This window comes from Erythrobacter litoralis (assembly GCF_029760855.1).
GTDB classification, from domain to species: domain Bacteria; phylum Pseudomonadota; class Alphaproteobacteria; order Sphingomonadales; family Sphingomonadaceae; genus Qipengyuania; species Qipengyuania litoralis_A.
The window spans coordinates 509,383-561,720 of sequence record NZ_SOSI01000002.1 but is presented as its reverse complement, the minus strand read 5'-3'; the positions used below and the strand labels follow the sequence as shown (position 1 = coordinate 561,720).

Sequence of the window (52,338 nt, the reverse complement as noted above, 5' to 3'; positions counted from 1 at the left end):
GCTCGGGGGGGGGGGCGGGCGGGCCGCGAGCCGCTTGATCGCCCAGCCGAGGAGCCACAACAGACCGAGAACCACCGCCGCGCTCGCGAGAAAACCCGCAGCGAGGAGCGGGCTTCCGGACGTAAGCAAGGCTAATGCGACGATGCCGGCCAGCCCCGCACCCACGACCCACAAGGCTGTCTTGTCGCGAGTAAGGGGTGCGACCCGCGACCGCATCAGCGCCATCGCCGGATAGCGCCGGGCGCGCAGTAGCGGCGGCGCTGCGAACACCAGTGCGACTAGCAGGCCGTATGCCGCCGCTAGCGCCAGGGCACCCGGATCGAGCACGAAGCCCATCCTCACCGGCAACAAACCTTCCAAGGCGCCAGCAAGAAGCGGCACCACGGCGACCCCGACGATCAGCCCGGCAGCGCTCGCAACGATAGCTGCTGCGGCGATCTGCAAGGCGTAGATGCGTGAGATGTCGCGGCTAGTCGCACCGAGGATCTTGAGCGTGGCGATACTTTGGCGGCGCGCGTCGAGATAGCTCGTTACCCCGCCGCCGATCCCGATCCCCGCAATTACCAATGCGGCAAGGCCAACGAGCGTGAGGAACTCGCTCATTCGACCGATGAACCGCTCCGTACCGGGCGCGGCGCGTTCCGCGGTATCGATGTCGAACCCGGCATCAGGGAAGCGCGCTTCGAGGTCTTCCTGCACCGCTTCGAGATCGCGCGGGGCATCGAAGCGCACCCGCGTCTTGCTCTCGTACATCGATCCGGGGGCGAGCAGACCCGCGCGTTCGGGGAAGTCGCTCGCCACGATCACGGTAGGGCCGAGCTGGAAGCCTTCGCCCAGCCGGTCCGGCTCGTCGCCGATCACACCCGTGATGCGCGCCGTCGCCGTGCCGATCTCGATGGTGTCGCCGATATCGGTGCCCAGCCGGGCGGCCGCATCGGAACTGATATAGGCGTCCGTTCCGGCAGGCGCGCCGACGTCTTCGCCATTCTCGAGCGTCAGCGTGCCGTATAACGGATAATTGGCGTCGACCGCCTTCAGGCCAATTGGCGCCGCATTGTCGCCTCGCCGCGCCATTGCCTGGATGCGGGTGCCGGCGGAAACCTCGCCCAATTCGTCCAGCGCGCCGCGTTCGTCGTCGTTCAGCGAGCGCTGCCATAGTTCGATCTGGAGGTCCCCGCCGAGAAAGGCGCGGCCGTTGGCGCTGAGTTCGCGCTCGATCGCCGCAGTCAGCGTGCCGATCGCGGCCAGCGCGGCGGTGCCGAGAAACAGGCAGACCAGGAGGAGCCGTAGCCCTTTGAAGCGTCCGTTGAGGTCGCGCCGGGCGAGACGCCATGCGCCTCCCCATCCGAGGGCCGAGGCTTCGCTCATGCGGCTGCTGTATCGCTCGCGATAAGGCCGTCGCCGAGGGTGAGCACGCGCTCGCACTTCTCGGCCAGCTCGGGATCGTGGGTAATGACGAGGAGAGTTGCGCCCGTTTCCGTACGGCGGGCGAAGAGGAGGTCAACTATCTCCGCGCCGGTCGCCGCGTCGAGATTGCCGGTCGGCTCGTCGGCGAAGATCAGTTCGGGGCGGGGCGCGATGGCGCGGGCGATGGCGACGCGCTGCTGCTCGCCGCCGGAAAGCTGCTGCGGGTAATGCGAAAGGCGATGGCCAAGGCCGACCGCTTCGAGCTCGGCGCGCGCGCGATCCTGCGCTTCGGTAACACCGCCAAGCTCCATCGGCGTCGCCACGTTTTCCAGCGCAGTCATGGTAGGCAGCAGGTGGAAGGCCTGAAGCACGATGCCGATCCGGCCGCGCCGCGCATGAGCAAGCGAATCCTCGTCCATCGCCGCGAAGTCTGCACCGGCGACCGTGAGGCTTCCCGACGAGGCCCGTTCCAGCCCCGAAAGAACCGCCATCAGCGAACTCTTGCCCGAACCGGAGGGGCCGAGCAGCGCGACCGTCTCGCCCTGCCTCACGGTCAGGTTCAGGCCTTTGAGAATTTCGACCGGAGCGGCGTCGGACCCCAGCGTAAGCTTGAGATCGCGCGCGAGGATCGCATCTTGAGTGTTCGTCACGCAGCCGCGATGGCATAGGGCGGATGAACGGACAAGGAAGGTGGTCGATGGAATTGCGCATATGGTCGATAGCTTTGGCATCGCTGGCTCTGGCGGCATGCGGTCGGGACGCCGATGTCGCTGACGCACCGGCAAGGGACACGGCGGCTCCGGCGGACTCGTCGCAGGCCGAAGTCAGCGGTCCGGTCCGCAATATCTTCGCGTTCGGGGACAGCCTGTTCGCCGGTTACGGCATCGGACAAGAAAACAGCTATCCCGCGCAATTGCAGGAAGCGTTGCGGCAGCGCGGCGTAAACGCACAGCTTGTGAATGCCGCGGTGTCGGGTGAGACCAGTGGGGCGGGGCGCCAGCGGCTCGCCTTCGCGCTCGACAATCAGCAGAACACGCCCGATCTAGTCCTGCTCGAACTCGGCGGCAACGACATGCTGCGGGGGCTGCCGCCGGAAGAAACCCGAGCGAACTTCGACGCGATGCTGGCCGAATTGAAGCGCCGCAACATTCCCGTCCTGATCATGGGAATGCGCGCGCCGCCAAATTACGGGCCGCAATATCAGCAAGCGTTCGACGGGCTCTATGCCGATCTCGCGCAGAAATACGATGCGGAGTTGATCCCGTTCTGGCTCGAAAGCATCTACCTCGATCCCTCGCTGTTCCAGAACGACCGGGTTCATCCGACCCGCGAAGGCATCGCGACCTTGGTTGAGGACACTGTGGACGAAGTTCAGGCGGCGCTGCCTCCCGCGCAGGACTAGGCGCGGATCGCCGATCCGTCGGCAATCCGCCACACGGCCGCTTCGTCCACGATGCTGGAGAAGGGCGAGGGCTCGGTGCCGGTCATCCAAACTTGCGCGCCGCTCGCGGCGAGCTGTTCGAACAGGGCGGCGCGGCGGACCGGATCGAGATGTGCAGCGACCTCGTCCAGCAGGAGGATGCCGGGGCGCCCCTGCGCTGCGAGGGCGGCATGGGCGAGGGTGATGGCGACCAGCATGGCCTTCTGCTCCCCGGTCGAGCTTTGGGCTGCAGGCACGCGCTTGGCGGCATGGACCACGTCGAGCTCGTCGCGGTGGGGGCCGGCAAGCGTGCGCTGCGCCACGCGATCCTGCCGGCGATTGTCGAACAAAGTCTGCGACAGGTTTTCCGCGTTGCTCGGTCCGCCCGGCACGTAGGTCAAAGCGGGGCGGGCGAAGGGCTCGGCGGGCATGGCGGCGATCCGCGCCATCACGGTATCGACGAGGTTCGCGCGGCCTTCCATAAGTAAGCCCCCGTGTTCGGCCATTTGCGCCTCGATCCCGTCGAGCCATGTCGTGTCGGGTACGCGATCGTCGGCGAGCAGGCGGTTGCGTTCGCGCAGCGCCGCTTCGTAGCGCGCAGCATGGGCAGCATGGCGCGGATCGAGCGCCAGCGCCATGCGGTCGACGAAGCGGCGGCGGTCGGCAGCGGGTCCGGTGAAGAGACCGTCCATCGCCGGGGTCAGCCAAGTTATCGCGAGCCATTCGCCGAGCTGCGTCGCGCTCGTCTCCGCGGCGTTGATACGCACCTTGCGCCGCCCGGGCTGGGCGGGTTCTACATAGGAACCGAGGCGCGTGGCGTCCCCATCCGAGGCAAGGAGGTCGGCCCCGACAGCGAAGCCGCCATCGCCCATCGTCCCTGTCATCTCGGCGATTGCAGCTCGGCGCAGGCCCCGACCGGGCGCGAGCATGCTGAGGGCTTCGAGAATGTTGGTCTTGCCTGCGCCATTCTCTCCGACAAGAAGATTGAACCGGCCGGTTCCCGTCAACGACGTCTCCGCATGATTGCGAAATCGGGTCAGGGCGATGCGATCCAGCATAGACATCTGCGCCTAACGGGTGACCTTTCCCGCTTCCATCGAAATAGCGAATTTCAATATTTGGGAATTTTTACCAATCTTTCGGGAAGGTGAACGAAACTACAACTCCCGCGCGAAACCGGAACGGCTTAAATCCGGCGGTTTGAAAGTTTGGCACACCCTTTGCAGGTACGTTTGTATCCGCTCGAATGGTCGAACGGAAACGAACTTGAAGGGATTATCACTATGAAAACCAACAGCTTCTTCGCCAGCAAAGCCATCGCCGCCGTATTCGCTTTGACCGTCTCCGCCATGTGCATGGCCATCACGATTGTACCTGCCAGCCCCGCCGGCCTCATCGCCTGAGCTATCTACAGAAAGAAAGGTAAGATCGATGTTCAAACTTAGCGATCATGGCAACAAACTGTTCGCCGCCGCGTTCTCTCTTACGTTCACCGTCGCAATCATGGCGATTGCGATCCTTCCCGCCTATTCCCCCGGAGCCCTGGCATGAGCGACATCAAATTCCGCGACCGCGAAACGACGCCGAGCAAGTCCCGCAAGTTCCGGCTCGATAAGCGAAACGGGAAGTTGGGCGGCGTGTGTGCCGGCATTTCGGACTATTTCGGATTGGACGTGACGATGATCCGCATCGTCTTCGTCCTCGGCACGCTGATCGGGTTCGGCAGCCTGCTGCTAATCTACCTCGCGATCTGGCTGATCGCCGATTGAGCGGGCGGGGCCGAGCAGCCTCGCCTGCCCTCACATGGCCGAGATACCGCCGTCGAGCTTCAACTCCGCCCCGGTCATGAACTTGCTTTCGTCGCTCGCGAGATAGAGCACCGCATTGGCGATATCGTCCGGCTCGCCGACCTTTTTCAGTGGAATCTGACGGGCCAGCTTTTCCAGCAATACGTTCTTGTCGATATTGTGATTGCGCGCCGTCCCGTCGAGGATCGGCGTATCGACGAAGGTCGGGTGAACCGAGTTGCAGCGGATATCCATCCGGTTCTTCGCACAATGGAGCGCGATCGACTTGGTCAGCATCCAGACCGCCGCCTTACTTGCGTTATAGGCGGGCATGGTATCGCTGGCGATCAGCCCGGCGATGCTGGAGATGTTGACGATCGATCCCGGCGCATGCTCGCGCATCAGGGGCAATGCCTTCTGACAGCCATGAAAGATGGAATCGACATTGACCGAGAAGCACCGCCTCCAGTCGTCGAAGTCGCAAGTCTCGATAGTGCCGCCGACGCCGATTCCGGCATTGTTGACCAGCACGTTCAGTCCACCGATTTCATCCTTTGCGAGCGCCACGACGCGTTCCCAGGCTTCCGGATCGGTGACGTCGTGCCGTGCACCAACCGCCGTCCCCGCACCGAATTGCTCGACGATGCGTGCGGCCGTGCCCTTGGCGCCCTCTCCGTTCACGTCGGTGCACACGACGCGCGCCCCTTCGCGGGCCAGCAGCGTAGCGTGCGCTGCGCCGAGGCCCTGCGCCGCGCCGGTGACAAGCGCCAGCTTTCCCGCAACCCGTCTGCTCATTCGCTCTCTCCTCGCACCAGTGCTTCGCCGAGCAGCATGAGCAGGCGAACATCGATGCCGCAACCTTCGGCGCGCTTGGCTGCAATGAAACGGGGGAGGTCGGACCGGGGGATGCGGTGGACCGTTATGTTCTCGCCTTCGACACCGCCGCCTTCGCTTACCTTCGTCAAACCGCTTGCCCGTACCAGCGTGAAGCTCTCGCTGACCATGCCGGGCGAAGAATAGTACGTGCCGCAATCCTTTAGGTTCGCGGCGCGGTACCCGGTCTCTTCTTCCAGTTCGCGTCCGGCGGCGGCGAGTGGATCTTCGTCCGCCCCGCCGTCGTCGTCGCCGATGAGGCCGGCAGGCAACTCGAGACAGTCGCGGCCGAGCGGCACGCGATATTGCTGCACCAGCAGGACGTGATCGTCCTCGTCGACCGCGAGGATGACGGCAGCGCGAATGCCGCGGGCCCGCCCGACATATTCCCAGCGGCCCCGCGTTTTCGCGGTGATGAACTTGCCCTGCCAGACAATCTCTTCCGGCTCGTCGTGCTCGGGATCGGTCATGGTCAGACCTCGATCAGCCGGTCGGGAAGTTCGTTCTCGTCGTGCTCGTCGCGCGGGAAATGCTCGGCCAGCACGGCGCCGACATCGCGAATGCCGGCGGCCAGACCCTCGGCAAGTCGTCCTTCGCGAATTTCACTGAGCATATCCGCCATCGCCTCGCCCCATACCTCGGCCTCGACCTTTGCGACGATCGATTCGTCGGCGACGATTTCCGCCCGGTGCTCGCGCATCGAGACGTAAAGCAACACGCCGGTGCGGCCATGCGTGCGTCGTTCCGCGCCGACCTTGAAATGCCGGATCGCCGCATCGCGCGTGCGCGCCGAGCGGACGGGGGCGGGAACCAGCGCGAATTTAAGCGGCTGAAAGAGCTGGAAGAGCAAGCCAAGCGCAAAAACCACCAGCCCGATGGCGAGCAGGGTCGCGAGTATTTCCCCGTCCGTCCAGTCGTGCATCCAGCCCCCGGATAATGTGTCGAGCAGGCCGGTCAAAGCGGTGGGAAGGGCGGCGAATAGGCTCATGACGGTGAAGCTCAGGCCAAGGGCCCACCACAGCGCCACATCTGTGTAACCATCCGAGCGGTCGGCGAGCACGGGCACGATTTCGCCGCTCGTCCGGTCTTCCGCTTCGGTGACCGCGCGGCTGACGAGGCTCGCCTGTTCGTCCGACAGATGTCGCATTACCATCCGCCCCCGGCGCCGCCGCCGTTGAAACCGCCACCCCCGCCGCCGAATCCGCCGAAGCCTCCGCCTCCGAAACCTCCCCCTCCGCCGAGGCCGCCGCCGCCCCAGCCGCCGCGATCGTTATCGAGGCCGCGAGCAATGGACTTGCCAGCTTCCCAAAGCATGATGTCGCGCGCAGCGCTGCCCCATGGGCTGGAGCGTCGCCGATAGCGACGCCGCTTGCCGCCGCGCATCGCGGGCAGGATGAAGAAGAAGAAAATGAAGCCAAGCCAAATCAGACCGCCGAAAGGAAAGCCGCCCTCGCGCTGCCGTGTCTGCTCAGCCGCAGCCTCTGCTTCATCGATCGCGGCAGCCTCTGCCGGGTCCATGTTCAGCCGCTCTATGATCTGGTCAACGCCCGCGGAGATGCCCTCGGCGAAATTGCCCTCCCGAAAGGCCGGCGTGATGGTGTTTCGCACAATACGCCCCGCCGAAATGTCGGTAAGCGTTCCCTGCACCCCGCGGGCCGTGCTGATGAAGACCCGCCGCTCGTTCGGTGCGACGAGCATGAGAACGCCCTGTTCGGTTTCTGCGCCGCCGACGCCCCACTCCTGCGCAAGTTCGCGCGCATAGCTTTCCTCATCCAACCCGTCGAGCGAGTTCACCGTCGCCACGATGACGGCCCTGCCGGTGGTACGGTTATAGTCCCGTAGTTTCGTATCGAGCGCCGCTTCCTCGGTGGGCGGCAGTAGGTCGGCCTGGTCTAAAATCGGACCGTCGGGGCGTGCTGGAAAGGACTGTGCATTCGCCGCCGCACCAACGACCAGCGCCAGAACGACGACGAGGTATGCGAACCATGCGTGCAGCCGGCCGGTCCGGCCGCTGCTCGATGCGGCGATAGCGGTCAATTCTGTGTGCCGGTTCTCGGCTGCTGCATCCCGCTATTGTCGTTCGCAGGTGCCGCCGCCGGGGTTGCACTGTCGCCGAAATCAACCGTCGGTGCGATTTCGGCGCCCGGCTGTGCGGAGAAGGTCTCCATCGGCTCGGCACCGTGAATGATGTTCGCGCCGATTGCATCGGGGAAGGTGCGGATCGTCGTATTATAGTCCTGCACCGCCTCGTTGTAGCGGGTGCGGGCGTTGTCGATCCGGTTTTCCGTGCCTTCGAGTGCAACCATCAGATCGGCGAAGCGCTGCTGACTTTGCAATTCGGGGTACCGCTCGACGACCACCATTAGGCGGCTAAGCGCGCTGCCGAGCTGCCCTTGCGCCTGTTCGAAACGCTGGAAAGCCTGCGGATCGTTCAGTTGGTCGGCGTTGATCTGCGTCTGCGTGGCAGCGGCACGTGCCTGGATGACCTGGGTAAGGATGCTCTCCTCCGAAGCCGCCGCCCCGCGCACCGTGCTCACCAAATTGGGAACGAGGTCCGCGCGCCGCTGATACGCGCTCTGCACATCGGCCCAGCGAGCCTTCGCCGCTTCCTCTTTGGTCGGCACAGAATTGATGCCGCAAGCGGCGAGACCGAGGGCGAGTACGCCGATAAAAGCGGCGCGAAAGGCGGAAAGACGTGACATGATACGGTCCCCGGTTGTCGAATACTGTCTTAAGCAGATAGCACAGCCGACGACGCGTTCAAGTCGCTCGCGTCTTGTCGGCGCGGCTAACGCGTGGCATTCGCGCGTTTCCAACAGGATGAGTAATAGAAAATGGCGCTGGGAACCGAGTTCAAGAAGTTCATTGCACGCGGTAACGTGATCGATCTTGCAGTAGGTGTCGTCATCGGTGCGGCCTTCAGCGGAATCGTGACACAGGTGACGGAAGCGATCATCATGCCGCTGATCGGCTGGATCTTCGGCGATATCGACTTTTCGAACTATTTCATCCTTTTGGGCGAAATCCCCGAAAATTACGAGGGATCGACTGCGAATTACGAGCAGCTGAAAGAGGCAGGCGTAGCCATGATCGGCTATGGCGCGCTGATAACTGCGGTAATCAACTTCCTGATCGTCGCTTTCGCGCTGTTCATCCTTGTGCGCAGCGTCAACCGTGTAACCGAGGAAATGCAGCGCAAGGCTGCCGAAACGGAAGACAGCGCGACCAATGACGACGTGCCCACCAATCCAGAACTCGACGTGTTGAAAAAGATTCTCGCCGAACTGAAGCAGGATCGCGACACAGTTGCGACCTCGAACGATCCGTCCACTTCACATTAAGCCGAAGATCGCTATATGGGTTGTTGCCGGCTTCGGTCGGCTATGGCGATAAAATGCGGCGTGCAATAGGCACAACGGACCCGGGGGCAGTACCCGGCGGCTCCACCACCAAGCGCGGAAATTGCGCGGTTGATGACGGGGCCGAACTAGGATCGACGTGTGCTCAAAGACGCAGTTTTCGCCCGGGCTGAGTAACCCGTTTAAGGCTCACAACACACAAGTGCCAATGACAATGAAGCACTCGCTCTTGCTGCGTAATCTGACGGCCTAACGGCCAGATCTTACAAAGCCAAAGCGCGGTTGGACCCACCGGGCAACAGAAGGGATACCGGGGCTCCGAGGGTAGCTAGCAACAGAAACCCTCACCTTCCCCTCCATATTTGCAGTCGGTTATTCCTGACCGAGCGCGTCTTTTTCGGCGCGGTCACGCGCCTCGCGCTCGCGGAGCGCTTTCTGCCGTTCGAGCGATACGCGCTTCGCCTGATCGGCCAAACCGCGCCAGGTCTTCTCGGCACGCAAATTGCGGTCTTTCACGTTTTCGAGCGTTGCTTCGGCCGCTTCACTGGCAGCTTCATTCGCACGCGCGTCGTAAAATTCAAATGTCTGGCTCATATGGCGCATCCTTCAGAAGGCGACCTTCATGGGGTTGCCGCGCGCTGAAAGGTTCGGCGCGCGGCATGATGTCCGATCAGTCGGCGGCGGAAAGATTGACCGCGCTGGCCTTGCCGTTGCGGCCGGTTTCGACTTCGTAATTTAGGCGCTGCTCCTTATCGAGCGACTGCATGCCAGCAGCCTGCACCGCGGTGATGTGAACGAAGCTGTCTTCCGAACCATCGTCGGGCTGGATGAAGCCATAGCCCTTGTCAGCGTTGAAAAACTTTACGGTTCCGGTCTTGCTCATATTGGTTCCTTTCAAGAACGCTAAGGTTGCCGCTTCCGCAAAATGCGGGAACGGTCGTGCGTCAAATCGTCCGAAGAAAAGGAAGTCGCAGTCTGTTTTGCGCCGGGGCCATTTAAGGCAAGCGGCGGTCGTCAAAATCCGAAGTCCGTCGCAAATTTCGACGTCAGCGATGCGGCTTTAGCACCGAAAGCCGATTTCACCTAATCTTGCGCATTTATGGCGATGCGATAGCAAAGCCCGGATCACTCGACGGGCCGGTTTACCGCTTCCGCTTCGCGCGCTTCGCGTTCATATCTCAGGGCATCGAGAATTTTCGCGCCGCCGAGGAAAACCGCACCGGCCGTCGCCGCCATTAGCAAATAGCCTCCAATTCCGGGGAACTGCTGAGTGTAGTCGGCGCCGCGGGTCATAGCACCGAGAGCGAGGGCGTAGATGATCAGGAACGCTTCGAAGCGCGTCTTTATCACAAATAGCCGTTTAACCTTCGCCCACATTGGCAGCGTCTCTCCGTATCGGATCACATGACTACGAAGACCTGAGCCTCCGGTCCAGCCCGTTAACCATCGAAACGGTCAAGCAAGCTCGCTCAAGGACAATACGGACAAAAGCGCCTCACGTGCCTCGTTAACCGTATGTGCGAGAGCCGGTGTACCAAGATCGGACGGATCGATCTGTTCGGGCCACATTTCGGCAACAACCGCCTCGATCCGCTCCGCCTTCGCTTCGTCTAGCAGAAAGCGCGCATCGACATGAGCCGGGTCGGCGACCACGCGCAGGCGCAAACAGGCTGGGCCGCCGCCATTCGCCATCGACTGGCGCACGTCCACGGGCAGGACCTTGCGGATCGGACCGTTCGAATTGAGCATCGTTTCGCACCACGCCCAGACGCTCGCGCTTTCCCGGCATTCTTCCGGTACGACCAGCGCCATGCCGCCGCCATCGGGCAGGGTGAGAAGCTGCGCGTTGAACAGGTAGGTGCGGATCGCCTCTTCAAGGCTGACGGCGCTTTCCGGCACCTCGACCACTTCGAGGGCGGGGAAGATGTTGCGGATTTGCTCGTACGCGTAGTCGCGATCCGCGAAGGCGCGTTCATGGGCGAACAGTACGCGCTCGTTGGCGACAGAAACGACATCGTTGTGAAAGGCGCCCGCCTCGATCGCCTCGGGGTTCTGTTCGATGAAAACACAGCGCGACGGATCGAGCCGGTGGAGCCGGGCGACGGCGCGGCTGGCCTGTTCGTGCTGGCGCGCGGGGAAGCGGCCGCCGGGTCGCCCGAAGACGAAAACCTCGACGCCTGCCGCATCGTGGCTTTCGCAAAGGCGCATATGGTTAGCCGCGCCCTCGTCGCCGAAGCTGGGTGGCACGGCATCGTGGACCACGAAATGCTCGGTATTGCCGAACGCGATATCAAGCTGCGCCTTCGTGTCCTGCCATTCCTGCGCACGGTGAAGCATGGTCACGAGGTTGGCAGGCGTGAGGTGGCAGCGCCCGTCTGCCGTATCGGGCGCGGGGCTGACCGTGGCGGCGTTGGCGGTCCACATGCTGGAAGCGGACCACGGCGCGGCATGCAACTGGGGCGGGGCGGTCTCGTCGAGGCCGAGCCGCGCTTCTAGTGCATGGTTCGGGCGGGGCAGCGGCAGGAAGAATCCTTGCGTAAGGCCCAGTTCCATATTGCGGCGCATCTTGGCGATGCCCTGCAACGCGGCGGCACGGGGGTAGGAGGGATCACCCTTGTGACTGGCGCTGGCGATATTACCGAGGCTGAGGCCGGCATAATTATGGCTCGGACCGACAATGCCGTCGAAATTGATTTCCCTTATCATCGCGCCACGCTCCAAACGTCGTCGCCCGCGACCACGTCGAGCGTCCGCGCCGTCTCCGCATCGATCGCGACTTCACCGTCTGCCCGCATCGCACGCAGGCCATAGCAGCAGCGAAACGTATCGAGTTCGCCGCAGGCCAGTAGCGCCCGTTCGCCGTCCGCTGCATCGGTGGCAGTGAGTTTCGCTTTTGCCGCCTCACGCACGCTGGCGACCGCATCGGTGCGCGCGGTCATGGTCGGGCCCCCGTCGAAGATGTCGACATAGCCTTCATAGGCGAAGCCTTCCTTCTCAAGCATCCGCATTGCGGCGCGGCCCGTGGGGTGAGGCAGGCCGATGACTTTCTTCGCTTCGTCGTCCAGCATGGCCACGTAGACCGGATGCTTCGGCATCAGGTCGGCGATGAACTGGTTGCCGTTCAGCGCATTGAACGTATCCGCCTCCTGAAAGCTCATGCCGAAGAAGCGGCCCGCGACGCCGTCCCAGAAGGGCGAGCCGCCCTTGTCGTCAATGATGCCGCGCAATTCGGCGAGGATGCGATCGGCAAAGCGCGGACGATGCATGGCGACGAACAGGTAGCGGCTGCGGGCGAGCAGCATTCCCAGCCCTCCGGCCCGTTCGTTCGGATGCAGGAACAGCCCGCCGACTTCGCTCGATCCTTCGAGATCGGTTACGAGGCTGAGTAATTCGGCCCGTACCGTGCGCTCGAGCAACTGGCTGTGCTGCGTCAGTGTGTTGAGCCGATAGGAATAGAAGGGCCATTGCTGCCCGACTTGCGTAAATAGCTGGCAAGTGCCGCGCACGTGGCCGTCTTCCGTGTTTTCCAGCACCAGCACGAACTGATCGTCGCCCAGTTCGTCGCCTTTGCGCGAAAAGGCATTCTCGGCGCGTTCGAGTTTGGCGGTAAGGGCATCGCGATCGGCGGGAAGGTTGGTGAAGCCGCCGCCAGTAAGCTTGGCCATTTCGTAAAGATGTTCGAGATCGCCCGCTTTGGCGGCGCGCAGGCGGAAGCTCAAAGCGGGTCTCCGCTAGCAAGGCCGGAGAGGACGAGGGCGGAGAGCGCCGCGCGTTCCTTCAGGCTGGGGACGATCATGTATTCGTCGGGTGAATGGATCGCGCCGCCGCGCACGCCCATCGTGTCGACTACGGGCACGCCGACGCTGGCGATGTTGTTGCCGTCGCACACCCCGCCCGTGGATTTCCAGCCTATGTCCTGACCGAGCCGGCTGCCGCAGGACTTCACGAGATCGAACAGTTTCTGCGCTTTCTCGTCCACCGGTTTGGGAGGGCGGGTCACGCCGCCGTGGCGACTGATACCGACCTCGTGGCGCTCTTCGATTGTCGCCAGCAAAGCGTCCAGTTCGCTATCGAACCTGTCCATGGCATCGGTCGATTTGGGACGTATGTTGAACCGCAGGATTGCGAGATCGGGAACGACATTGTTCGCCCCGCCACCTTCGATTTTGGCGGGATTGATGGTGATGTCGTCGGCGGCCATTTCGGTGAGGCGCAGCACGAGGTCCGATGCCGCGACGATCGCGTTGCGACCGTCCTCCGGATTGCGGCCGGCATGGGCGGACTTCCCGCGAAAGGTGATGGAGTAGTTGCCGGTGCCGCCGCGAGCATGGGCGAGCGTGCCGTCGGGAAGGGCGCTCGGCTCGTAGGTTAGCGCGGCATATTTTCCGCGCGCCAGCTTCTCGATCAGCGCGCGGCTGGCAAGGCTGCCGGTTTCCTCGTCCGAATTGATCATCACATCGTAGCCGACTTCGGCGGCGGCACCGCTCGCTTCGAATGCCTTGAGCGCATGGAGGATGACGCTCAGCCCGCCTTTCATATCGGCGGTGCCGGGGCCGTTGATCGTCTCGTCGTCGAGCCAGGTCAGGTTCTGAAAGGGGTGATCTTCAGGATAGACCGTATCCATGTGCCCGGTGAGGATGAAGCGTCGCTCCGCCTCGGGCCGGACGCTCAGGACCATGTGGTTGCCGTGGGGCTTTTCGTATTCAACGCCGTCCGCCGCGATGGCCGTAACTTCGCTAGGCTCGACCAGCCGGACTTCGCCGGGAAGCTGAGAGAACGCATCGGCGAGAATTCCGGCCATCTTTTCGAGACCGGTCAGGTTTCCGGTCCCGGTGTTGATCGCCGCCCACTCCTGCACCTCGCGCAGCATCTGCGCATCGTCGATCGTTTCGAGAAGGGCTGGGGTCTGACTATCCGGTTGCATGCGCAATCTCCTTAGATACACGCGGCTTCGTGTCCACCCCGGCGCTTGCATTCGTCAACCGTCGGCGGCATGGAGGGGGTGCTCCTCCCCGGGTCATTCATCGCCGATAATGCTGCCCAGAGGAATTTCATGACAGATTACGTGACGCACGCCGGTATCGAGGTAGACCCGGCGCTCGCCCGCTTTATCGAGACCGAGGTGCTGGCCCCGCTTGGCCGCGATACGCAGTCATTCTGGCAAGGGTTCGCGGAACTGCTCGACCGGTTCGTGCCAGTGAACCGCAACCTCCTGCAAGTGCGCGAGGCCTTCCAGAGCGAGATCGACAGCTGGCACGAAGCCCGCGCCGGCAAGCCGCACGATGCGGGCGAATATCGCGCTTTCCTCAAAGAAATCGGCTATCTCGTCCCCGAACCCGAACCGTTCGAGATCGGCACCGAGAACGTCGATCCCGAGATCGCGAAGATGGCCGGGCCGCAGCTGGTCGTGCCGATCCTCAATGCGCGATTCCTCTTGAACGCGGCCAATGCGCGCTGGGGCAGCCTGTATGATGCGTTCTACGGCACCGATGCACTCGACGCGCCGCCTGCGCGGCCGGGCGGATATGACGAGATGCGCGGTGCAGCAGTGGTCGCGAAGGTGCGCGAGTTCCTCGACGAGACTATTCCCGGTTGGGACAAGGACTGGGACAAGCCCGACAGCAACATCGTCAAGGCGTATCGCGGCTCGCCGTCAGACCCGAAGGCGCTTCTGTTCGAGCACAACGGCCTTCACATAGAAGTCCAGATCGACCGCAGCCATCCCATCGGCAAGACCGATCCGCTCGGGATCAAGGACGTGCTGCTCGAAGCGGCGTTGACCACCATCGCCGATTGCGAGGATTCGGTCGCGGCGGTCGATGCAGAGGACAAGCTGGTCGCCTATCGCAACTGGCTCGGCCTGATGCGCGGCGATTTGCGCGAGACATTTCAGAAGGGTGGGGAAAGCGTCACCCGCACGCTGGCCGAAGATCGCAGCTGGACCAACGGCAAGGACTTCACGCTACCGGGTCGCAGCCTGATGTTCGTGCGCAATGTCGGCCACCTCATGACAAATCCGGCGATGCGTTGGCAAGGCGATGATATCCCCGAAGGGATCATGGACGCCGTGATCACCTCGGCCATCGGCGCACATGATGTGAAGGGGCTGGGCGAACTCGGGAACAGTCGCACCGGTTCAATCTATATCGTGAAGCCCAAGATGCACGGGCCGGATGAATGCGCCTTCACCAACGACCTGTTCAATGCGGTGGAAGACCTGCTCGACCTGCCGCGCCACACCATCAAGGTCGGCGTGATGGACGAGGAGCGGCGCACCAGCGTCAACCTTGCCGCCTGCATTCATGCGGTGAAGGACCGCATCGTCTTCATCAACACGGGCTTCCTCGACCGGACGGGCGACGAAATCCATACGTCGATGCGAGCGGGCGCGATGTTGCGCAAGGGCGCGATGAAGAACTCCGCATGGTTGAAGGCTTACGAGGCGCGCAATGTCGGCATCGGGCTTGCCCATGGGCTTTCGGGCCGCGCGCAAATCGGCAAGGGCATGTGGGCCGCGCCCGACCTGATGGGACAGATGATGATCGAGAAGATCGGTCATCTGCGCGCAGGGGCCAACACCGCATGGGTTCCGAGCCCGACGGCGGCAACGCTCCACGCGATCCACTATCACCGCGAGGACGTGTTCGAGATACAGAAGGGCCTCCCCGATGCGGCGAAGCTGGACGAACTGCTCACCATCCCGCTGGCCGACGGGGCGAACTGGTCCGACGACGAGATCCGCGAGGAACTGGACAATAACTGCCAGGGCTTGCTCGGTTACGTCGTGCGCTGGATCGATCAGGGTGTCGGCTGTTCAAAGGTGCCGGACATCAACGATGTTGGCCTGATGGAAGACCGCGCGACCCTGCGCATTTCCTCGCAGCACATCGCCAACTGGCTGCAGCATGGCGTAATCACAGAAGATCAGGTGATGGAAAGCCTTGATCGCATGGCCGCTAAGGTGGACGAGCAGAATGCGGGCGATCCGCTTTACGAGCCGCTACTGGAGAACCGGGACGGCCCGGCCTTCAGCGCGGCGAAAGACCTGATCTTCAAAGGCGCGGAGCAGCCGAGCGGCTATACCGAACCGTTGCTCCACGCCTGGCGTTTGAAGAAAAAGGAAGCGGCGGGTTAGTCTCCCGTACCCGGATACGGCGCATCCTTCAGCAGCTTTGCGAGGTGTGCCGCATTCCCGGCGACCATATTGGCGGTTTGCTGTACCTTATCGGGCGTGTTGTCGAGCTCCTTGAAATCAGTGCTGCCCATCGCTTCGCCGACCCAGTAGCAGGCAGCGACAGCCGGTATGGTCCAGCCCGTATCGTTCAACGACTGGAAGATTTGCGCCGAACTCCAATGCGCGCCATCCTCGTTTCCGACGATGGCGGCCACGGCGACCTTGCCGTAGCTCGGCATGCGGCCTTGATCGTCGGTTTCCGATACGAAAGCGTCCATCCGTTCGAGCACGCGCTTGGCGATGGAGCCGACCTGGCCCATCCATATCGGGCCGCCGAAAACCAGAATGTCGTGAGCGAGAATTTTCTCGCGCAGCTGCGGCCATTCGTCGCCTTCGCCTTCGTCCGATGTGACGCCGGGCAACACGTTGTAATCGGCTATGCGCAGCGTTTCGGCAAGTGTGACATCATGCTTGTCGAAGGCACCCTTAAGCACGTCGATCATGGCATCGGTCGAACTGGGATCGCCGGAGGATTTCTTGAGTGAGCAATTAATGGCGATGGCAGTGGTGGGCATGGAAAATCTCCTTTGCCCTATCAATGGATAGCGTCTGCCATTCGTTTCGAGATTAACCTCGATCGCCGGTAAGACAGCGCGCCAGTGAGACGAACTCCTCGATCGAGAGCGTCTCCGCACGCCGCGTCGGATCGATGCCCAATCCTTCAAGTGCCTCGACGGCCCCGGGAACGGCTTTCAAGCTTTGGCGCAGCATTTTTCGGCGCTGGCCGAAAGCGGCCTCGGTTATCCGCTCGAGCATGCCGATAGAGACACCCTCCGGCATTTGCTCCGGCGTTACGTGAACCACTGCACTCATCACCTTGGGAGGCGGAGTGAAGGCGCTGCGGTGCACCTTCATCGCGAGTTTTGCCTTCGCGCGCCACTGCGCCAGAACGGCAAGCCTGCCATAGGCCGAACCGCCGGGTGGCGCGACGATGCGCTGGGCGACCTCTTGCTGGAACATCAACGTTAGACTGGTCCAGGGCGGGGGCCATGCTTCGCCGCCCAGCCAGCGCACGAACAGCGCGGTGCCGACGTTGTAAGGCAGGTTGGAAAGCACGGCGAAAGGCTCGCCGCCCATAAGTTCGGCATGGCCGATCTTAAGCGCGTCGCCCTCGATCACGCGCAGCTGGGCGGGGTAGGCTTCGCCCAGTTCCGCGAGGGCAGGCAGGCAGCGGCGATCCATCTCGATCGCGGTAACATGCGCGCCGGCGCGCAGGAGAGCCCGCGTCAGGCCGCCCGGCCCGGGGCCGACTTCCAGCACCGCCTTGCCATCGAGCGAGCCGGGGAGGGCGGCGATCCGGTCGAGCAACTGCTCGTCGAACAGGAAGTTTTGGCCAAGGCTTTTCGACGCGCTCAGCCCATGCCGGGCAATGATTTCGCGAAGAGGGGGAAGTTCGGGCATCGTCCGCTTGCCGAAGTCTTAAGACCCGGCCCGCCGCGCAGCCATCTCGCCTGCCATGCGGATCGCCGCGATCATCGCACCGGGATCGGCTAAGCCTTTTCCCGCAATATCGAACGCGGTGCCATGATCGGGCGAGGTGCGGATGATGGGCAGGCCGAGAGTAACGTTCACCCCTTCGTCGAAATCCAGTGCCTTCAACGGGATAAGCGCCTGATCGTGATACATGGCGAGCGCCGCATCGTAATTTTCACGGGCGCGGGGTGTGAAGAGGGCGTCGCCGGGATGCGGCCCGGTGACGTCGAGGCCATCGGCCTGCAATCGCTCGATAGCGGGCAGGATGATGCGCGCTTCCTCGTCTCCGAAGCGACCGCCTTCCCCGGCATGGGGGTTTAGCCCCGCGATGGCGAGGCGCGGCGTGTCGATACCGAAATCGCGCCGCAGGGCGTTGCAGACGATGCGCGCCTTGCGGCAGATCAGGTCGGTGGTGAGGCGATCCGGCACTTCGATCAGGGCACAATGTACGGTGAGGGGCACGGCGCGTAGGCTAGGGCCGGCGAGCATCATCACCGCGTCCTCTTCCGGCAGGCCACAGGCGGCGGCAAGATATTCGGTCTGCCCGGGATAATGAAACCCGATGGACGCCAGCTGCACCTTCGCAACGGGTGCTGTGACGATGCCCGCTGCCGCCCCCGCACGAGCAAGCCCGGTTGCCGTTTCGAGCGAGCCCAATGCGACCGCGATGGCGTTGGGTTGCGGTTCCCCGGGTCGGTATTCGCAATCGGAGGCACCGAAGACGGGTAGAGCGCCGGCAAAGGTTTCGAGCGCTGCATCGGGCGTTTCGACCACCCGGATCGCAATGTCCAAACCGCGCATCATCGCCGCTTCGCGCAGTAGGTTCTCCCCACCCACCACCAAAAATGGCGGAAGGTCGAGGTCCTTACGCGCAGCCCAAGCTGCGGCGATAATCTCCGGGCCGATACCTGCGGGATCGCCGAGCGACACCGCCAGCGGCGCGCTCGCCGAAATCAGTTGTACTCGATATAGGCGTCGTTGCGCAGGTCGCGCAGATAGCGCTGCGCAGCCTTGCCGATCCGTTCGTCCTCGAGTTGTGCCATCAACTCGTCGAAATCCGGCCCTTCGGCAGCTTGTGGATCGTCGCGGCCGCACAGCATCAGGACGCGCACGCCCTCTTCGACAGACCCGAACAGTGGCGTCGTCTGGCCGACCTGCAGTTGCAAGACGATGTTCTGCAATTGCTCCGGCAGCGAACGTGCACGGATCTGGTCGTTATTGACGATGCTGGCACCGAGGGCCGCCGCCGCCTGATCGGCATCGCCGCAGCCGCGCATGGCCTGCACGCCTTCCGTGAATTCCTGCAGCTTGGCCCGGTTCTGCGCCTCGCTCGCGCCGGGTTCGAACCCGACCTGGATCTGCTTGAGACTAAGGAGCGCATCGCGCGGATCGGCGGTCAGCACCTGGCGCTTGTCGATGAGATACAGGATGGAATAGCCGCCGGGTATCGCGATCGGACCGACGAGCTGGCCGGGCTCCATCTCGCGCGCGACCGATTCGAGCTGCGCGTTCTTGAGCTGGGGAAGCTGAATCCAGCCCAGGTCACCACCCACCGCCGCCGTGGAGGCTTCGGAGAACTGGCGGGCGTAGGCGACGAAACTGCCGCCCTGGCGCAGCTGCTCCATGATCTTGGCAGCGTTCGCCTCGACCGCCGTCTTGTTGGCGGAATTGGCCGAGAGGTAGATTTCTCCGAGACGGTACTCGTCCGTACCTTTGGACGCGTTCAACCGCTCCATCAACTCGTTCACTTCCTCTGCCGAGACGTTGACGAAGAAAGCGACCTTCTGGCGCAGCAAGCGCTGCCAAGCGAGCTCACCCTGGATCTGCCGCTTGAGCGAACCCGGCGAAGACCCGATGCTGCTGAGATACTGATCCATCTGATCGGTGCGCTGCCCGAAGTTCTGGGCAGCCACGCGATTGTAGGTCTGATCGATTTCGGCCTGGGCGATATTGATATCCGCCGCCTGTGCAGCCTGGATCTGCAAGGTCTCGTCGATCAGGTTGCGCAGCACCTGCGCGCGGACCTGCTGCAATTCCTGTTCGCTCAGCTCCTGCTCGTTAGCAGCCGTGAGCAGCGCGAGGCGCTGGTTGAGATCGGTACCGGTAATGACTTGCCCGTTCACGACCGCCGTCGCTCGGCGGACGTTGGGATCGGGATTGGTCAGCATGGTGACCTGATCGGGCAGGCCCAGATCGTTCTCGACCGCCTGCGAGGCCTGCGCCTGCACCGCGAGCGGTGTGGCAGCAAGGCCGAGTGCGGATACGAGGCCGACCAGATTGGAAAAAAGATGTGCTTTCACGCGTATCGTTCCAGTTTGCGGCGCTTGCTTCTGCGCCCGAAGATGCGATCGAATGCCGCGAGGCGGCTTAACCGTTGCTGATTGCGGGCGCGGATAGCGGGTTTGCCGCCCGATGCCAACGGGGCCGACTCAGCGGAACCCCAGATTGCGCAGGGCGAAGAAGACTTGGAAGGTATTGCCGCGCCGCGCGTCCCCTGCCGAAACGTAATCCCGACGCCAGGTCAGCCCGAGTTCGAGGCAGTCGTCCTGATAGGCGAAGCCGAGCCGGGTGCGGATCGGCTGAAAGCCATCGCTAGAAAGAGTGGCATCTTCCTCCGCATCGGTAAGATTGAAGACGCCGGATCCGAAAACCGACCAGTAATTGAGGAAAGCGACCCGTGCCGCCGCACGCAACTCCTCACGGTCCTGCAAATCTTCCACCGTCATGATGTTGCGATCGAGCCGAAGGTAGCCGATTTCGGCATAAGTCTTGCGGCTGCCGATCGTGGCATCGAATTCGTTGCGGCGGACGGCGAGATTGTCCTTATCGAGCCGGTAGCGGTGGGTGACCGCCACGAAGTCGCGGTAACGCACCTGGGTCCGACCGACGAAGTCGCTGAACTTTTCGGACAAGCCCGTGCCGTCGGGGAAGATCGTCCGGTCGTTGTCGAGCCTGAAGGACTGGCCGAAATTGGCGTTCACTTCCCAGCCCGGCCGGCGCATTTCCCAATCGAACCCGTATGTGACGCGTGCACCGTCCTCGAAGCGGTCGTAACCGGGGAAGCGGTTGAGGGCGAACAGGTTCGAATCTTCCAGATCGATCGCGCGTGCATCCTCGTTCGGAATGTCCAAATTAGGCACGGGCGGCGTCACGACCAGTTGCACACGCGGCGTCAGAACCTGTGTCCCGCCCAGAAATGCTCCGACCAGCGGCCATTCGACATCGGCTGCACCCAGCGCGATGCCACGGCCTTGCCAGCCGCTATTGCCGCGATAGCTGACGGTGTCGGTCAGCTCGTTCTGGTCCGAATGGTACATGTCGCCGCGAGCAAGCGCGGTGAGGGTGAGAACTTGGCCGAGAGGGGTTACGGTACGCAGATCCCATTTGGCTTTGGCAAAAGCGCGCTGCGTATCCTGGCCTTCGGTACGGGTTATCGCCAGCGTGTTCGCCTGGAGCTCTACCTTACCCCCCAGCACAGGATCGCTCAGTCGTTTGCGATAGTCGAGCACGGGGAGGGCGATCGGAACCTGTCCCTGATCCTGATTGAGCCGCAGCGTCTGTGTCGCCCAGCCGGCCAGCGAGAAATACGAACTGTCGTCGATCCGTTCCAGTTCGACCATCGAGCGAAGCCGATCGTCGCGGCTGATATCGTAACGCCGAAGGAAGGTGCGGTCGCTGGCGACGCGGATCGAGCTCGTCAGGCTCCATTCGGGCGTGAACTGGAACTTGCCGTTGGCGAACAGATATCCGCGCGGATCGGACTGGCTCGAGAGGGTCTCGGCGCCGAAGTCGGTCAGGCGCTGGCTGTAGGTAGCGTAGCCGGTGATCTGGTACGCGCCCTTGTCGGTCAGATGCCGCCACTGCGCCGACACCATCGGCGGCGCTTCGGTGAAGAGGTAGGCGGAGGCGGTCAGGTCCTTGTTCGGGGCAAGGCGGACGTAATAGCTTCCGGATACCTCGACACCATTGCGTCGTGAGACCCGGAAATCGGGAATCAGTGCGCCGGAAGAGGGCCCGCCATCGGTGCGGATCGTGAGTCCGGGCAAGGGCAGGATGCGGGCGCCGAATAATTCCAGATAAGCATCGGAGAAGCGCACTCGCGATTCGGCCGGCTCGTACACCACGCGCTCCGCCGTGATGCGCCAGCTCGGCTCTTTTGGACAGCCTTCGGGCGTGACGACTTCGCAGGCGGTATAGGCCGCACGGTTCAGTTCGACGGTACCGTCCGCCGCGCGCGAGCCCGATTCCGCAGCAAGACGACCGCCTTCGCGCAAGGCGAGCAGGAGGTTCTCGAGCGACCCCGCCTCGAACCGGTCGTTGAGTTCGATGCGATCGGAATAGAGCTGGTTGCCGTCCTCATCGACGAAGCGGACGTTGCCGCTCGCATAGATCTCGCCGGTCGTCTGGTTCCACGTCACGCTGTCGGCACGGACGGAACGGTCGCCCGACGTCAGGACGACATTGCCCTCGGCGGTGACCGTCTCGCCGTTGGAATCGTAGCTCAGGATATCGGCCGCGAAGCCGATCTGGCGTTCGCCGGCTGCGTTGAATTCGGGCGTGGCGGGCGGAAGGCCGGGCTGGTTGTCCGGATCGGCGACATCGCGCATCAACGGGTCTTGCGGCGCCGGAATGTCGGTCGGGCTTTCGCCTTCCGGCTCCTCGACCGTGCCGGTCCCGGTCGCCGCGCCTTCCTGCGCCATGGCAGGCGCTGCGAACGCAAGCGCCAACGCTAGGGCGAGCATGGATGCGAAGGGACGCAAGGCAGGCTCGGCTGGCGGGAGCATCGCTTGCCTATCGCACCCGCCGCTCCTAACTGCAATCGACAACGACGCAGCCCCGGCCCGGTCCGCAAGGCTGCGCGCACCCAGTTTCTCAGGAGTTTCCATGCACATCCAGTTTAGCCAGACCCGTCCGCAGGCGGCGCGCCTCATTGCGCAGATCGCCGACAAGGGCAAGCTGCCATCTTCCCTGTCGCGCGCAATGCGCGAAGGGGCCGAGGCTGCGCGCTTCAAGGGGACGCCGGGGCAGGTGTTCGACGGGTTCGAGGAAAGCGGCGATACCGTCGCACGGCTCGCCATTGTCGGAGCGGGTATGCCCGATGCCGAGGAACGGCTGGCCAATCTGGAAAAAGCGGGCGCGGCTCTGGCGGCGAAGTATCAAAGCATCGGAGTGGAGGAACTCGTCCTCGACCTGTCCGATGCGGGCCTTTCGGCGCAGGAAGCGGCGCATGTCGTCCTCGGCATCCGGCTGCGCAACTGGCGGTACGATATCTACCGCACCAAGATGAAGGACGAGCAGAAGGTCACGCTCGAAACCCTGACCATAGTCGGGGCGCCCGACGGAGCGGAAGATGCCTGGACGAAGGCCGGACATCTCGCCGATGGCATCGAATTCACTCGCGAACTTGTCACCGAACCGGCCAACATCCTCTATCCCGAAAGCTTCGTCGCCCGCTGCCGCGAGCGGTTCGAAGGCACCGGCGCCGAGATCGTCGTGCTTGATGACGACCAGATGGAAGAACTCGGCATGGGCTCTTTGCTCAGTGTCGGGCAGGGCTCGGCGCGCGGTTCGCGCCTGCTCGCCATTCGCTGGAACGGTGGCAAAAGCGGCGAAGCGCCGACCGCCTTCGTCGGCAAGGGCGTGACCTTCGATTCCGGCGGCATCTCCATCAAGCCGGGCGCGGGCATGGAAGACATGAAGTGGGACATGGGCGGCGCCGGCGCGGTCGCGGGCGGTATGCTCGCGCTCGTAAAGCGCAAGGCCAAGGCCAATATCATCGGCGTGATGGGGCTCGTGGAAAACATGCCCGATGGCAACGCCCTGCGCCCGAGTGACGTGGTCACCAGCATGAGCGGGCAGACCATCGAAGTGCTCAACACCGACGCTGAAGGGCGGCTGGTGCTGGCCGATGCGCTCCACTGGGTGCAGCAGGAGCACGAACCCGCGCGGATCGTCGATTTCGCCACGCTGACCGGCGCTATGATCGTTGCGCTGGGCCATGAATATGCGGGCGTATTCTCCAACGACGATACGCTGGCTGGCGACCTCGCTGCCGCCGGTACGAAGAGCGGCGACAAGGTGTGGCGCATGCCGATCGGTCCGGCTTACGACAAGCTACTCGACAGTCCGATTGCCGACATGAAGAACATCGGTGGCCGCGCCGCCGGTTCGATCACTGCGGCGCAATTCCTCCAGCGCTTCATTGCGGACGGTACGCCATGGGCGCATTGCGACGTCGCCGGAATGGTCTGGTCGGATAAGCCCGGCCGCACCTGGGGCAAGGGCGCAACCGGTTTCGGTGTGCGACTTATCGATACGCTGATCGCCGAAACCGCCGAAGGTTGAACTGAATAGCGGGGCGCGCGGATAATGGCGAAGATGCGGCGCAAGGGCGATCTTCCGACCAAGGTCTGCGCCGCCTGCGGCCTCGATTTCGCGTGGCGGAAGAAATGGGCGCGCGATTGGGACGCGGTGAAGTACTGCTCCGAACGGTGCCGCCGCAACAAGGGCGGAGCATAGCGCGATGCAGGTCGATTTCTATCAGCTGTCGCGCGATCCGGTGGAGCGGGTCGTTCCCCTTCTGGCGGGCAAGGTCCTGGAAAGCGGTGCCAGGCTGGCCATGGTTGCGCGCGACGAAGCCTTGCGCCGCCGCCTATCGGACGCACTGTGGGCGCAGGACCCGCCTGCTTTCCTGGCGAACGGCATGGCGGATGAGGCCGGGGCCGACCGCCAGCCGATCCTGATCGGCGAGACGTGCGACCGGACGAACGATGCCACAATGACTTTGCTCGCGGACGGCGAATGGCGCGAAGATGCAGCAGCGTTCGAGCGGGCGATCCTGCTGTTCGATGACACCGCCACCGATGCCGCGCGCGATCTTTGGCGCCAATTCGCAGGTCGTGACGATATCGAGCGGCGCTTCTTCAAGCAGGACGAACGCGGGCGCTGGAAACTCGCCGGCTGAGGAACCGGCGCGGCGCTCACCCGTCGGTCCGGCATGGTCGCCCGCTTCTGTCTTCCGCTATGCGCGCTAGCGCTGACCGCCTGCGGTTCGCAGGAGCCGGAAGGCGAGCCCGCTACACGTTTGGAAACGGCAGGCCGCTACGATATCGACCCTGCGACCGGTTCTGTCTCTGCCGAACATGTCGATCCGGAAGGCGTGGTAACGCGCCTCAAAGCAGGTGAAAACCTTCCCGCCGCTTTGCCCGAACCTTTCGTGGCCTATCCCGGTGCGGAGGTGCTGCACAATACAAGGGTCGAGCAGGCCGATGCGCGGCTCGTCTATCTCGATTTCGAGACGGTCGATACACCTCGCGAAGTCATCGCCTTCTACCGAGAACTGGCCGCCGCCGCCGGCATTACGCCGAATGTCGATGTGCCGGGCAGCGAAAGCCTCACGCTCGGCGGCGAGAATGCTGCGCTGCAACTGACCTTCTCCATCAATGCACGTCGCGAAGGCAACGTCACGCAGGCTCAGCTGGTCGTTGGCAAGGGGTTTTAGAACGGCTTGCCGCTTCGCCCGCCCGGCGCTAGGGGCGCGGCCAGCTTATTCCCCCTTACATGACGAAGGATTTTATCATGGCGGCCACCCGCACCTTTTCGATCATCAAGCCCGATGCCACCCGCCGCAACCTGACCGGCGCCGTAACCAAGATGCTGGAAGATGCGGGCCTGCGCGTCGTCGCCTCCAAGCGCATCCAGATGTCGCGTGAGCAGGCCGAGGGGTTCTACGAAGTCCATAAGGACCGCCCCTTCTACGGCGAACTCGTCGATTTCATGGTCAGCGGCCCGGTCGTAGTACAGGTTCTGGAAGGCGAAGACGCGGTGAAGCGCAATCGCGACGTCATGGGTGCAACCAACCCCGCCGATGCCGAAGAAGGCACGATCCGCAAGACCTATGCCGAAAGCATCGAAGCGAATTCGGTTCACGGTTCCGATTCGGACGAAAATGCGGCGAACGAGATCAAGTTCTTCTTCGACGAAGATGAAATCGTCGGTTAATAATCGTTAAGTATATTGCGGGCGGCTCGGATCTCAGCCGCCCGCAAATAAATCTCCACCTGCCGCCACTACATCAAAAGTGAATGGCGGTTTCGCTTGTGGGTGCTAAAGCGCCCATGGGATGGTGTGGTCTGTATTCTTCGGGAAGAAAAGCAAGCGCTGGCGCGAAGCGTCGGTGAATAATCTGCTGTCCTGCCTCGACGCGGGCGACACCGAACAGGCATCGATTTATCTCGCGGAGGATCTTGTGGTTGCCGATATCGGCGGAGCACGGATCGAAGGGCGTGACGCTTTCCTGAAGCGCGACCAGGCCTTCCGCAAGGTCTACAGCGATCTTGAAGTCCATATTGATCTGACGACGCACAACGGTGACGAAGTGTTGCTGCGCGGCCGAGTGGAAAGTCGACACGAAGAAATTACGGGTACGGCGTTTTGGCGCTTTGCCTTCGAAAACGGCGTGGTCAATTATATCGAGACCATGCGGCAAGGTAACAAATTGACCTTGCCCAAATTTCGCGATCTTCCGGCATCCGTTTCGAGACCTGCCCGCCTTAAAGGCTGACCGCTTCGGCGGGCGGCCTAGGCCGCTCGAGCGCGAAGTCGTCGATCTGCTTGCGGTGGGAAGCGAGCGAGCGTTTCGGAGTGCGGCTTACTTCCGCTTCCATCGCCCGAAGCGCCGACGCATCGAGGGTCAGACCGATTTGCGCGTAAATCTTGCTGACCGCCTCTCTCCAATCGCGATTGAGTTCGGAGAAGCTCACGCGTGCGACCGGTCGATCGGTTCCTTTAAGTCCCTCATCCATCGACGCGCTGCGATACCGCAGTTTCCGGTCGCATTCGGCTTCGACGCGGGTGAGGTCCGGTGAACGGGTTTGATATCCGCTCTGGCATGTGACCATCGAAACGGCGCTGCGCCATACGGCATCGGGATCGCGGGCGGTGGCGACAATGCGGAGGTCCGGAAACGCTGATAGCAAAGCAGGCAGATCTTCGGTGAATTGCGGACACTTCAGAATGCGGGTTTTCCCGGCATTGCCATGATGCGCCGCATCGGTGCGTAGGATACGCGCAAATTCGGCATAGACGGGGCGGGCATCGCGCGCTTCGCTCCACCGGACGAAGGACGGAATGGTCCACTGCGCTTCGTAGGACGGCGGCGAGAGGGCGGCCGCAAGCCAGCCGATTTCCTCGTCGATGCCGGTCGGCGTCACCGGATGCATGATCTGCAGCCAAGGATCGAGTCTGCCGAGCAGGGCCAGGCCGACGCGCGCCTTGAGCGGGCGAAGATCGGGCGAGGACGGGACAGGATAATGGCTGTCGCCGAACCGTGTGCCGCAGTGGCGCGGGTCCGCCGCGAGCAAGCGATGCACCCGCGTCGTGCCCGAACGCATCACACCGACGACCGCGATGGGCGGAGCGATTTGGGTTCGGGCGAGCTTCGGCTTCTCGTTCCACAACCGCCCGAGCTGGTGCCGTTCGCGCACCGCCTTGCGCAATTGTCCATAGGCCATGACGAGGCCGAGCGCATTAAGGTCGGCTTCTTCGCGCAAGGATCGGCATAGCCAGTTCAGCCGTTCGCGAAAATCTGCGACGTCCTCCTCGCTTCGGATCGAACGTTCGTCCTGCGGGGAATAGCCTTTGGCCGCGTCGTACCAGATGCGGTCGGGGTCGAGACTGGGCTTCGATGCACATCCGCGCGCCCATGCCCGCTCCAGCATGGCATTCGCCCGCTCGGCGGCAACTGAGCGGGCGAGGGGATGTGGTCGGGGGGGAACCCGGCTCAATCGCGCGGCCCGTTCCGGCCGGCGAGGCGATATATGACATAGCGCAGAGCGTGCGCGCCCAGCAAAACGGCGGCGACGATCAGGACCGTTTCGAAGGTCGTCGGGCCGTCGCCCTCTTCCTCGCCCACGCCGCGATAGGCGAGGAAGGCAATCCCGATCATCGCGACGAGGAAGAAGAGGAGTGAGCGGGTCTGGCGCATGAGATCAGGCCGCATCCAGCGAGCGCACGGCCGTCTTCGGCGCGACGCTGCGCCAGCTCCGCTCAAGCCAGTCGGCAACGTCCTGCCAGTCCAGCCCCTCGCGGTTAAGGATCACCCCGATCCACCCGCTCGCGCCGTAATAGGCGGGCTTGAAATACACCTCGGGCTGCGCCTCCACGAGGTCGAGCAATTCGTCCATGCTGCCGGTCTTCACCAAAAGCGCGATATGCGGCGCGCCGTGGTGCCGGTCGGCGAAATGGGCGAAATACTTGCCCGATGCCTCCGTGCCGACGCGCCAGCCGGGCGAGCCGTGGCTTTCGCGCTCGTGCGTCTGGGGAAGGGTGAGGGCAAGGCTCCGCACCTTGGCGAGCAGATGCTCGCCGTCGTGCTGGCGCGAGACATACGCGTTCAGCACCTGCGGATAGAGCTGGTGTTCGGCAAACAGCACGCGGCTTGCGAGATCGTCCGTAGTATCGCCCACGAGGATGGCAACCGAGAGTTGGCCGAGCACTTCCCCGGCGTCGAGCTCGCCGGTCACCAGATGCACCGAAACGCCGCCATGCGAGTCGCCCGCCGCAATCGCGCGCGCATGGGTGTCGAGCCCCGGATATTTCGGCAGCAGGGAGGGGTGGATATTGAGCAGCCGCCCGGCCCATTCTTCTACAAACGCCTCGCCGAGGATGCGCATGTAACCGGCGAGAGCGATGTAGTCCGCATCCGCCTTTTTCGCTGCCGACGACATCGCGGCATCATGATCGGCGCGGGCCATGCCCTTATGGGAAAGAGCGAAGGTCGCAATGCCTTCCGCCTCGGCCAGAGCGAGGCCTTTAGCCCCGGGGTCGTTTGCCGCCACAAGGACGATCTCGTACGCCGCGCCGGGCAGGCGGCTCGCATAGAGCAGCGACGCCATGTTCGTGCCGCGGCCTGAAATGAACACGGCAACCCGGGCCTTCTCAGCCATTATGCGTCACCGACCAGTCCTGTTTGGCCGCCCATGTGCCGGCCGATCCGCTGACCGTGCAGCCTTTCTCGCCCTCTACGATCCGGCCGACCGGCAATACGGTTTCGCCTGCCTTTTCCAACCGCGTGCGCACGATTTCCGCCTGTGCCGGCTCGACGGCCAGCACCATACCGACGCCGCAATTGAACGTGCGGGCCATTTCGGCAGGCTCGATATTGCCCTGAGCCTGCAGGAACGCCATCAACCCGGACTGTGACCAACCGTCGGCATCGACCTCTGCATGCGCGCCCGCCGGCAGCACGCGCGGTATGTTTTCGAGCAGACCGCCGCCGGTGATATGCGCCAGCGCATCGATCAGCCCGTCGCGGACCAGCGGGAGGAGGTTGCGGACATAGATGCGCGTGGGCTCGAGCAGGAACTCGATCAAAAGACGATCCTGATCGAACATAGCGGGACGATCGAGCTTCCAGCCCTTGTCCGCCGCCAAACGCCGGACCAGCGAATAGCCGTTGGAATGCACGCCCGAACTGGCAAGGCCGAGCAGGATATGACCGGGCGCAACCCGCTCGCCGGTCAATTGCTCTCCGCGCTCCACCGCGCCGACGCAGAAACCTGCAAGGTCGTAGTCGCCGGGCGCGTACATGCCCGGCATCTCCGCCGTCTCGCCTCCGATCAGGGCGCATCCGGCCTGCTTGCAGCCCTCCGCGATGCCGGCGATTACGCGTTCCGCGACGCCGTTCTCCAGCTTGCCGGTGGCGAAATAGTCGAGAAAGAAGAGCGGTTCGGCGCCTTGCACGATCAGATCGTTGACGCACATCGCGACGAGATCGATGCCCACCGTATCGTGACGGTCGGTGTCGATCGCGAGCTTGAGCTTGGTGCCGACCCCGTCGTTCCCGGCGACCAGCAGGGGATCTTTGTACCCCGCCGCCTTCGGATCGAAAAAGCCGCCGAACCCGCCAATCTCACCATCCGCACCGGGGCGCATCGTGGCCTTGACCAGTGGGCCGATCGCCTTGACCAGCGCATTGCCCGCCTCAATCGAAACTCCGGCCTGTTCGTAGGTGTAGGAAGGCGTATCGCTGCTCATGCAGGAAGCCTTTGCGCATTCGCGCTTGGATTTCCACTGGCGATTGGGCAAAAGGCGCTCGCTTTCCCCATGCGACTTTCCTTTCCCACCTCGCGCGCCCGCCGCTTTGCCATGATCGCACCTGCTTTCGCACTGGCGGGGGCTGGCGGATGGTATGCCTATGCGCAGGTCAGCGGGGACCGCGGCATCGCGCCTGTCGCCGCCACGTCCGATATCGAAGTGCAGGGGATCGAAGTCGATGTAAGCGCCGAAAACGGCCTCGCCGCGCGCGACGAGGCATGGGTAGAGGCGCAGCGCAAGGCGTGGGAAAAAATCGACGGACCAAGCCTGCCGGACTCAACCATCGATTCGCTGGTATCCGCCATCGTCATCCAGCGCGAGCGCATGGGTCCCAAGCGCTATGTGGCAACCCTCGGCGTGGTATTCGACCGCGAGCGCGCATCCCGCTATCTCGGCGCGTCAGGGCAGATCACCCGCTCCGCACCACTGCTGCTATTGCCGGTGACGTTCTCCGGCGGCGTCGAGCTGTTGTACGAGCAGCGTAACGAATGGCAGCGTGCCTGGGCCGAATACCAGGCCGGTGCCAGCCGGATCGATTACGTCCGCCCCAGCGGGTCCGGCGGCGAATCGCTCCTTCTGACCTACGGGCAGACCGGTCGGCGTAGCCGCACATGGTGGCGCAACGTGCTCGACCAGTTCAACGCTTCCGATGTGCTGGTGCCGATAGCACGCCTCGATTACGAATATCCCGGCGGACCGGTTAACGGCACGTTCTCGGCCCGCTATGGTCCCGATTCGATCCTGCTGGAAACCTTTACCATGCGTGCGGAAAACAGTGCGCAGCTTCCCGCCATGCTCGATCGCGCAGTATTGAGCTTCAACGGCATCTTCGAGCGTGCTCTGGCCAGTGGTCGCCTCAAACCCGACCCGACGCTGGAGATCGATGGCGGGGAATTGACGCCCGTAGTCGCGCGGCTGGTGGAACTGGGGCGGCAATACCGGGCGCAGGACGCCGCCGCCGCACGGCGCGATGTGGCGTCACCGAGCGAGAACGCGGAAAGCGATGGTACGATCACCGATGCACCGGTCAACACGCCGCCACCGGAAGGTTCGGTCGCGCTGTATACGGTGCAGTTCGCAACGCCCGATGCGGAGGCTTTCGACAGCCTGCTTGCGGCCGTTCGCGGGACGCCCGGCGTTCGCAATGCCGGCACGCGCAGTACAGCGATTGGCGGAACCTCGGTCATGACGGTGAGCTATGGCGGCTCGATCGGCGAACTTGCCGCCGCGTTGCGCGCCCGCGGCCTCACGGTACAGCAAGGGTCGAGCGCGCTGTCGATTTCGCGCTGAAGATCGCGCGGGCGTGGCGCAGTTCGCTCTTCCTCTATCCGATGGTCTTGCAAGCGGTCCGGCGCAGATCGTGCTGGGCGAAGGCAACCGCGCGGTTGCCGATGCGCTCGGCCGACCGGAAGACTGGCCTTACCGTACCGCCGTCCTTACCGGGCCGCCGCGTTCCGGGAAAAGCCTGTTCCTGCGCTGGTTCGCGGAAACGCCTGACGGAATAGTCATCGATGATGCGAAAAGCGCATCCGAGGACGAAATCTTCCACCTCTGGAATCGCGCACAGGGCGAGGGGCGACCCTTGCTGATCGCCGTAGGCGAGGGCGCGTGGCGCATCGATCTGCCCGACCTGGGAAGCCGGATCGGGGCGGCCCTGCAGCTTCGGATAGGCCCGCCGGACGATGCGATGGCCGCCGACCTTATCCTTTCCCATGCTGCCCAACGGGGCCTTGCTTTGGGCGACGGCGCCCCCGCCTATCTCGTCCCTCGCATCGAGCGCAGCTATGCGTCGATCGAGCATGTGGTCGCCGCGATCGACCGGCTCAGTCTTGAACGCAAGGCGCCTGCCACCATGTCCATCTGGCGCGATGCGCTGGATGCCGTTCAGGGTCCGGAGCAGGGGCGCTTGCTTTGAACGCCGGACGGTGGAAGAATTGAAGTCATGTTCGAACGGCTCACCGCTTACCTCGACTCCATCAAGGCCCGCGATCCCGCCCCGCGTTCGCGCTGGGAAGTCCTTCTCTATCCGGGCGTGCTGGCGATGGGGATGCATCGCGTCGCCCATTGGCTGTTCGAAGCCGAACTGTTCTTCCTCGCCCGCCTGATTAATCACCTCAGCCGCATGCTGACGGGGATCGACATCCATCCCGGCGCGACCATCGGGCGAAACCTGTTCATCGATCACGGCTTCTCCGTCATCGGGGAAACCGCGCATATCGGCGACGATGTGACAATCTACCAATGCGTGACGCTGGGCGGCACGAACCCCACCAACGGCATCGGCGGCAAGCGCCATCCCACGCTGGAGGACGGTGTGATCGTCGGGTCCGGGGCGCAGGTGATCGGCCCGATCGTCGTGGGTCGGCGCGCCCGTGTCGGGGCAAACGCCGTCGTGACGGACGACGTACCGGAAGGCGCGACCATGATCGGTATGAAAGCGCGCAGCACGCTCGTCCCCGCCGAGGAATGGATGCGCGAATTCATTCCCTATGGAACGCCGTGCGACGAGCCGTGCGTGACGCAGACGGACACCACCGCGTCGATCGAGGCCGAGCTTCAGGCGCTGCGCCACGAAGTCGCCGAACTGCGCGCTATCACCTCGCCCGAGAAGCGCAGCGGGACGGACGACTGACCGTGTCTTTCGGCAATACCGTCGTCGCGTTTCCCGGGCGGCGCGAAAACCAGATCGGCTTTACGCGCGAGGAACTGACCCGCATTCTCGACCTGTACGGCCGGATGGTCGCTGCAGGCGAATGGCGCGACTATGCGATGGATTTTGCAAAGGACGCGGCCAGCTTTGCCGCGTTCCGCCGCACTGCCGAACGGCCACAGGCGCGGATCGAGAAGCGGCCCGCATTGCGCAACAAGCAGGGCATGTGGACTCTGTTCGGCGAGCACGGCCAGATCCTGAAGCGCGGCCATGAACTTCCGGGCGTTCTGGCACCGATGGAGCGCCGCCTGCTGAAATCGGTCGACAGCTAAGCGCTTCCCTGTGTCTCCCGGAACGCCCTGCCGCATGAGGGTGTTCTAATTCCAAAGGAGAACACCGATGGACAGTCAGCCCTTAGATCTCGGAAAACATGCCTTGTTTGGCCTCGTTGCGGGCCTCGCCGCGACCGCAGCAACGGCGGCGTTCATGCAACTCGCATCGAAACCGTCGGGCGTCGATCTTCAAGGGGAGGACGAGGAGGGTGACGTGCCGATTGGCTCTCCTCAGGCTGCGACCCGGGCAGTGGACCTTGGGGCGGAGACGCTGACTGGGCACGATGTACCGGACGATGCGAAGGAAGGCGCTACGGGCGCGTTCCAATTCGCGTTCGGCGGCCTTCTCGGCGCGGCTTACGGCGTGGCAGCACGCTTGTTGCCAGAAGTGACGGCTGGACGGGGCACCTTGTTCGGAACAGGTATCTATGCCCTGTTCGACGAGGTTCTGGTTCCTGCGACCGGCCTCAGCGGCGATCCCGAAGATAGCCCGCCCCGTACCCATGCCTTCGCCTTCGGCGCGCATCTCCTGTTCGGCGGCGTTGCGGAAACCGTGCGCCGCCTTCTGGCCGACCGCTAGCTCGCAAGCGGGCGCATTCCGTTTGCCGGAACGACGGCCGCGTCCGGCAGACGATCGCGCCAGCTTCCCGGCAACTGGCGCACCACCGTGTTACGGATGGGCGTCCAGAAGGCGGAGAGCGTCAGCAGGGCTGAGCCGATTACCAGCGCGGTCAGCGCGAAGTTCAGCTCCACCGCACCGAACCGGTCGAACAGGAAGGTAAGGGCCGCCAGCACATAGGCGAGGGCGGAGACAAGCAGCGCGCGCCGGTCGACAGCCAGCGCCACAAAGCCGAAGACCACGTAGATCGCCAGCACGCCGAGCGCCCCGCCAATACCGACCCGGTCGCCGCCGTCCATCACCCCAAGCGAATAGAACACCGGATGCGCGATCATCGGCGCGGCGAGCAGGTGCAGCCAGAAGGCGACGTCGCTGCGCCGCGTGGTTCGTTCGCGATCGCTGATATCCCAGCGCATAGCGAAGGCGAAAATCGCCAACCCGAGGGCGAAAGTGAGAGTCAGCAGGACATTGCCGGTGTTTTCGCCATCCAGGCCGAATGCGGCGTCGAAGCCTGCTACGATCAGAGCAATTACGGTGATCGCTAGGGCAGCCGCGCCCGCTGCGACGGTGATCGGCACCATGAAGCGCCGCCAGTGCAACCATGCGCTGCCGGCTGCTATCAATCCGGCGGCGGCGATCATCAGGCCGCCAGCCGTTTCATTGTCTAATGAACCCGCGGTCAGACCGATGCCGAAAGCCGCGGCGAAGACAGCACCAACGAAGGCGAGCAGAAGAATTATGCTTGGGAACGCCATCCGGCGGCGGCGTGTGAAGAATTCGGCAAGAGGCCAAGCCGTCGCAGCAACGAGAAGGCCCGCGAAGCACGCCGACAATCCATTATTCAATTGATCGGCGGCATTATACACGGCCCACTGAGCATCCGTAAATTCGGTATCCCAAGGGAAGTCCGGATCCGGCGCAATAATGCCCGCGATCGCCTGCCCGATAGCGCCCGCAGCGAGCAGCATGATCACCACGCCGATCGCCACGAAAATATCGTTGAAGCTGTTGATCAGCCGGAAATTCTCTTCGTCGCCGCGCGGCATTTCGCGCACCTGCGTCATATGGGCACGAAAAGATGCCGCCGCCTCGGCGCTCAAGGCACCGGCGGCGACGGCCGAATTGAGATCTTCTTCCGAATACATCGAACGTTACCTTCCCCTGTTCGGGTAAAGACATACGTCCGGTGTATTATTCAGTCAACACGGTAAGCGATCAGCCTCGTGCGGAAGACGGGCCCTGGCCCGTGACCTTCTGCATCGCGGTGAGGATCGCGCCCGACTGTTCGGAACCCGATTGCGGCGCCTTCAGATTGTCGAACTTGCTGATCTCGTCCCACCGTGCTGCGAAACCTTCGACCGTACGGTCCTCGTCCTTCAGCCAGACGGCGTCGTTCATCACGGTCCAGGCGCTATGGAAGCCGCCGGCGCCCGCACCTACGATGGCGTTGCTCGGCGCATCTTCGCTTACGAGAAAAAGTGCGGCGGGCACCACGTTCACCGGGTCGAACAGCTTGAAGGCTTCTTCAGGGAAGAGGTCTTCGGTCATTCGCGTGCCGGCGACCGGGCTCAGCGTATTGACCTTGATGTTGTATTTCGCGCCTTCGAGCTGGAGCGTCTTGGTCAGCCCGGCTAGGCCGAGCTTCGCGGCGCCGTAATTCGCCTGGCCGAAATTGCCGAACAAGCCGGTCGACGATGCGGTCATCAGCACGCGACCGTAGGACTGTTCGCGGAAGGTCTCCCAGCACGCCTTGGTGGCAAAGGCCGAGCCGTTGAGGTGGACCTTGACGACGAATTCGAAATCCTGCGGCTCCATCTTGGCGAAGGTCTTGTCGCGAAGCACGCCGGCATTGTTGATGAGGACGTGTACGCCGCCGAACTTCTCCTTCGTCTTGGCGACCATTTCTTCCATCTGGTCGTATTCGGTGACGCTGGAGCCGTTGGCCATCGCGGTGCCGCCGGCCTTCTCGATTTCCTCGACCACCTGGGCGGCCATGTCGGACGTACCGGTGCCGTCGCGCGAGCCGCCGAGATCGTTGACCACGACCTTCGCGCCGCGCTTGCCGAGCTCGAGTGCGTATTCGCGGCCCAGACCGCCGCCGGCTCCGGTGACGATGGCGACCTTGTCCTTGAAATCGATGCTCATGCGGGAATGCTCCTGTTTGCGTTTACGTAAAGGTTAACTCACGGGCGCGGTGCCATGTTCCGGCACGGGTTGCAACTGCACGCCGATCAGATGCGCCGGAGCGCCGGAATAAGCTGATCGAGCGATTGGATCGTGGCATCGGCACCGAATTCTTCCGGGCTCCGGTCGCAATAGCCGTAGCAGGCGACGACGAACGGCACCTCGGCCGCCCGGGCGCTCGCCATGTCGTAGCTGCTGTCGCCGATGAAGACGATACTGCCGCCGCCGCAGCGCTTGCGCGCCTCGATGATCGGATCGGGTGCAGGCTTGGATCGGCCCTTGCCCATCGTATCGCCTCCGATAACCGTGTCGAACCGCTCTATCAGGCCCAAGCTTTCCAGGACGCCGCGTGCGAAATTCTCGAACTTGTTCGTAACCACGGCGAGGCGGACGTCGTGTTGGCGAAGAGCATCGAGAACCTCCTCGGCATGCGGATAGGGCCGCGTGTGGACCGCGTAGTTCTCGCCGTAATAAGCCAGCATCTCCTTGTAGAGCCGCCGGAATTCCTCGTCCGATACGCCGCCCTGGTTGCCCAACGCCTGATGCAGCATCGCCTTCGCTCCGCCGCCGATCAAGTGCTTTGCCTCGTCCAGGGGTACGGTCGCGAACCCGCCCACGGCGAGGGCGTGATTGACCGCCGTGCCGAGATCGCGGTGGGTTTCGAGGAGGGTGCCATCGAGGTCGAACGCCACGATATCGAAAGGGAATTGCGCCATCGGCAAACGGGTGCAGGATACGCCTTCATTCTGCAAGGAATTGCTGGCATGGCGCGAAGCCTATGAACACGACACGCGAATTCGCCGCTATTGTCCTCGCCGCGGGTAAGGGCACCCGCATGAAGAGCGATCTTCACAAGGTTCTCCATCCCATCGCGGGCCGGCCCATGCTGCATCATTTGCTGGCGACGGTGGATGGATTGGCGCCTTCGAAGAAGATCGTCGTCGTCGGTGCGGGCCGCGATCAGGTGGAAGGCGCGCTTGGCGGATCGGCCGAAACCTGCCTGCAGGAGCCGCAGCATGGCACCGGCCACGCGGTGCAGCAGGCGCGGCAGCAGCTTGGCGATTTTCGCGGCGACGTGCTGGTCCTCTATGGCGACGTCCCCTTCGTGCGAGGCGAGACGATGGAAGCGATGCTCGAGCGCCTCCATGCCGAAGACGCGCCGAAAGTCGTCGTTCTCGGTTTCGAACCCGCCGATCCGCTGCGCTATGGCCGGGTGCTGGCCGATAGCGAAGGCCGCATCGCCAAGATGGTCGAATACAAGGATGCGAGCGAGGAAGAACGCGGCTGCCGCCTGTGTAATTCCGGTCTCATGGCAGCACGCGCCGAAGATATGTTCGCCCTGCTCGAGCGGGTCGGCAACGAGAATGCGCAGGGCGAGTATTACCTCCCCGACATCGTCAACATCGCTATCGCCGACGGCGATACCTGCGCGGCGGTGACGACCGACCGGCCGGAGGAAGTGGCCGGGATCAACTCGCGCGCCGAACTCGCCGCTGCCGAAGCGCAGTGGCAGGACCTGAAGCGCGAAGAGGCGATGGACGCGGGCGTCACCCTGCGCGCGCCCGAGACCGTGTTCTTCAGCTACGATACCGAACTTGCGCCCGACGTGACGGTGGAGCCGAACGTCGTCTTCGGTCCCGGCGTCTCGGTCGCTAAAGGCGCGCGTATTCGGGCGTTCAGCCATCTGGAAGGCGCACGCGTAGGCGAGGATTGCGAAGTTGGACCCTATGCGCGCCTGCGTCCCGGCGCGGTATTGGAGAAGCACGCGAAGGTCGGCAATTTTGTCGAGATGAAGAAGGCGACGCTGGGCGAGGGCGCGAAGGCCAGCCACCTTACTTATCTCGGCGATGCCGAAGTGGGTGCGGGCGCCAACATCGGTGCGGGCACCATTACCTGCAATTACGACGGCTATTTCAAATACCGCACCGTGATCGGCGAGCGGGCCTTCATCGGATCGAACAGCGCGCTGATCGCCCCGGTCAAGATCGGCGCGGACGCTATCGTAGCGGCAGGCAGCGCGGTAAGCCGCGATGTCGAGGCGGGCGAACTGCGCATGGTACGCGCCGAGCAGCTGGTCAAACCCGGCTGGGCCGACCGCTTCCACGACACCATGAAAAAGAAGAAGGCGGCGGAGAAGAAGGGCTGACCAAGGCCCCGCCGACCTGCTGGCTGTGCGAGCGTCCGCTGGGGCGCAAGGTGCAGCAGCATCATACGGTGCCCAAGGCGAAGAAGGGGCGCGCGACCGTGCCGGTCCATCCGATCTGTCATCGCACGATCCACGCGAACTTCACCAATGCCGAGCTTGCCCGCTTCGGCGACGATCGCGACCGCCTGCTCGAGAACGAAGCGGTCGCGAAGTTCGTGCGCTGGATCGCCGACAAACCGCCCGACTTCCACGCACCCACGCGCAGAAGCCGGTAGGCTGTAGCCTTATTGCCCGCCGCTTGCCTGCGCGGTTTCGGCGGTGTCGTCGTCCATCAGCTGCTGCATCAGGTAGACATATTGCAGCGCCTGCAACTTGGCGCGCTGTTCGTTGTCGACGCCGCCCGAATGGCCGCCGGTCATGTCTTCGTAGTAATAATAGGGCTGGCCGAGCGCCTTGAGCTTGGCCGCCCCTTTGCGCGCATGGGCCGGATGGGTGCGATCGTCCGCGGTCGAGGCCCATAGGAACGGCGTCGGATAATCGACGCCTTCGCGAAGGGCATGGTAAGGCGAATAGCTTTCGACCCACGCGCGTTCTTCGGGAATGCGGGGATCGCCATATTCGCCGACCCATGACGCGCCGCGACCGATCAGGTGATAGCGCAGCATGTCGAACAGCGGGATCTGGACGATCGCCGCGTTGAACAGGTCGGGACGCTGAGTGAGGGCGGTGCCTACCAGAAGGCCGCCCTGCGAGCCGCCTTGCACGCCGAGATGTTCGGGCGAGGTGAAACCGCGGGCAACGAGATCGTCGCCAACCGCCTGGAAATCGTCCCAGGTCCGCTGCTTGTTCTCGCGCATGGCGGTTTGGTGCCAGCCGGGGCCGAACTCGCCGCCGCCGCGCAGATTGGTGAGCACGTAGGCCCCGCCGTTCTCGAGCCAGAGCTTGCCGGTCGCGCCGAGATAGCTTGGCAGCATCGAGACCTGATAGCCGCCATATCCGTACATCAGCGTCGGCGTGGTGCCGTCCATCGTCATCCCGGCGGGCTTGACGATGAAATACGGGATTTTCGTGCCATCCTTGCTGGTGGCCTCGAACTGCTCGACGTCCATTCCGGCCTTGTCGAAATTGACCGGGCTGGTTTTCAACACGGCGGGAGCGCCGCTACCGTCGGTGTAATAGAGCGTCGTCGGATCGAGGAACCCGCTGACGGTGTACATGATCTGGTCGGTCTCGTCCGACGCGGCTGCGATGCCCAGCGTCGCATTGTCGGGCAGGGCTACGGGGGTCTGCACCCAACGCCCGTTCTCGTAATCGAACTTCACGATCTTGCCGACGACATTGTCGAGCATCGAAACATACATCGAATCGGCGGTGCTTGCGGCGCCTTGCCGGGTCTGTCGTTCTGCCGGAGCCCAGACCAGCGTCTTGGGCGCGCCGTTTGGGTCGGCCTTGAACGCTTCGAGATCGACGGCGACGAGAGAGTCCGCCGGGAATGTCTGCCCGCCGGTTTCCCAATCGACATCGGTCGAGAACAGCAATTGGCCGTCGACGATACCCTGCAGACCCGCCTTGCGCGGAATGTCGAGCTCGACCCATTCCCCGTTGTGCTCGATGAAGTTTCTCGTTTCGTGGAAGGAGACGCTGCGATAGGCGGTACGGGCTTGAATTTCGCCCGAACTGTCGCGCAAATCGTAGGCACCGGCCGATACGTCGCTCGGCTCGCCGCGGAAGATTTCGCGCGCTTCGGAAAGCGGCGTGCCCCGTTTCCATTCGCGAGTGGTGAAGGGATATTCGCTTTCGGTCAGCGTGCCTTCGCCGAAATCCCGACTGACGAGCAGAGTATCGGCATCGACCCATGCCGCGCCGCCCTGGCTCTTGCTGTCGATGACGAAACCGCCATCGACGAAGCTTTTGGTCGTCGTATTGAATTCGCGCAGCACCGTCGCATCTTCGCCGCCGTCTGACAGCGCGACCATGCAACGGGTCATTTCGGGCGGCAGGCAGGTCGAACCCTTGTAGACCCATTCGCGCCCCTCGGCTTCGCCCAGAGCATCGATATCAAGCACGGTTTCCCATTGCGGACTATCGGTGCGGTAGCTTTCGAGCGTGGTCCGGCGCAGCAGGCCGCGCGGATTATCCTTGTCCTGCCAGAAATTGTAGAGACCGTCGGGCCGGAACGAGACATAGGGAATGCGATCCTCGCTGTCGTAGATCGCGAGCGCTTCGTTCTTCAACTCCTCGAACCGCGGGTCGGCGGCAAGGGCCGCCATGGTGCGCTCGTTCTCGTTCGTGACCCATTCGAGCGCTCTATCGCTGCGCGCTTCCTCAAGCCAGATGAACGGGTCCTGTTCGGGGCCGGGCACGCCATCTTGCGAAGCGTTCTGGGCGGCGGCGGGAGTTGCAATGGTCATGGCGACGGCCATTGCCAGCGTCGATGCGAATTTCAAAGGGGCTCTCCTCCAACTAACGGGAGAGGCCTAGCCTTTGCACGCTTTCAGGGAAATAGCGGTTCGACCGAATGCGAACCGGTGCGGTTCAACGACCGGTTGATGCGTCCGTCAGCCTTCGACGTGCTCCGCCAATACGGTCAGACCGTTCTCGCCGACTTCGGCGAATCCGCCCCGCACTTCGATCGTTTCGGGCGTGCCGCCTTCGCTCTTCCATACCTGCACCGCGCCGTCGCGGATGGTGGACATGAAAGGGGCATGGCCTTCTAGCACGCCGAATTCGCCCTCTTCGCCGGGCACGACAACCATGTGCACGTCCTCGCTGCGGACGAGCTTTTCGGGAGTTACGAGTTCGAAGTGAAGGGGCATTAGTTCTCCGAAAGTAAATATTGCTGAACGATCAAAGGTGCAGTTTGATCGATGTCCGACATATCCATGAACTGTACGCCATAATAAACGCCGTCGATCGGTGGGGTGCGCAGGGTGACCAAAGTCATACTCGGATTCGGCGCTTCAGAGGAGTTGTCTGGGACCAGCGTCGGATCCAAGTTTGCGCGGTCCGCATAGATCGCTTCATACGCCGAGCGCGCTCCAGCGCCCTCAAGTCCAACCTGACAGAACGAAGCGGTGCGCGAATTTGCAATCATGATATGCCCGCCGTCCGTATCGATCTCTACGACATCGAGCGTGCCCATCCGCGGATGCTCACGTGTAGCGACTGATTTATAGCCGAGACCGATTACACGTTCGACTTCGCCAAGCGGCGTTTCAATCTCCATCAGCTCGGGACACAACTCTACGACGGCTTGCTGAGCAAGCTCCTGATAAGTTTGTGCATTGACCGTCGGAGCGAACGCCCCGACGACGCACGCAGCACTGATCCCGATCAGGCGACAGGAGATCCAGTTCACCCCTTACGCCTCGTCGGCCATCTTCTTGGCCTTCTCAACCGCCTGATCGATGCCGCCGACCATGTAGAAGGCGCTTTCGGGCAAGTGATCGTATTCGCCGTCGACCACAGCCTTGAAGCTCTTCACCGTGTCTTCCAGCTGTACGAACTGGCCCGGAATGTTGGTAAAGACCTCGGCAACGTGGAACGGCTGGCTGAGGAACTTCTGGATTTTGCGCGCACGCGCCACGGTGAGCTTATCTTCTTCCGAAAGCTCGTCCATGCCGAGAATGGCGATGATGTCCTGCAGGCTCTTGTACTTCTGCAGCGTTTCCTGGACGCGGCGGGCGGTCTGGTAATGCTCTTCACCGACGACGCGCGGTTCGAGCACGCGGCTGGTCGAATCGAGCGGGTCGACCGCCGGATAGATGCCCAGCTCCGAGATCGCGCGGTTGAGCGTGGTCGTCGCGTCCAAGTGGGCGAACGAGGTGGCCGGCGCGGGGTCGGTCAAGTCGTCGGCCGGAACGTAGATCGCCTGCACCGAGGTAATGGAGCCCTTGGTGGTGGAGGTGATGCGTTCCTGAAGGTTACCCATGTCGGTCGCCAGCGTCGGCTGGTAACCCACGGCCGAGGGGATACGACCGAGCAGGGCGGACACTTCCGAACCGGCCTGCGTGAAGCGGAAGATGTTGTCGACGAAGAACAGCACGTCCTGCCCTTCGACGTCGCGGAAATATTCCGCCATCGTCAGACCGGACAGGGCGACACGCGCACGGGCACCCGGCGGCTCGTTCATCTGGCCGAACACCAGCGCCACCTTCGAACCTTCGCTGATGGCTTCGCCGGCGTCGTTCTTGGCGATGACGCCCGCATCGAGGAATTCGTGGTAGAGGTCGTTACCCTCGCGGGTCCGCTCGCCCACGCCGGCGAAGACGGACACGCCGCCATGGCCCTTGGCGATGTTGTTGATCAGTTCCTGGATCAGCACGGTCTTGCCGACGCCGGCACCGCCGAACAGGCCGATCTTGCCGCCACGCGCATAGGGCGCGAGCAGGTCGATGACCTTGATGCCGGTGACGAGGATCGCCGCGTCGGTCGACTGGTCGACGAACATCGGGGCTTCGGCGTGGATCGGCATGGTCTGCTCTGCGCCGACCGGGCCACGTTCGTCGATCGGCTGACCGATCACGTTCATGATGCGGCCGAGCGTTTTCGGACCTACGGGCACCGAGATCTGCGCGCCGGTATTGACCACTTCCTGCCCGCGCACGAGACCGTCGGTCCCGTCCATCGCGATGGTGCGGACGGTGTTTTCGCCAAGGTGCTGCGCGACTTCGAGCACCAGCGTGTTCTCGCCGTTTTTCGTTTCAAGCGCGGTCAGGATCGGCGGCAAATCGCCTTCGAAGGCGACGTCGACCACGGCGCCGATGACCTGGCTGATCGTGCCGTTGGGGCTTTGGTTGAGTACGGGTGCGGTAGCCATGATGCCTCTATCTCCTGGATCAGGAATCGACGTGGTGGGTGGCGCCGTGTTCGGCGCAGATCGCTTCGGGGTCGGCGAGGACCCATTCGGTGCCGTCTTCGCTTGCTGTCAGATCGGCAGAATGGCGCAGATATTCGTCTTCGCCAAGGCCGTATTCGCACGTCACGTTGTCCGCGCCCATGGCACGCTTGCAGACGGCGGTGTTGACCGGCTCAGCACCGTCGCAGCTGTTGGCGAACACTTCGGTGAACAGGTCTTCGTCGGGCGCGGGCAGGCTAGCCTGCGCTTCCGGCGTCTCGGCCGGCGTGGCGGGCGGCGGCGCTTCGGGCTCATTACCGCATGCGGCAAGCGCAAGGACCAGGGGAAGGGCGAGAACGATTATTTTCACGGGTAAGGGTATTCCTGCTTAGAGCGCTTCCGCGCCCGCGATGATTTCGATGAGTTCGGTGGTGATCGCGGCCTGACGGCTGCGGTTGTACTGGATGGTCAGGTCCTTGATGAGATCGCCGGCATTGCGAGTTGCATTGTCCATCGCGGTCATCGAGGCGCCCTGTTCCGAAGCCTCGCGTTCCAGAAGCGCGCCGAACAACTGCGTCTTGATATAGCGCGGCAGCAGGTCGGCGAGGATTTCGTCCTCGCTCGGCTCGTAATCGACGACCGAACCCGCGCCGCCCGCACCGTCGCTTTCGGGCGGCGGGACGGGGATGAGCTGGTCGACCGTGGGGTCCTGCGCCAAAGCCGATTTGAAGACGGGATAAACGAGGTGTGCGACGTCGAATTCGCCGTTCTCGTAGCGGGTCAGCAAATCGTCTGCGATGACTTCGGCTTCCTCGAAGCCCGGCGTGCGGACGTCGGAGGTGTCGAAATGCTTCTCGATCCGGTCGGCATAATCGCGCTTGATCGGTGCGCGGCCCTTCTTACCAACGAGGTAGAACTGCACGTCCTTGCCCTCGTTAAGCAGCGCCTTCGCCTTGGCCTTGGCCGCCTTGACGATATTGGCGTTGAGGCCGCCGCACAGCCCCTTGTCGGTATTGACCACGACGAGGAGGTTACGCTTGTCCGATCCGGTGCCGCGCAGCAGCAGGGGTGCACTGTCGCCGCCGACCTTGCCGGCGAGCGACGCCATGACGCCCGAAAGCCGCTCGGCATAGGGACGTGCGGCTTCGGCCGCCGCCTGCGCCCGGCGCAGCTTCGCCGCAGCGACCATCTGCTTGGCCTTGGTGATCTTCTGGGTCGACTTGACCGAGTTGATCCGGCCTTTGAGTTCTTTGAGGCTTGCCATATCCTGTTCAGCCTTCCAGCGGCTTCACTTCGACGAGCTGCGGTTCCGACTGGAGCCATCCCTCGTATCTTGCGAAGACATCCTTGGTGTATTCTTGAGCATGGTGGAAATCGAACGCGTCGCGATCCGCCCACTCTTCGAAAATCATGATCGTGCTCGAACCATCCGCGGCGCGGCGCGGTTCGAACGCCAGACAGCCTTCTTCGTCACGGGTCATCGGAACGATGGCGGCCACCGCCTGCGCGGCGACCTCCATGTGTTCCGGCTCGACCGGAATTGTGGCAAAGACCGTGTAGCTCATCTATCGATCAGGCGAACTGCTTGCCGAAGGCCTTGAGCGCGTCGACGACCTTGTTCTTCGTGTCGTCCTCGAACTTGCCGGTGGTGCGGATCTCTTCCAGCACGCCGGCATGTTCGGTCCGCATATAGCCGAGCATCTGCTCTTCATATTCGGTCACGCGATTTACCGGAACATCGTCGAGATAGCCGTTGGTGCCGGCAAAGATCGACACGGTCTGCTCTTCGAACGGCATGGGCGAGAACTGCGGCTGCTTCAGCAACTCGGTCAGGCGCGCACCGCGGTTGAGCAGCTTCTGCGTCGCCGCATCAAGGTCCGAACCGAACTGCGCGAAGGCCGCCATTTCACGATATTGCGCAAGGTCGAGCTTCATCGAACCCGAAACCTTCTTCATCGCCTTGGTCTGGGCGGCACCGCCCACACGGCTGACCGAGAGGCCGACATTGATGGCCGGACGAATGCCCTGGTAGAACAGGTCGGTTTCGAGGAAGATCTGGCCATCGGTGATCGAGATCACGTTGGTCGGGATGTAGGCCGACACGTCGCCCGCCTGCGTTTCGATGATCGGCAACGCGGTCAGCGAACCGCCGCCATTGGCGCCGTTCATCTTCGCCGCACGCTCGAGCAGGCGGCTGTGAAGATAGAACACGTCGCCCGGATAGGCTTCGCGGCCCGGAGGACGACGAAGCAGCAGCGACATCTGGCGATAGGCGACGGCCTGCTTGGACAAATCGTCGTAGCAGATGACGGCGTGCATGCCGTTGTCGCGGAAGAATTCGCCCATCGCGCAGCCTGTGTAGGGCGCGAGATATTGCAGCGGAGCGGGCTCCGATGCCGTCGCGGCGACGACGATGGAATATTCCATCGCACCGTTTTCTTCGAGGCTCTTCACGATCTGCGCGACGGTCGAACGCTTCTGGCCGACGGCGACATAGACGCAGTAGAGCTTCTTGCTTTCGTCGTCGCCCTGGTTCGCTTCCTTCTGGTTGATGAAGGTGTCGATCGCGACGGCGGACTTGCCGGTCTGACGGTCGCCGATGATGAGTTCGCGCTGGCCGCGGCCCACGGGCACGAGGGCGTCGATCGCCTTAAGGCCGGATTGCACGGGTTCGGAAACCGATTCGCGCGGGATGATGCCTGGCGCCTTCACTTCGACGCGCTTGCGCTCGACGTTCTCGATCGGGCCCTTGCCGTCGATCGGGTTGCCTAGGGCATCGACCACGCGGCCGAGCAGACCCTTGCCGACCGGCACGTCGACGATGGTATTGGTCCGCTTGACCGTGTCGCCTTCCTTGATGTCCTGGTCGGACCCGAAGATAACGGCACCGACATTGTCGGCTTCTAGGTTCAGCGCCATGCCCTGAACGCCGTTGGCGAATTCGATCATCTCGCCAGCCTGCACCTTGTCGAGGCCGTGGATGCGGGCGATCCCGTCACCCACCGACAGGACGGAGCCGACTTCGCTGACTTCGGCTTCGGTGCCGAAATTGGCGATCTGGTCCTTGATGACCTTGGAGATTTCTGCGGCGCGGATATCCATTGCGTGTGCTTCCTTTAAGCCTTCAGGTCAGGCTTTCATGGCCTGGGCGAGGGAATTGAGACGATTGCGGATCGAGGCATCGATGCGCTTCGAACCGATGGTAACGACAAGGCCGCCGAGCAGATCGGGGTCGACCTTGGAAGTGAGTTTCACCGTGCGGCCTTCGCGCTGGGTCAGCTTCGTCTTGAGCTGATCAAGCTGGGCATCGGTAAGCGCATGGGCGCTGGTGACTTCGGCCGTGACTTCGCCGCGCTGCGCCGCCGCGATGGTGCGGAATGCACGCACGATGCCGGGCAGCTGCGACAGGCGGCGGTTATGCGCCAGCGTGCCTAGGAATTTCTGCGTCAATTCCGACAGGCCCATGATCGCCGAAACGCTCCACAGCGCTTTTTCTGCAGCGCCGCGGCCCACCTTGGGGCTGGTGGTGAGCATCCGCAATTCGGGCGATTGTTCAATTCCGGCTTCGAGCTTGTCGAGATCCGATTCGACGGCGGTCACCACACCGTGTTCGGCGGCCAGATCGAACAGCGCCGAGGCGTAGCGGCCTGCTAGGCTAGCCTGAATACCGGCGGAAATATCCACGCGTCTCTCGTCCTCTTCGGGTCCGGAAAAAGAAATGTCTCGTGCCAAGCCGAATCCGGGCATGCGCAGAGCGGCCCCGGCAAAGCTGGCGCGCGCCTAGCAAAGGGGGTGCGGCAAGGCAAGTCGCGTCGGCTTGCGCGGGCCGCCGGCGGGGTGCACATTGGCTGCGAGAGGAGAAGGCCCGTGAAAACGCAAGACCTGACGAAGCATTGCGGAACCGCGATCGAAGGTGTGCAACTGGCGCGGCTCGAGGGCGAGGCGCTCGATCGGGTGCGCGAAATCGCCTATCGCCGGGGCGTCGCCGTTTTCCGCGATCAGGACTTCGGCCCCGAAGACCATATCGCCTTCGCGAAGCGGTGGGGCGGCATCGATATCAACAATTACTTCCCGCTGACCGACGAGCATCCCGAAATCGCGGTGGTCCGCAAGCGCAAGGACCAGACGATGAATATCGGCGGGGGCTGGCATACCGACCATTCCTACGATCAAGTGCCTGCAATGGGGTCCATCCTCGTCGCGCGCGACCTGCCGCCGAGCGGAGGCGATACGCTGTGGGCACATATGGGCGCGGCTTACGATGCGTTGCCCGACGAGACGAAGGCCAAATTGGAATTGCTGGAAGCATTCCACACCGCCGACCATATCTATGCGCCTGACGGCATCTACGCGAAAACCGATCAGGGCGGCGAGCTTCGCGGCAAGGACCTGAAGACTGGCGCGACCCATCCGGTCGTGGTGCGCCATCCGCAGACCGGGCAGAAGCTGCTTTACGTCAATCCCGGTTTCACGATCAATTTCGCCGGTCGCTCGCGCGAGGAGAGCCTGCCTTTACTGCAAGAGCTGTTCGCCCATGCGATGAAGGAGGAGTTCCAGTGCCGTGTGGGGTGGGAGCCGGGCACGGTCGCGATCTGGGACAACCGGACGACCTGGCATTACGCGATGAACGACTACCAAGGCCATGCGCGCGAAATGCACCGCATCACGCTGACCGGCGAACCGCTGGCGGCCTAAATTAGCGCGCCGCCTCGCAACTGTAGACCAGCCGCTCGTTCGCCTGTTGCGGCAAGAGGCCGAGCACTTCGCTCTGCATTTCGCCCAGCTGCTGCGAGGCGTTCTCGGCCCCGCATTGGGGCGCGCGATATTCGCTCCGCGCCTCACGCGCCGACTGCATGGCGCTGCGCGGCAGAAGGAACCGCTCGACGCGATACAGATTGCGGTCGGGATCGAAGCTGTTGACCGATACCGCATCCTCTTCGTTCGGCACGAATACGCGCGACCAGGTACCCGAGGCATAGCCGTATTGCGTGCGCCCGTTGACGCAGCCTTCGCCCGACCACTCGAACGAGACGCTGCTGGCCTGCGCGCTGGTAACGCGGCTGCGGTCGGGGAGTAAGGTGCAGGTGAGGGTTCGGTTTCCGGCCGACGCTTCGGCGGTGCCCGATGCGGTTGCTACGTCCGCTTCGCTCATCGCGGCGGCAACGCGCCGGTCTACCTCGTCGAGGCCGGGGCGGGTGATGAAAGCGATGATGGCGACGATAACGAGAAAGCCGGCAATCCCGAACGCGATATGCGCCTTGCGCAGGACGAGCGGGTCGGCCTCCTCGCCTTCCCGCGCGCGGCTCCGAAGCGAGAACCCGTATAGCGCGATGCCGAAGGCGGCGAGTATGAGGACGAAAGCCAGCGCCATCCGGTCCTCGCGGTCCTGCGTCACGCCGAGTTGCGCTTCCAGAAGCGCGCGCTCGCGGCGATTGCGCGTTTCCTCGGCACGCTCGGACAGGGATTGCCGCGCTTCGGCCTGTTCGCGTGCGATCCGTTCCTGCTCCGCCGCGTCGAGCTCGGCCATGGAGCGGCATGTGGCGGTATTTACCGGCGGTTCGATGCCGTTCTCGCGCAGGAACGGGATCAGTTCGCGGTTGGATACGGCGAAGAAGAATTCCGCATCGCCTGCCTCGCTATCCGAGCCGAAGCTGTTGACGCCCAGCACCCGGCCGCACTGGTCGAGCAGCGGGCCGCCCGAATTGCCGCGTGCGATGGGGGCGGTGTGGAGGATGGTGTCGAACTGGCGACTGGGCCGCTCACCAGAGATGTAGCCGCGGCTTTTGACGGGCGGCTGGCTGGAGAAGATGTCGCTATTGCCGAGGCCCTGCGCCCGGTCGACATTCATCGGATAGCCGACGCTGATCACCTCGCCGCTCGATTGCTGGTCTAGACCGGCGAGCGCGAGCGGCGGCAGGCGCAGATCGCCGGTGATGCGGATCAATGCGAGGTCGCTCTGCGGGCTTACGGCGAGGAGGCGGCCATACATGGCGCGCCCGCCCCCCGAAGGCACGATGCCGATGTCGAGCCCCCCGTCGCGCATCGCATCGCGCACGACGTGGGCGTTGGTCACTATAGTGGTTGGCGTGACGGCGAAGCCGGTTCCGTGGCTGATCGGGTAAAGCTCGCCATCCTCCGTGCCGATAATGACGACGCGCACTACGCCGCGCGCCGCCGCGTCGATATCGGCGGGCTCGGCCGCCGCGCGCCAGGGTACGATTAACGCCGACAGGAGCGCGATGAGGAGGAGGGCCCGGGCCATTGCGCGCGTATGTGCCGCTCAATCGGTTTGATCGCAAGATACGGGATGCGGCTTGTCCCGCGAGGCGATAGGAAGGACGCATGGCACGCGAGGATGCACCGATCGACGAAACGCAGGCATGGGCGGCCGTGCAGCGGCGCGACCGCGCGTTCGATGGCCGCTTCGTCACCGGCGTGCTCAGCACGGGCATTTATTGCCGTCCGTCCTGCGCGGCGCGCCATCCTGCACGTGAAAACGTGCGGTTCTTCGCGGATGGCGTGGCGGCACAGGCGGCAGGCTTGCGGGCGTGCAAACGCTGCCTGCCCGACGATGTGCGCCGGGATGCCGCCGCGGTGGCGCTGGCGCTTTCACTATTGGATGAAGCCGAAACGCCGCCCGGTTTGGCGGCCTTGGCGGAGCGCACCGGCTATTCGCCGACCCATTTCCAGCGCGTATTCAAACGCAGCGTCGGCCTGTCGCCATCCGCCTTTGCTCGCTCGCGGCGGCAGCAGCGGGCCGACGATGCGTTGACCGGTAGCGGGTACGTTACCGACGCCATCTACGAAGCGGGCCACGAAAGCGCCTCGCACTTCTATCGCGAAAGGAAAGGACGCGGTATGGCGCCATCGATCTGGGTCAAGGGCGGGGCGGGGGCGACGATCCGCTGGGCGGTTGCGGAGACGACACTGGGGCCGCTGCTGGTCGCCGCAAGCGACAAGGGCGTGTGCCGCATCGCATTTGGCGAGGATGAAATGGCGTTGCGCAGCCGTTTCCCCAACGCCGACCTCTCGCGCGGCGACGAGGCTTTTGCCGCACTGGTCCGGCAAGTGGTGCAGGCGGTGGAGACCCCCGCCGCCGATGTCGGCATCCCGCTCGACGTTCAGGGCACCGCCTTCCAGCAGCGCGTGTGGGATGCCCTTCGCCGCATCCCGCCGGGTGAGACGCGCAGCTACGGCCAACTGGCGGCGGAACTCGGCAATCCCAAGGCCAGCCGCGCGGTCGGCGGAGCGAACGGGGCGAACGGTGTCGCCGTGCTCATCCCCTGCCACCGCGTCATTGCGGCGGACGGCACGCTCGGCGGCTATGCCTACGGCACCGCGATCAAGCAGGAATTGCTGCGGCGGGAGAAGGACACCGACCGCCGGTAGGCCTCCGATAGTGGAAAACCGCCGACCCCAACCGGCCCGAACCTTGCCGGACTCGCTTACCCGATCTTAACCTTCGGGGCATGACCGATACCTTCACCGCTCTCTCAGATCCGACCCGCCGCGCGATCCTCGACCGGTTGAGCGCGCAAGGCGGCCTCACGCTAAGCGAGATTGGCGCGGATTTCGCCATGACGCGGCAGGCGGTTGCCAAGCACCTCGCCGTGCTGGAAGCGGCCGAACTGGTCGCCTCGCAGCGCGACGGGCGGTGCAAGCGGCATTACCTCAACCCGATGCCGCTGGCGAAGATCGCCCGCCGCTGGCTCGGCCGGTTTGAGGACGTGCCACTCGGCGCAATGGCGGGGTTTAGCGGCGGCGGCGCGTTAACAAATCACTGAGATCGCACGCTTATGCTGAGGCGATGGACATTCGGAGAAATAGCGGCTGGCGCATCGTAGGTGCCGTTCTGGCTGTGGCCATCCTCGCGGGTTGCGGCTTTCTCGGCCTCGATCCTACGCCCGACTATCGCTACCGCCTGACCGTCGAAGTCGATACGCCGCAGGGTTTGCGAAGCGGGTCGAGCGTGATCGAGGTCGAAACAGACGTAGCGAGCGCAACAACCATACCTTCGCCGGGTTCGGTTTCGCATCGGGTTCGGGGCGAGGCTGTCGCGGTCGACTTGCCGGACGGCCGCACACTGTTCGCGCTGCTTCGATCAGGCACCGACGCCGACTGGGCGAGCCGGGTGATGTCCATGCTTGCACCCGATCCGCCCGACGATGTGGAAGACCGCTTTCAGGCACGGTTCGACAATCTTCTCGCGCTCGAAGGCAAGCTCACGCTTCCGCGCATGTGGCCGCCGGTCGGTCATCTGGAAGAACGATCCGCTTATCCGATGCTGGTGACTTTCGGCGATATCGCCGTTCCGACCAGCGTAACGGAAGTCGATCCGGACGACCTCGCCGCGACCTTCGGCGAAGACTACGCGCTGCGCCGCATCACCGTCGAACTGACCGACGCGCCGGTGACGACGGGGATTGAGAAGCGGCTGGGGTGGCTCCCAAACTATTTCGACAAGATGCTCGATGGAAGGCGTCTACATTCCTTCGATGAAGATGCGCCGTTTGCAAATGAGCTTTCGCAAGGTGATTTTTCAAGGGGAATTCTAAATGGATTGTGATGTCTTTCTTTCCCTGTTAGCATTGGATTCTTAAAATCGAGCATTCGGTCAAGACGTTAATTTTGATGATGCGGATGCTATCGGGAAAGCAATCCTTAGCGTTGATGACCAGTCGCTAACCGCCCCAACCGCCGGCGTTTACGCCAGCGCCTGTGATTGGAACGATAAGACGAGTATCGCTGGACCGATTACATTTCCCGCGCCCACCCCGCCATAACAAGCTCGACGGCTGCATCGGCTCCGGCCGCCTGAGCCTGAGAAACTGCGCGTTGTACCATGCCGGGGACGAAGCGGTGCGCGGCGGCACGGGGCCGAGGGTGTTGCGAAGTGACGATTGGCCGCATCGCCTGATTACGTCTCGACAAACTCGGCAATCGGCCCCGCCTTGCACATGGTCTTCGTGCCCTGAACCGAAACGACCGCCTCTTCCCCTGGCATCAGCGGTGTCTTGTATTCGCTTCCCTTAAAACCAAGCCTGAAGGTCAGCGGCCCCTGCAAGCGGCAGATCGCGCCCTTCTTGGTGGCTTCGCAATATTCCGAGATCCGTTCGTAATCGGCGACAGTCGGATTTTCCGGCGGATCGATTCCGAGCGATGTCGAGGCCGAACCGCCCCAAAGGAAGCGCTGTCCGAAGTTGAGGGAATTGGTCGTCCATTCCGTCCGCCCGTCGGCAGAAACCGGCTTGTCGATCCCGAGCCCGGCGGCCAGACGTGCGCAGAAATCGGCTTCGGCGGCGCTGGCGGTGGTTTGCCCGGACAGGGCAATCAAAGACAGGCAAGCAGCAGCAATACGCAGAGAGTTGTTCACGGCATACTCCAGAAAGAAGCAAGCGTCTGAAAACCCCCAAGGTCTTTCTTCGCGCGTGCCCGTCGCAAATACTACGATTCGCACCGAGGCGATAGTCGAAAACTACGCGTCTCCGGTATTGTACTTCCGGTGTCCAGCTCGCCCCGGGAAACGACTACTCCGCCGAACCGGCCTAGTATTCAGGACCCAATTCCGCATCGAGATCGCGGGGGCGGGCGAAGTGCTTCACCGTTCCGCAGCCTTCGGCCAAATCGGCCCAGTCGTCGATGGCGAGTTCGTAGACGATGAAGCTGGCGGTCGGGAATTTGACCTTGGCTTCATCGTAAAGCGCATTCTCGTTCGCAGGCGCGACCAGTTCGAACAGCATATCGCCAAGGCCCGGATTGTGACCGGCGATCAGCAGCTTTTCCGCATCGCCGCCTTGCTCGCGCACAACGTCGCAGATGGTTTCGGCGGAGGCGAGATAGAGCTTCTGGTCCCAGTCCGGCTCCATTTCGGGGAGGGCGGCGGCAAGGGTCTGCTTCACGCGGGCGGCGGGGCTGGCGATC

60 protein-coding genes and 1 other RNA gene (1 of these 61 only partly in view) are annotated in these 52,338 nt (G+C 63.4%); 23 read left to right on the top strand and 38 right to left on the bottom strand.

Annotated elements, in window-relative coordinates:
* Nucleotides 1-1,368, bottom strand: a 1,368-nt coding sequence (locus tag E3U23_RS05725; protein ID WP_279350234.1) for an ABC transporter permease, incomplete at its 3' end; no start/stop codon positions are given.
* A complete protein-coding gene (locus E3U23_RS05720) occupies nt 1,365-2,057 on the bottom strand; it encodes an ABC transporter ATP-binding protein (protein ID WP_279350233.1) in 693 nt (230 codons plus the stop codon). The genes E3U23_RS05720 and E3U23_RS05725, both read right to left, overlap by 4 nt.
* 47 nt (nt 2,058-2,104) lie before the next feature.
* Between E3U23_RS05720 and E3U23_RS05715 the strand changes: the two genes are divergently transcribed.
* A complete protein-coding gene (locus E3U23_RS05715) occupies nt 2,105-2,809 on the top strand; it encodes an arylesterase (protein ID WP_279350232.1) in 705 nt (234 codons plus the stop codon).
* Here E3U23_RS05715 and recF read toward each other — a convergent pair.
* The gene (gene recF / locus E3U23_RS05710; protein WP_279350265.1) at nt 2,806-3,885 is read right to left on the bottom strand and encodes a DNA replication/repair protein RecF; all 1,080 of its coding nucleotides are present in this window, start codon (nt 3,883-3,885) and stop codon (nt 2,806-2,808) included. The genes E3U23_RS05715 and recF overlap by 4 nt on opposite strands.
* A gap of 225 nt (nt 3,886-4,110) precedes the next feature.
* On the opposite strand from recF, the gene E3U23_RS05705 reads away from it, so the two are divergent.
* Together E3U23_RS05705 and E3U23_RS05700 are read left to right on the top strand one after the other, a co-directional pair.
* The gene (locus E3U23_RS05705) at nt 4,111-4,230 is read left to right on the top strand and encodes a recombination protein F (RefSeq protein WP_279350231.1); all 120 of its coding nucleotides are present in this window, start codon (nt 4,111-4,113) and stop codon (nt 4,228-4,230) included.
* A gap of 144 nt (nt 4,231-4,374) precedes the next feature.
* Nucleotides 4,375-4,596 carry a PspC domain-containing protein gene (locus E3U23_RS05700; protein ID WP_279350230.1) on the top strand — a complete coding sequence of 74 codons (222 nt, stop codon included), beginning with the start codon at nt 4,375-4,377 and terminating at the stop codon, nt 4,594-4,596.
* Nucleotides 4,597-4,626: 30 nt separating this feature from the next.
* Here E3U23_RS05700 and E3U23_RS05695 read toward each other — a convergent pair whose 3' ends face one another.
* Genes E3U23_RS05695 through E3U23_RS05675 form a run of 5 tightly spaced genes read right to left on the bottom strand, consistent with a single transcriptional unit; the run spans nt 4,627 to nt 8,189 of the window.
* Nucleotides 4,627-5,409, bottom strand: a complete 783-nt coding sequence (locus tag E3U23_RS05695; protein WP_279350229.1) for an SDR family oxidoreductase — start codon at nt 5,407-5,409, stop codon at nt 4,627-4,629.
* A complete protein-coding gene (locus tag E3U23_RS05690) occupies nt 5,406-5,957 on the bottom strand; it encodes an NUDIX hydrolase (RefSeq protein WP_279350228.1) in 552 nt (183 codons plus the stop codon). The genes E3U23_RS05695 and E3U23_RS05690 overlap by 4 nt, the downstream gene beginning before the upstream one ends.
* 2 nt (nt 5,958-5,959) lie before the next feature.
* Complete coding sequence (locus E3U23_RS05685; RefSeq protein WP_279350227.1) at nt 5,960-6,634, bottom strand: TPM domain-containing protein; 675 nt, start codon at nt 6,632-6,634, stop codon at nt 5,960-5,962.
* The gene (locus E3U23_RS05680; protein ID WP_347710010.1) at nt 6,634-7,524 is read right to left on the bottom strand and encodes a TPM domain-containing protein; all 891 of its coding nucleotides are present in this window, start codon (nt 7,522-7,524) and stop codon (nt 6,634-6,636) included. Before E3U23_RS05680 ends, E3U23_RS05685 begins: the two co-directional genes overlap by 1 nt.
* Nucleotides 7,521-8,189 (bottom strand): LemA family protein, encoded by a 669-nt coding sequence (locus E3U23_RS05675; RefSeq protein WP_279350226.1) that lies wholly within the window; start codon nt 8,187-8,189, stop codon nt 7,521-7,523. The genes E3U23_RS05680 and E3U23_RS05675 overlap by 4 nt, the downstream gene beginning before the upstream one ends.
* Before the next feature lie 132 nt (nt 8,190-8,321).
* Here E3U23_RS05675 and mscL point away from each other — a divergent pair, with 132 nt between their 5' ends.
* Nucleotides 8,322-8,828 (top strand): large conductance mechanosensitive channel protein MscL, encoded by a 507-nt coding sequence (gene mscL / locus E3U23_RS05670; RefSeq protein ID WP_279350225.1) that lies wholly within the window; start codon nt 8,322-8,324, stop codon nt 8,826-8,828.
* Nucleotides 8,815-9,159, top strand: a transfer-messenger RNA (tmRNA) gene (gene ssrA / locus E3U23_RS05665). Before mscL ends, ssrA begins: the two co-directional genes overlap by 14 nt.
* Before the next feature lie 59 nt (nt 9,160-9,218).
* Here the strand turns inward: ssrA and E3U23_RS05660 are convergent.
* The 6 genes from E3U23_RS05660 to E3U23_RS05635 form a co-directional block, all read right to left on the bottom strand.
* The gene (locus E3U23_RS05660; RefSeq protein WP_279350224.1) at nt 9,219-9,440 is read right to left on the bottom strand and encodes a hypothetical protein; all 222 of its coding nucleotides are present in this window, start codon (nt 9,438-9,440) and stop codon (nt 9,219-9,221) included.
* A gap of 76 nt (nt 9,441-9,516) precedes the next feature.
* Complete coding sequence (locus E3U23_RS05655) at nt 9,517-9,729, bottom strand: cold-shock protein (RefSeq protein WP_279350223.1); 213 nt, start codon at nt 9,727-9,729, stop codon at nt 9,517-9,519.
* Nucleotides 9,730-9,971: 242 nt separating this feature from the next.
* Complete coding sequence (locus tag E3U23_RS05650; RefSeq protein WP_279350222.1) at nt 9,972-10,223, bottom strand: hypothetical protein; 252 nt, start codon at nt 10,221-10,223, stop codon at nt 9,972-9,974.
* Nucleotides 10,224-10,301: 78 nt separating this feature from the next.
* Nucleotides 10,302-11,552 carry an N-succinylarginine dihydrolase gene (locus tag E3U23_RS05645; protein ID WP_279350221.1) on the bottom strand — a complete coding sequence of 417 codons (1,251 nt, stop codon included), beginning with the start codon at nt 11,550-11,552 and terminating at the stop codon, nt 10,302-10,304.
* Entirely contained in the window at nt 11,549-12,565 is a 1,017-nt protein-coding gene (locus E3U23_RS05640; protein WP_279350220.1) for an arginine N-succinyltransferase, read from the bottom strand. The genes E3U23_RS05645 and E3U23_RS05640 overlap by 4 nt, the downstream gene beginning before the upstream one ends.
* A complete protein-coding gene (locus E3U23_RS05635; RefSeq protein ID WP_279350219.1) occupies nt 12,562-13,770 on the bottom strand; it encodes a hydrolase in 1,209 nt (402 codons plus the stop codon). Before E3U23_RS05635 ends, E3U23_RS05640 begins: the two co-directional genes overlap by 4 nt.
* A 129-nt stretch (nt 13,771-13,899) precedes the next feature.
* Here E3U23_RS05635 and E3U23_RS05630 point away from each other — a divergent pair, with 129 nt between their 5' ends.
* Nucleotides 13,900-15,981, top strand: coding sequence for a malate synthase G (locus tag E3U23_RS05630; protein ID WP_279350218.1), 2,082 nt, complete (start codon nt 13,900-13,902; stop codon nt 15,979-15,981).
* On the opposite strand, the gene E3U23_RS05625 is transcribed toward E3U23_RS05630, so the two are convergent.
* The 5 genes from E3U23_RS05625 to E3U23_RS05605 all read right to left on the bottom strand — a co-directional run bounded on the left by E3U23_RS05625 (nt 15,978) and on the right by E3U23_RS05605 (nt 22,337).
* A complete protein-coding gene (locus E3U23_RS05625; protein WP_279350217.1) occupies nt 15,978-16,595 on the bottom strand; it encodes a flavodoxin family protein in 618 nt (205 codons plus the stop codon). The genes E3U23_RS05630 and E3U23_RS05625 overlap by 4 nt on opposite strands.
* 52 nt (nt 16,596-16,647) lie before the next feature.
* The gene (gene rsmA / locus E3U23_RS05620; RefSeq protein WP_279350216.1) at nt 16,648-17,481 is read right to left on the bottom strand and encodes a 16S rRNA (adenine(1518)-N(6)/adenine(1519)-N(6))-dimethyltransferase RsmA; all 834 of its coding nucleotides are present in this window, start codon (nt 17,479-17,481) and stop codon (nt 16,648-16,650) included.
* Between the two features lie 18 nt (nt 17,482-17,499).
* Nucleotides 17,500-18,507, bottom strand: a complete 1,008-nt coding sequence (gene pdxA / locus E3U23_RS05615; RefSeq protein ID WP_279350263.1) for a 4-hydroxythreonine-4-phosphate dehydrogenase PdxA — start codon at nt 18,505-18,507, stop codon at nt 17,500-17,502.
* The gene (locus tag E3U23_RS05610) at nt 18,507-19,853 is read right to left on the bottom strand and encodes a peptidylprolyl isomerase (protein ID WP_279350215.1); all 1,347 of its coding nucleotides are present in this window, start codon (nt 19,851-19,853) and stop codon (nt 18,507-18,509) included. Before E3U23_RS05610 ends, pdxA begins: the two co-directional genes overlap by 1 nt.
* A 129-nt stretch (nt 19,854-19,982) precedes the next feature.
* Nucleotides 19,983-22,337, bottom strand: coding sequence for an LPS-assembly protein LptD (locus E3U23_RS05605; protein ID WP_279350214.1), 2,355 nt, complete (start codon nt 22,335-22,337; stop codon nt 19,983-19,985).
* A gap of 100 nt (nt 22,338-22,437) precedes the next feature.
* Between E3U23_RS05605 and E3U23_RS05600 the strand changes: the two genes are divergently transcribed.
* The 6 genes from E3U23_RS05600 to E3U23_RS05575 all read left to right on the top strand — a co-directional run bounded on the left by E3U23_RS05600 (nt 22,438) and on the right by E3U23_RS05575 (nt 26,116).
* Entirely contained in the window at nt 22,438-23,898 is a 1,461-nt protein-coding gene (locus tag E3U23_RS05600) for a leucyl aminopeptidase (RefSeq protein ID WP_279350213.1), read from the top strand.
* A 24-nt stretch (nt 23,899-23,922) separates the two neighbouring features.
* The gene (locus E3U23_RS05595) at nt 23,923-24,072 is read left to right on the top strand and encodes a DUF2256 domain-containing protein (protein WP_279350212.1); all 150 of its coding nucleotides are present in this window, start codon (nt 23,923-23,925) and stop codon (nt 24,070-24,072) included.
* A gap of 4 nt (nt 24,073-24,076) precedes the next feature.
* Nucleotides 24,077-24,517: a DNA polymerase III subunit chi gene (locus E3U23_RS05590; RefSeq protein ID WP_279350211.1), complete on the top strand. Its 441-nt coding sequence runs from the start codon at nt 24,077-24,079 to the stop codon at nt 24,515-24,517.
* A 33-nt stretch (nt 24,518-24,550) separates the two neighbouring features.
* The gene (locus tag E3U23_RS05585; RefSeq protein ID WP_279350210.1) at nt 24,551-25,054 is read left to right on the top strand and encodes a hypothetical protein; all 504 of its coding nucleotides are present in this window, start codon (nt 24,551-24,553) and stop codon (nt 25,052-25,054) included.
* Between the two features lie 77 nt (nt 25,055-25,131).
* Entirely contained in the window at nt 25,132-25,554 is a 423-nt protein-coding gene (gene ndk / locus E3U23_RS05580) for a nucleoside-diphosphate kinase (RefSeq protein ID WP_279350262.1), read from the top strand.
* Between the two features lie 121 nt (nt 25,555-25,675).
* A complete protein-coding gene (locus E3U23_RS05575; RefSeq protein WP_279350209.1) occupies nt 25,676-26,116 on the top strand; it encodes a nuclear transport factor 2 family protein in 441 nt (146 codons plus the stop codon).
* Here E3U23_RS05575 and E3U23_RS05570 read toward each other — a convergent pair.
* The 4 genes from E3U23_RS05570 to purM are packed head-to-tail and all read right to left on the bottom strand — an operon-like array spanning nt 26,106 to nt 29,589.
* Nucleotides 26,106-27,338: a sulfotransferase family protein gene (locus E3U23_RS05570; RefSeq protein WP_279350208.1), complete on the bottom strand. Its 1,233-nt coding sequence runs from the start codon at nt 27,336-27,338 to the stop codon at nt 26,106-26,108. The genes E3U23_RS05575 and E3U23_RS05570 overlap by 11 nt on opposite strands.
* Complete coding sequence (locus E3U23_RS05565; protein ID WP_279350207.1) at nt 27,335-27,538, bottom strand: hypothetical protein; 204 nt, start codon at nt 27,536-27,538, stop codon at nt 27,335-27,337. The genes E3U23_RS05570 and E3U23_RS05565 overlap by 4 nt, the downstream gene beginning before the upstream one ends.
* 4 nt (nt 27,539-27,542) lie before the next feature.
* A complete protein-coding gene (gene purN / locus E3U23_RS05560; RefSeq protein ID WP_279350206.1) occupies nt 27,543-28,499 on the bottom strand; it encodes a phosphoribosylglycinamide formyltransferase in 957 nt (318 codons plus the stop codon).
* Nucleotides 28,492-29,589, bottom strand: coding sequence for a phosphoribosylformylglycinamidine cyclo-ligase (gene purM, locus E3U23_RS05555; RefSeq protein ID WP_279350205.1), 1,098 nt, complete (start codon nt 29,587-29,589; stop codon nt 28,492-28,494). The genes purN and purM overlap by 8 nt, the downstream gene beginning before the upstream one ends.
* A gap of 111 nt (nt 29,590-29,700) precedes the next feature.
* Between purM and E3U23_RS05550 the strand changes: the two genes are divergently transcribed.
* From E3U23_RS05550 to E3U23_RS05530, 5 genes are all read left to right on the top strand, one after another.
* Complete coding sequence (locus tag E3U23_RS05550; RefSeq protein WP_279350204.1) at nt 29,701-30,939, top strand: heavy-metal-associated domain-containing protein; 1,239 nt, start codon at nt 29,701-29,703, stop codon at nt 30,937-30,939.
* 13 nt (nt 30,940-30,952) lie between these two features.
* A complete protein-coding gene (locus E3U23_RS05545) occupies nt 30,953-31,564 on the top strand; it encodes an ATPase (RefSeq protein WP_279350203.1) in 612 nt (203 codons plus the stop codon).
* A gap of 27 nt (nt 31,565-31,591) precedes the next feature.
* Nucleotides 31,592-32,281 (top strand): serine O-acetyltransferase EpsC, encoded by a 690-nt coding sequence (gene epsC / locus E3U23_RS05540; protein ID WP_279350202.1) that lies wholly within the window; start codon nt 31,592-31,594, stop codon nt 32,279-32,281.
* Between the two features lie 2 nt (nt 32,282-32,283).
* Nucleotides 32,284-32,631 carry a DUF2794 domain-containing protein gene (locus E3U23_RS05535; protein WP_431732660.1) on the top strand — a complete coding sequence of 116 codons (348 nt, stop codon included), beginning with the start codon at nt 32,284-32,286 and terminating at the stop codon, nt 32,629-32,631.
* Nucleotides 32,632-32,698: 67 nt separating this feature from the next.
* Entirely contained in the window at nt 32,699-33,211 is a 513-nt protein-coding gene (locus E3U23_RS05530) for a DUF1440 domain-containing protein (RefSeq protein ID WP_279350201.1), read from the top strand.
* Here the strand turns inward: E3U23_RS05530 and E3U23_RS05525 are convergent.
* From E3U23_RS05525 to E3U23_RS05515, 3 genes are all read right to left on the bottom strand, one after another.
* Nucleotides 33,208-34,395, bottom strand: a complete 1,188-nt coding sequence (locus E3U23_RS05525; protein WP_279350200.1) for a hypothetical protein — start codon at nt 34,393-34,395, stop codon at nt 33,208-33,210. The two genes, E3U23_RS05530 and E3U23_RS05525, sit on opposite strands and share 4 nt — an antisense overlap.
* Before the next feature lie 70 nt (nt 34,396-34,465).
* Nucleotides 34,466-35,395 carry an SDR family NAD(P)-dependent oxidoreductase gene (locus tag E3U23_RS05520; RefSeq protein WP_279350199.1) on the bottom strand — a complete coding sequence of 310 codons (930 nt, stop codon included), beginning with the start codon at nt 35,393-35,395 and terminating at the stop codon, nt 34,466-34,468.
* 86 nt (nt 35,396-35,481) lie between these two features.
* Nucleotides 35,482-36,150 (bottom strand): HAD-IA family hydrolase, encoded by a 669-nt coding sequence (locus E3U23_RS05515; RefSeq protein WP_279350198.1) that lies wholly within the window; start codon nt 36,148-36,150, stop codon nt 35,482-35,484.
* Nucleotides 36,151-36,212: 62 nt separating this feature from the next.
* Between E3U23_RS05515 and glmU the strand changes: the two genes are divergently transcribed.
* The gene (glmU, locus tag E3U23_RS05510; RefSeq protein ID WP_279350197.1) at nt 36,213-37,580 is read left to right on the top strand and encodes a bifunctional UDP-N-acetylglucosamine diphosphorylase/glucosamine-1-phosphate N-acetyltransferase GlmU; all 1,368 of its coding nucleotides are present in this window, start codon (nt 36,213-36,215) and stop codon (nt 37,578-37,580) included.
* A complete protein-coding gene (locus tag E3U23_RS05505; protein WP_279350260.1) occupies nt 37,577-37,855 on the top strand; it encodes an HNH endonuclease in 279 nt (92 codons plus the stop codon). Before glmU ends, E3U23_RS05505 begins: the two co-directional genes overlap by 4 nt.
* A 9-nt stretch (nt 37,856-37,864) precedes the next feature.
* Here the strand turns inward: E3U23_RS05505 and E3U23_RS05500 are convergent, their stop codons facing one another.
* From E3U23_RS05500 to E3U23_RS05460, 9 genes are all read right to left on the bottom strand, one after another.
* Nucleotides 37,865-40,027, bottom strand: coding sequence for a prolyl oligopeptidase family serine peptidase (locus E3U23_RS05500; RefSeq protein WP_347710009.1), 2,163 nt, complete (start codon nt 40,025-40,027; stop codon nt 37,865-37,867).
* 111 nt (nt 40,028-40,138) lie between these two features.
* Nucleotides 40,139-40,396 (bottom strand): ATP synthase F1 subunit epsilon, encoded by a 258-nt coding sequence (locus tag E3U23_RS05495; protein WP_279350196.1) that lies wholly within the window; start codon nt 40,394-40,396, stop codon nt 40,139-40,141.
* The gene (locus E3U23_RS05490) at nt 40,396-40,938 is read right to left on the bottom strand and encodes a hypothetical protein (protein WP_279350195.1); all 543 of its coding nucleotides are present in this window, start codon (nt 40,936-40,938) and stop codon (nt 40,396-40,398) included. The genes E3U23_RS05495 and E3U23_RS05490 overlap by 1 nt, the downstream gene beginning before the upstream one ends.
* 3 nt (nt 40,939-40,941) lie before the next feature.
* Nucleotides 40,942-42,399, bottom strand: coding sequence for a F0F1 ATP synthase subunit beta (atpD, locus tag E3U23_RS05485; protein WP_279350194.1), 1,458 nt, complete (start codon nt 42,397-42,399; stop codon nt 40,942-40,944).
* Between the two features lie 19 nt (nt 42,400-42,418).
* Entirely contained in the window at nt 42,419-42,787 is a 369-nt protein-coding gene (locus E3U23_RS05480) for a hypothetical protein (RefSeq protein ID WP_279350193.1), read from the bottom strand.
* 18 nt (nt 42,788-42,805) lie between these two features.
* Complete coding sequence (locus E3U23_RS05475) at nt 42,806-43,681, bottom strand: F0F1 ATP synthase subunit gamma (protein WP_279350191.1); 876 nt, start codon at nt 43,679-43,681, stop codon at nt 42,806-42,808.
* Nucleotides 43,682-43,688: 7 nt separating this feature from the next.
* Nucleotides 43,689-43,982: a putative quinol monooxygenase gene (locus E3U23_RS05470; protein ID WP_279350190.1), complete on the bottom strand. Its 294-nt coding sequence runs from the start codon at nt 43,980-43,982 to the stop codon at nt 43,689-43,691.
* A gap of 7 nt (nt 43,983-43,989) precedes the next feature.
* On the bottom strand, nt 43,990-45,519 hold the full coding sequence (gene atpA, locus E3U23_RS05465; RefSeq protein ID WP_279350189.1) for a F0F1 ATP synthase subunit alpha: 1,530 nt from the start codon (nt 45,517-45,519) through the stop codon (nt 43,990-43,992).
* A gap of 27 nt (nt 45,520-45,546) precedes the next feature.
* Nucleotides 45,547-46,101: a F0F1 ATP synthase subunit delta gene (locus tag E3U23_RS05460; protein WP_279350258.1), complete on the bottom strand. Its 555-nt coding sequence runs from the start codon at nt 46,099-46,101 to the stop codon at nt 45,547-45,549.
* A gap of 183 nt (nt 46,102-46,284) precedes the next feature.
* Between E3U23_RS05460 and E3U23_RS05455 the strand changes: the two genes are divergently transcribed.
* Nucleotides 46,285-47,112 (top strand): TauD/TfdA dioxygenase family protein, encoded by an 828-nt coding sequence (locus tag E3U23_RS05455; RefSeq protein WP_279350188.1) that lies wholly within the window; start codon nt 46,285-46,287, stop codon nt 47,110-47,112.
* 1 nt (nt 47,113) lies between these two features.
* On the opposite strand, the gene E3U23_RS05450 is transcribed toward E3U23_RS05455, so the two are convergent.
* Entirely contained in the window at nt 47,114-48,679 is a 1,566-nt protein-coding gene (locus tag E3U23_RS05450; protein WP_279350187.1) for a S1 family peptidase, read from the bottom strand.
* Nucleotides 48,680-48,759: 80 nt separating this feature from the next.
* Between E3U23_RS05450 and ada the strand changes: the two genes are divergently transcribed.
* From ada to E3U23_RS05435, 3 genes are all read left to right on the top strand, one after another.
* On the top strand, nt 48,760-49,806 hold the full coding sequence (ada, locus tag E3U23_RS05445) for a bifunctional DNA-binding transcriptional regulator/O6-methylguanine-DNA methyltransferase Ada (protein WP_279350186.1): 1,047 nt from the start codon (nt 48,760-48,762) through the stop codon (nt 49,804-49,806).
* Nucleotides 49,807-49,886: 80 nt separating this feature from the next.
* Nucleotides 49,887-50,201: an ArsR/SmtB family transcription factor gene (locus E3U23_RS05440; protein WP_279350185.1), complete on the top strand. Its 315-nt coding sequence runs from the start codon at nt 49,887-49,889 to the stop codon at nt 50,199-50,201.
* 23 nt (nt 50,202-50,224) lie between these two features.
* The gene (locus E3U23_RS05435) at nt 50,225-50,983 is read left to right on the top strand and encodes a hypothetical protein (protein WP_279350184.1); all 759 of its coding nucleotides are present in this window, start codon (nt 50,225-50,227) and stop codon (nt 50,981-50,983) included.
* Nucleotides 50,984-51,334: 351 nt separating this feature from the next.
* Here E3U23_RS05435 and E3U23_RS05430 read toward each other — a convergent pair whose 3' ends face one another.
* Entirely contained in the window at nt 51,335-51,790 is a 456-nt protein-coding gene (locus E3U23_RS05430) for a hypothetical protein (RefSeq protein ID WP_279350183.1), read from the bottom strand.
* A 172-nt stretch (nt 51,791-51,962) separates the two neighbouring features.
* Nucleotides 51,963-52,338: the 3' portion of a SixA phosphatase family protein gene (locus E3U23_RS05425; RefSeq protein ID WP_279350182.1), read on the bottom strand. 152 nt of this gene lie beyond the right edge of the window; 376 of the gene's 528 nt are visible here — the last part of the coding sequence; its start codon lies beyond the right edge, outside the window; the stop codon is at nt 51,963-51,965.

Bases quoted from the DNA above. Each gene is read 5' to 3' on its own strand.
- atpA (WP_279350189.1), bottom strand. From the start codon at position 45,519: ATGGATATCCGCGCCGCAGAAATCTCCAAGGTCATCAAGGACCAGATC.
- E3U23_RS05635 (WP_279350219.1), bottom strand. From the start codon at position 13,770: ATGCAACCGGATAGTCAGACCCCAGCCCTTCTCGAAACGATCGACGAT.
- E3U23_RS05590 (WP_279350211.1), top strand. From the start codon at position 24,077: ATGCAGGTCGATTTCTATCAGCTGTCGCGCGATCCGGTGGAGCGGGTC.
- glmU (WP_279350197.1), top strand. From the start codon at position 36,213: ATGAACACGACACGCGAATTCGCCGCTATTGTCCTCGCCGCGGGTAAG.
- E3U23_RS05475 (WP_279350191.1), bottom strand. From the start codon at position 43,681: ATGGCAAGCCTCAAAGAACTCAAAGGCCGGATCAACTCGGTCAAGTCG.
- E3U23_RS05605 (WP_279350214.1), bottom strand. From the start codon at position 22,337: ATGCTCCCGCCAGCCGAGCCTGCCTTGCGTCCCTTCGCATCCATGCTC.
- E3U23_RS05595 (WP_279350212.1), top strand. From the start codon at position 23,923: ATGGCGAAGATGCGGCGCAAGGGCGATCTTCCGACCAAGGTCTGCGCC.
- E3U23_RS05435 (WP_279350184.1), top strand. From the start codon at position 50,225: ATGGACATTCGGAGAAATAGCGGCTGGCGCATCGTAGGTGCCGTTCTG.
- E3U23_RS05690 (WP_279350228.1), bottom strand. From the start codon at position 5,957: ATGACCGATCCCGAGCACGACGAGCCGGAAGAGATTGTCTGGCAGGGC.
- E3U23_RS05550 (WP_279350204.1), top strand. From the start codon at position 29,701: ATGATCGCACCTGCTTTCGCACTGGCGGGGGCTGGCGGATGGTATGCC.
- E3U23_RS05495 (WP_279350196.1), bottom strand. From the start codon at position 40,396: ATGCCCCTTCACTTCGAACTCGTAACTCCCGAAAAGCTCGTCCGCAGC.
- epsC (WP_279350202.1), top strand. From the start codon at position 31,592: ATGTTCGAACGGCTCACCGCTTACCTCGACTCCATCAAGGCCCGCGAT.
- E3U23_RS05655 (WP_279350223.1), bottom strand. From the start codon at position 9,729: ATGAGCAAGACCGGAACCGTAAAGTTTTTCAACGCTGACAAGGGCTAT.
- mscL (WP_279350225.1), top strand. From the start codon at position 8,322: ATGGCGCTGGGAACCGAGTTCAAGAAGTTCATTGCACGCGGTAACGTG.
- E3U23_RS05625 (WP_279350217.1), bottom strand. From the start codon at position 16,595: ATGCCCACCACTGCCATCGCCATTAATTGCTCACTCAAGAAATCCTCC.
- E3U23_RS05700 (WP_279350230.1), top strand. From the start codon at position 4,375: ATGAGCGACATCAAATTCCGCGACCGCGAAACGACGCCGAGCAAGTCC.
- E3U23_RS05630 (WP_279350218.1), top strand. From the start codon at position 13,900: ATGACAGATTACGTGACGCACGCCGGTATCGAGGTAGACCCGGCGCTC.
- E3U23_RS05530 (WP_279350201.1), top strand. From the start codon at position 32,699: ATGGACAGTCAGCCCTTAGATCTCGGAAAACATGCCTTGTTTGGCCTC.
- E3U23_RS05450 (WP_279350187.1), bottom strand. From the start codon at position 48,679: ATGGCCCGGGCCCTCCTCCTCATCGCGCTCCTGTCGGCGTTAATCGTA.
- purN (WP_279350206.1), bottom strand. From the start codon at position 28,499: ATGGCTGAGAAGGCCCGGGTTGCCGTGTTCATTTCAGGCCGCGGCACG.
- E3U23_RS05650 (WP_279350222.1), bottom strand. From the start codon at position 10,223: ATGTGGGCGAAGGTTAAACGGCTATTTGTGATAAAGACGCGCTTCGAA.
- E3U23_RS05575 (WP_279350209.1), top strand. From the start codon at position 25,676: ATGGTGTGGTCTGTATTCTTCGGGAAGAAAAGCAAGCGCTGGCGCGAA.
- E3U23_RS05645 (WP_279350221.1), bottom strand. From the start codon at position 11,552: ATGATAAGGGAAATCAATTTCGACGGCATTGTCGGTCCGAGCCATAAT.
- E3U23_RS05470 (WP_279350190.1), bottom strand. From the start codon at position 43,982: ATGAGCTACACGGTCTTTGCCACAATTCCGGTCGAGCCGGAACACATG.
- E3U23_RS05520 (WP_279350199.1), bottom strand. From the start codon at position 35,395: ATGAGCATCGATTTCAAGGACAAGGTCGCCATCGTCACCGGAGCCGGC.
- atpD (WP_279350194.1), bottom strand. From the start codon at position 42,399: ATGGCTACCGCACCCGTACTCAACCAAAGCCCCAACGGCACGATCAGC.
- E3U23_RS05515 (WP_279350198.1), bottom strand. From the start codon at position 36,150: ATGGCGCAATTCCCTTTCGATATCGTGGCGTTCGACCTCGATGGCACC.
- E3U23_RS05585 (WP_279350210.1), top strand. From the start codon at position 24,551: ATGGTCGCCCGCTTCTGTCTTCCGCTATGCGCGCTAGCGCTGACCGCC.
- ada (WP_279350186.1), top strand. From the start codon at position 48,760: ATGGCACGCGAGGATGCACCGATCGACGAAACGCAGGCATGGGCGGCC.
- E3U23_RS05695 (WP_279350229.1), bottom strand. From the start codon at position 5,409: ATGAGCAGACGGGTTGCGGGAAAGCTGGCGCTTGTCACCGGCGCGGCG.
- E3U23_RS05565 (WP_279350207.1), bottom strand. From the start codon at position 27,538: ATGCGCCAGACCCGCTCACTCCTCTTCTTCCTCGTCGCGATGATCGGG.
- E3U23_RS05715 (WP_279350232.1), top strand. From the start codon at position 2,105: ATGGAATTGCGCATATGGTCGATAGCTTTGGCATCGCTGGCTCTGGCG.
- E3U23_RS05675 (WP_279350226.1), bottom strand. From the start codon at position 8,189: ATGTCACGTCTTTCCGCCTTTCGCGCCGCTTTTATCGGCGTACTCGCC.
- ndk (WP_279350262.1), top strand. From the start codon at position 25,132: ATGGCGGCCACCCGCACCTTTTCGATCATCAAGCCCGATGCCACCCGC.
- E3U23_RS05660 (WP_279350224.1), bottom strand. From the start codon at position 9,440: ATGAGCCAGACATTTGAATTTTACGACGCGCGTGCGAATGAAGCTGCC.
- recF (WP_279350265.1), bottom strand. From the start codon at position 3,885: ATGCTGGATCGCATCGCCCTGACCCGATTTCGCAATCATGCGGAGACG.
- E3U23_RS05705 (WP_279350231.1), top strand. From the start codon at position 4,111: ATGAAAACCAACAGCTTCTTCGCCAGCAAAGCCATCGCCGCCGTATTC.
- E3U23_RS05685 (WP_279350227.1), bottom strand. From the start codon at position 6,634: ATGCGACATCTGTCGGACGAACAGGCGAGCCTCGTCAGCCGCGCGGTC.
- purM (WP_279350205.1), bottom strand. From the start codon at position 29,589: ATGAGCAGCGATACGCCTTCCTACACCTACGAACAGGCCGGAGTTTCG.
- E3U23_RS05525 (WP_279350200.1), bottom strand. From the start codon at position 34,395: ATGTATTCGGAAGAAGATCTCAATTCGGCCGTCGCCGCCGGTGCCTTG.
- E3U23_RS05600 (WP_279350213.1), top strand. From the start codon at position 22,438: ATGCACATCCAGTTTAGCCAGACCCGTCCGCAGGCGGCGCGCCTCATT.
- E3U23_RS05440 (WP_279350185.1), top strand. From the start codon at position 49,887: ATGACCGATACCTTCACCGCTCTCTCAGATCCGACCCGCCGCGCGATC.
- rsmA (WP_279350216.1), bottom strand. From the start codon at position 17,481: ATGCCCGAACTTCCCCCTCTTCGCGAAATCATTGCCCGGCATGGGCTG.